The organism is Actinomycetospora sp. NBRC 106375 (assembly GCF_030269665.1).
Classification (GTDB): domain Bacteria; phylum Actinomycetota; class Actinomycetes; order Mycobacteriales; family Pseudonocardiaceae; genus Actinomycetospora.
The window spans coordinates 1-54,550 of record NZ_BSTS01000027.1 but is presented as its reverse complement, the minus strand read 5'-3'; the positions used below and the strand labels follow the sequence as shown (position 1 = coordinate 54,550).

Annotated in this window: 52 protein-coding genes and 1 pseudogene; 27 read left to right on the top strand and 26 right to left on the bottom strand. The window is 71.6% G+C overall.

Annotation, left to right across the window (positions count from 1 at the left end):
- The first annotated feature begins 74 nt into the window (after positions 1-74).
- From QSK03_RS29830 to QSK03_RS29820, 3 genes are all read left to right on the top strand, one after another.
- The gene (locus QSK03_RS29830) at positions 75-383 is read left to right on the top strand and encodes a GNAT family protein (protein ID WP_285659226.1); all 309 of its coding nucleotides are present in this window, start codon (positions 75-77) and stop codon (positions 381-383) included.
- A 109-nt stretch (positions 384-492) separates the two neighbouring features.
- The gene (locus QSK03_RS29825) at positions 493-852 is read left to right on the top strand and encodes a hypothetical protein (RefSeq protein WP_285659224.1); all 360 of its coding nucleotides are present in this window, start codon (positions 493-495) and stop codon (positions 850-852) included.
- Between the two features lie 139 nt (positions 853-991).
- A complete protein-coding gene (locus tag QSK03_RS29820; protein WP_352232074.1) occupies positions 992-1,756 on the top strand; it encodes a GntR family transcriptional regulator in 765 nt (254 codons plus the stop codon).
- A 10-nt stretch (positions 1,757-1,766) separates the two neighbouring features.
- Here the strand turns inward: QSK03_RS29820 and QSK03_RS29815 are convergent, their stop codons facing one another.
- The gene (locus QSK03_RS29815; protein ID WP_285659222.1) at positions 1,767-2,963 is read right to left on the bottom strand and encodes an NAD(P)/FAD-dependent oxidoreductase; all 1,197 of its coding nucleotides are present in this window, start codon (positions 2,961-2,963) and stop codon (positions 1,767-1,769) included.
- Between the two features lie 136 nt (positions 2,964-3,099).
- Between QSK03_RS29815 and QSK03_RS29810 the strand changes: the two genes are divergently transcribed.
- The 3 genes from QSK03_RS29810 to QSK03_RS29800 are packed head-to-tail and all read left to right on the top strand — an operon-like array spanning position 3,100 to position 8,733.
- Entirely contained in the window at positions 3,100-4,638 is a 1,539-nt protein-coding gene (locus tag QSK03_RS29810) for a 4Fe-4S dicluster domain-containing protein (RefSeq protein WP_285659221.1), read from the top strand.
- Between the two features lie 34 nt (positions 4,639-4,672).
- Positions 4,673-7,633 carry a molybdopterin-dependent oxidoreductase gene (locus QSK03_RS29805; RefSeq protein WP_285659220.1) on the top strand — a complete coding sequence of 987 codons (2,961 nt, stop codon included), beginning with the start codon at positions 4,673-4,675 and terminating at the stop codon, positions 7,631-7,633.
- On the top strand, positions 7,630-8,733 hold the full coding sequence (locus QSK03_RS29800) for an Mrp/NBP35 family ATP-binding protein (protein WP_285659219.1): 1,104 nt from the start codon (positions 7,630-7,632) through the stop codon (positions 8,731-8,733). The genes QSK03_RS29805 and QSK03_RS29800 overlap by 4 nt, the downstream gene beginning before the upstream one ends.
- 37 nt (positions 8,734-8,770) lie before the next feature.
- Here QSK03_RS29800 and QSK03_RS29795 read toward each other — a convergent pair whose 3' ends face one another.
- Positions 8,771-9,124 (bottom strand): DUF202 domain-containing protein, encoded by a 354-nt coding sequence (locus QSK03_RS29795; protein WP_285659218.1) that lies wholly within the window; start codon positions 9,122-9,124, stop codon positions 8,771-8,773.
- Positions 9,121-9,504 carry a YidH family protein gene (locus tag QSK03_RS29790; RefSeq protein ID WP_285659217.1) on the bottom strand — a complete coding sequence of 128 codons (384 nt, stop codon included), beginning with the start codon at positions 9,502-9,504 and terminating at the stop codon, positions 9,121-9,123. The genes QSK03_RS29795 and QSK03_RS29790 overlap by 4 nt, the downstream gene beginning before the upstream one ends.
- Positions 9,505-9,878: 374 nt before the next feature.
- Here QSK03_RS29790 and QSK03_RS29785 point away from each other — a divergent pair, with 374 nt between their 5' ends.
- From QSK03_RS29785 to QSK03_RS29755, 7 genes are all read left to right on the top strand, one after another.
- Complete coding sequence (locus QSK03_RS29785; protein WP_285659216.1) at positions 9,879-11,243, top strand: MBL fold metallo-hydrolase; 1,365 nt, start codon at positions 9,879-9,881, stop codon at positions 11,241-11,243.
- Between the two features lie 75 nt (positions 11,244-11,318).
- Positions 11,319-12,236: a sulfite exporter TauE/SafE family protein gene (locus QSK03_RS29780; RefSeq protein WP_285659215.1), complete on the top strand. Its 918-nt coding sequence runs from the start codon at positions 11,319-11,321 to the stop codon at positions 12,234-12,236.
- Positions 12,237-12,244: 8 nt separating this feature from the next.
- Entirely contained in the window at positions 12,245-12,622 is a 378-nt protein-coding gene (locus QSK03_RS29775; protein WP_285659214.1) for a rhodanese-like domain-containing protein, read from the top strand.
- Positions 12,623-12,641: 19 nt separating this feature from the next.
- Positions 12,642-13,205, top strand: a complete 564-nt coding sequence (locus QSK03_RS29770; RefSeq protein WP_502872236.1) for a rhodanese-like domain-containing protein — start codon at positions 12,642-12,644, stop codon at positions 13,203-13,205.
- Positions 13,206-13,287: 82 nt separating this feature from the next.
- Positions 13,288-13,713 carry a hypothetical protein gene (locus tag QSK03_RS29765; protein ID WP_285659212.1) on the top strand — a complete coding sequence of 142 codons (426 nt, stop codon included), beginning with the start codon at positions 13,288-13,290 and terminating at the stop codon, positions 13,711-13,713.
- Between the two features lie 30 nt (positions 13,714-13,743).
- Positions 13,744-14,952 carry a cysteine--tRNA ligase gene (locus QSK03_RS29760; RefSeq protein WP_285659211.1) on the top strand — a complete coding sequence of 403 codons (1,209 nt, stop codon included), beginning with the start codon at positions 13,744-13,746 and terminating at the stop codon, positions 14,950-14,952.
- Positions 14,953-15,107: 155 nt separating this feature from the next.
- A complete protein-coding gene (locus QSK03_RS29755; protein WP_285659210.1) occupies positions 15,108-15,710 on the top strand; it encodes a hypothetical protein in 603 nt (200 codons plus the stop codon).
- On the opposite strand, the gene mobF is transcribed toward QSK03_RS29755, so the two are convergent.
- The 12 genes from mobF to QSK03_RS29690 all read right to left on the bottom strand — a co-directional run bounded on the left by mobF (position 15,683) and on the right by QSK03_RS29690 (position 27,679).
- Positions 15,683-20,344 carry a MobF family relaxase gene (gene mobF / locus QSK03_RS29750; RefSeq protein ID WP_285659209.1) on the bottom strand — a complete coding sequence of 1,554 codons (4,662 nt, stop codon included), beginning with the start codon at positions 20,342-20,344 and terminating at the stop codon, positions 15,683-15,685. The two genes, QSK03_RS29755 and mobF, sit on opposite strands and share 28 nt — an antisense overlap.
- A 280-nt stretch (positions 20,345-20,624) precedes the next feature.
- The gene (locus QSK03_RS29745; RefSeq protein WP_285659208.1) at positions 20,625-21,428 is read right to left on the bottom strand and encodes a hypothetical protein; all 804 of its coding nucleotides are present in this window, start codon (positions 21,426-21,428) and stop codon (positions 20,625-20,627) included.
- Between the two features lie 6 nt (positions 21,429-21,434).
- Positions 21,435-21,812: a hypothetical protein gene (locus tag QSK03_RS29740; RefSeq protein WP_285659207.1), complete on the bottom strand. Its 378-nt coding sequence runs from the start codon at positions 21,810-21,812 to the stop codon at positions 21,435-21,437.
- Positions 21,809-22,528 carry a hypothetical protein gene (locus QSK03_RS29735; RefSeq protein ID WP_285659206.1) on the bottom strand — a complete coding sequence of 240 codons (720 nt, stop codon included), beginning with the start codon at positions 22,526-22,528 and terminating at the stop codon, positions 21,809-21,811. Before QSK03_RS29735 ends, QSK03_RS29740 begins: the two co-directional genes overlap by 4 nt.
- The gene (locus QSK03_RS29730; RefSeq protein ID WP_285659205.1) at positions 22,525-23,262 is read right to left on the bottom strand and encodes a hypothetical protein; all 738 of its coding nucleotides are present in this window, start codon (positions 23,260-23,262) and stop codon (positions 22,525-22,527) included. The genes QSK03_RS29735 and QSK03_RS29730 overlap by 4 nt, the downstream gene beginning before the upstream one ends.
- Positions 23,259-25,181, bottom strand: a complete 1,923-nt coding sequence (locus tag QSK03_RS29725) for a type IV secretory system conjugative DNA transfer family protein (RefSeq protein WP_285659204.1) — start codon at positions 25,179-25,181, stop codon at positions 23,259-23,261. Before QSK03_RS29725 ends, QSK03_RS29730 begins: the two co-directional genes overlap by 4 nt.
- Positions 25,169-25,519 carry a hypothetical protein gene (locus QSK03_RS29720; protein ID WP_285659203.1) on the bottom strand — a complete coding sequence of 117 codons (351 nt, stop codon included), beginning with the start codon at positions 25,517-25,519 and terminating at the stop codon, positions 25,169-25,171. The genes QSK03_RS29725 and QSK03_RS29720 overlap by 13 nt, the downstream gene beginning before the upstream one ends.
- Complete coding sequence (locus QSK03_RS29715; protein ID WP_285659202.1) at positions 25,512-26,048, bottom strand: hypothetical protein; 537 nt, start codon at positions 26,046-26,048, stop codon at positions 25,512-25,514. Before QSK03_RS29715 ends, QSK03_RS29720 begins: the two co-directional genes overlap by 8 nt.
- The gene (locus QSK03_RS33300; protein WP_352232073.1) at positions 26,045-26,440 is read right to left on the bottom strand and encodes a WhiB family transcriptional regulator; all 396 of its coding nucleotides are present in this window, start codon (positions 26,438-26,440) and stop codon (positions 26,045-26,047) included. Before QSK03_RS33300 ends, QSK03_RS29715 begins: the two co-directional genes overlap by 4 nt.
- Entirely contained in the window at positions 26,433-26,855 is a 423-nt protein-coding gene (gene ssb / locus QSK03_RS29700) for a single-stranded DNA-binding protein (protein ID WP_285659201.1), read from the bottom strand. The genes QSK03_RS33300 and ssb overlap by 8 nt, the downstream gene beginning before the upstream one ends.
- Positions 26,856-27,176: 321 nt before the next feature.
- Positions 27,177-27,407 (bottom strand): hypothetical protein, encoded by a 231-nt coding sequence (locus tag QSK03_RS29695; RefSeq protein ID WP_285659200.1) that lies wholly within the window; start codon positions 27,405-27,407, stop codon positions 27,177-27,179.
- Positions 27,407-27,679, bottom strand: coding sequence for a helix-turn-helix domain-containing protein (locus QSK03_RS29690; RefSeq protein ID WP_285659199.1), 273 nt, complete (start codon positions 27,677-27,679; stop codon positions 27,407-27,409). The genes QSK03_RS29695 and QSK03_RS29690 overlap by 1 nt, the downstream gene beginning before the upstream one ends.
- A gap of 125 nt (positions 27,680-27,804) precedes the next feature.
- Between QSK03_RS29690 and QSK03_RS29685 the strand changes: the two genes are divergently transcribed.
- Complete coding sequence (locus QSK03_RS29685; RefSeq protein WP_285659198.1) at positions 27,805-29,034, top strand: helix-turn-helix domain-containing protein; 1,230 nt, start codon at positions 27,805-27,807, stop codon at positions 29,032-29,034.
- Between the two features lie 22 nt (positions 29,035-29,056).
- Positions 29,057-29,533, top strand: coding sequence for an NUDIX domain-containing protein (locus tag QSK03_RS29680; protein ID WP_285659197.1), 477 nt, complete (start codon positions 29,057-29,059; stop codon positions 29,531-29,533).
- Positions 29,534-29,659: 126 nt separating this feature from the next.
- On the opposite strand, the gene QSK03_RS29675 is transcribed toward QSK03_RS29680, so the two are convergent.
- The 4 genes and pseudogenes from QSK03_RS29675 to QSK03_RS29665 all read right to left on the bottom strand — a co-directional run bounded on the left by QSK03_RS29675 (position 29,660) and on the right by QSK03_RS29665 (position 32,509).
- Positions 29,660-30,013, bottom strand: a complete 354-nt coding sequence (locus tag QSK03_RS29675) for a transposase (RefSeq protein ID WP_285659196.1) — start codon at positions 30,011-30,013, stop codon at positions 29,660-29,662.
- A 13-nt stretch (positions 30,014-30,026) separates the two neighbouring features.
- Positions 30,027-30,176, bottom strand: a pseudogene (locus QSK03_RS33295) (ISL3 family transposase); the annotation flags it as partial.
- 224 nt (positions 30,177-30,400) lie between these two features.
- Positions 30,401-30,814 (bottom strand): VOC family protein, encoded by a 414-nt coding sequence (locus QSK03_RS29670; protein WP_285659195.1) that lies wholly within the window; start codon positions 30,812-30,814, stop codon positions 30,401-30,403.
- A 441-nt stretch (positions 30,815-31,255) separates the two neighbouring features.
- The gene (locus QSK03_RS29665; RefSeq protein ID WP_285659194.1) at positions 31,256-32,509 is read right to left on the bottom strand and encodes a serine/threonine protein kinase; all 1,254 of its coding nucleotides are present in this window, start codon (positions 32,507-32,509) and stop codon (positions 31,256-31,258) included.
- 1,167 nt (positions 32,510-33,676) lie between these two features.
- On the opposite strand from QSK03_RS29665, the gene QSK03_RS29660 reads away from it, so the two are divergent.
- On the top strand, positions 33,677-34,621 hold the full coding sequence (locus QSK03_RS29660) for a helix-turn-helix transcriptional regulator (protein ID WP_285659193.1): 945 nt from the start codon (positions 33,677-33,679) through the stop codon (positions 34,619-34,621).
- 12 nt (positions 34,622-34,633) lie between these two features.
- Here QSK03_RS29660 and QSK03_RS29655 read toward each other — a convergent pair whose 3' ends face one another.
- The 4 genes from QSK03_RS29655 to QSK03_RS29640 form a co-directional block, all read right to left on the bottom strand.
- Entirely contained in the window at positions 34,634-37,273 is a 2,640-nt protein-coding gene (locus tag QSK03_RS29655) for a DUF4062 domain-containing protein (RefSeq protein WP_285659192.1), read from the bottom strand.
- Between the two features lie 73 nt (positions 37,274-37,346).
- Entirely contained in the window at positions 37,347-38,762 is a 1,416-nt protein-coding gene (locus QSK03_RS29650; protein ID WP_285659191.1) for an FAD-binding oxidoreductase, read from the bottom strand.
- 36 nt (positions 38,763-38,798) lie between these two features.
- Positions 38,799-39,644, bottom strand: coding sequence for an LLM class flavin-dependent oxidoreductase (locus tag QSK03_RS29645; protein ID WP_285659190.1), 846 nt, complete (start codon positions 39,642-39,644; stop codon positions 38,799-38,801).
- A gap of 124 nt (positions 39,645-39,768) precedes the next feature.
- Positions 39,769-42,531: an ATP-binding protein gene (locus tag QSK03_RS29640; RefSeq protein WP_285659189.1), complete on the bottom strand. Its 2,763-nt coding sequence runs from the start codon at positions 42,529-42,531 to the stop codon at positions 39,769-39,771.
- A 587-nt stretch (positions 42,532-43,118) separates the two neighbouring features.
- On the opposite strand from QSK03_RS29640, the gene QSK03_RS29635 reads away from it, so the two are divergent.
- The 11 genes from QSK03_RS29635 to QSK03_RS29585 all read left to right on the top strand — a co-directional run bounded on the left by QSK03_RS29635 (position 43,119) and on the right by QSK03_RS29585 (position 51,720).
- Entirely contained in the window at positions 43,119-43,991 is an 873-nt protein-coding gene (locus QSK03_RS29635; RefSeq protein WP_285659188.1) for an AI-2E family transporter, read from the top strand.
- A gap of 85 nt (positions 43,992-44,076) precedes the next feature.
- Positions 44,077-45,987: an alkyl/aryl-sulfatase gene (locus QSK03_RS29630; protein ID WP_285659187.1), complete on the top strand. Its 1,911-nt coding sequence runs from the start codon at positions 44,077-44,079 to the stop codon at positions 45,985-45,987.
- 30 nt (positions 45,988-46,017) lie between these two features.
- On the top strand, positions 46,018-46,704 hold the full coding sequence (locus QSK03_RS29625) for a GAP family protein (protein ID WP_285659186.1): 687 nt from the start codon (positions 46,018-46,020) through the stop codon (positions 46,702-46,704).
- Positions 46,705-46,829: 125 nt separating this feature from the next.
- Positions 46,830-47,363 (top strand): hypothetical protein, encoded by a 534-nt coding sequence (locus tag QSK03_RS29620; protein WP_285659185.1) that lies wholly within the window; start codon positions 46,830-46,832, stop codon positions 47,361-47,363.
- A gap of 153 nt (positions 47,364-47,516) precedes the next feature.
- On the top strand, positions 47,517-47,738 hold the full coding sequence (locus QSK03_RS29615) for a transposase family protein (protein WP_285659184.1): 222 nt from the start codon (positions 47,517-47,519) through the stop codon (positions 47,736-47,738).
- A 39-nt stretch (positions 47,739-47,777) separates the two neighbouring features.
- Complete coding sequence (locus QSK03_RS29610; protein WP_285659183.1) at positions 47,778-48,278, top strand: helix-turn-helix domain-containing protein; 501 nt, start codon at positions 47,778-47,780, stop codon at positions 48,276-48,278.
- Complete coding sequence (locus QSK03_RS33290; protein WP_352232072.1) at positions 48,224-48,838, top strand: transposase; 615 nt, start codon at positions 48,224-48,226, stop codon at positions 48,836-48,838. Before QSK03_RS29610 ends, QSK03_RS33290 begins: the two co-directional genes overlap by 55 nt.
- Positions 48,839-48,862: 24 nt before the next feature.
- Complete coding sequence (locus tag QSK03_RS29600) at positions 48,863-49,783, top strand: LysR family transcriptional regulator (RefSeq protein WP_285659181.1); 921 nt, start codon at positions 48,863-48,865, stop codon at positions 49,781-49,783.
- Positions 49,784-49,925: 142 nt separating this feature from the next.
- Positions 49,926-50,999 carry a sulfite oxidase gene (locus QSK03_RS29595; RefSeq protein WP_285659180.1) on the top strand — a complete coding sequence of 358 codons (1,074 nt, stop codon included), beginning with the start codon at positions 49,926-49,928 and terminating at the stop codon, positions 50,997-50,999.
- The gene (locus tag QSK03_RS29590; RefSeq protein WP_285659179.1) at positions 50,996-51,379 is read left to right on the top strand and encodes a YidH family protein; all 384 of its coding nucleotides are present in this window, start codon (positions 50,996-50,998) and stop codon (positions 51,377-51,379) included. The genes QSK03_RS29595 and QSK03_RS29590 overlap by 4 nt, the downstream gene beginning before the upstream one ends.
- The gene (locus QSK03_RS29585) at positions 51,376-51,720 is read left to right on the top strand and encodes a DUF202 domain-containing protein (protein WP_285659178.1); all 345 of its coding nucleotides are present in this window, start codon (positions 51,376-51,378) and stop codon (positions 51,718-51,720) included. The genes QSK03_RS29590 and QSK03_RS29585 overlap by 4 nt, the downstream gene beginning before the upstream one ends.
- A gap of 579 nt (positions 51,721-52,299) precedes the next feature.
- Here the strand turns inward: QSK03_RS29585 and ribB are convergent.
- The 3 genes from ribB to QSK03_RS29570 all read right to left on the bottom strand — a co-directional run.
- Positions 52,300-53,580 carry a 3,4-dihydroxy-2-butanone-4-phosphate synthase gene (gene ribB, locus QSK03_RS29580; RefSeq protein ID WP_285659177.1) on the bottom strand — a complete coding sequence of 427 codons (1,281 nt, stop codon included), beginning with the start codon at positions 53,578-53,580 and terminating at the stop codon, positions 52,300-52,302.
- Positions 53,573-54,070 (bottom strand): flavin reductase family protein, encoded by a 498-nt coding sequence (locus tag QSK03_RS29575; RefSeq protein WP_285659176.1) that lies wholly within the window; start codon positions 54,068-54,070, stop codon positions 53,573-53,575. The genes ribB and QSK03_RS29575 overlap by 8 nt, the downstream gene beginning before the upstream one ends.
- A 298-nt stretch (positions 54,071-54,368) precedes the next feature.
- Positions 54,369-54,550, bottom strand: a 182-nt coding sequence (locus tag QSK03_RS29570; RefSeq protein WP_285659175.1) for a hypothetical protein, incomplete at its 5' end; no start/stop codon positions are given.

Below are 54,550 nucleotides of genomic sequence, written 5' to 3'. Positions count from 1 at the left end.
ACCCCGACCCGCTGCCTGACCAGCATCTTGACCTGGTCACTCTGGCGACGACGCCACCAAGCCCGAGCCCGCGCATGCCACTACCGCACCCGAGCCGGACGACTACAACTCAGGCTGTAGTACTAGGAGCTGCCCTGATGGAGACGGTGGCCGCAACCCTCCACTCGCTCGGGCTGCCTTATGGGTTCCTCACCTGCGACTCGGACGTCCGCCCCTTCTACCAGCGATCCGGCTGGACGCACCTGGCCGAACACCCCGTTCGGTCGATTCGTGTCGATCACGCGCCGGAGGTCGACCGCCGCAACGGCATGCTGCTGCCGGTGCACGGCGCCCTCGCGGACTGGCCCTCCGGACCCATCGAGCGCAATGGCCAGGAGATCTGACCGGCAGCCGGGGACGAGGTCGGTGACCGATGGGGCGCCGTAGTGCGACCCTGGGCCGGTGATGCCCGGCCGGTCCGATCCCGTACAGGTCACGCGGGAGAACGTCCGCGTGCCACGCGACGAGTTCGTCGCGGTGTGGCACGAGGCCGATCAGGACGGGGCTGACTTCCTCGGCCACGAGGTCGCCGACTGGTACCTCAGCGCCGTGGTGCAGACCTGCCGATGGATGGCGGCGACACCTCTGCGTACGGCGCTGTGCGGTGGTCTGATCCGCTCGCCGGTGACGATGCGCTCCTGTCGAGCTCGACCGGAGTTGATCGAGGCCGAGTGCCGGGCGGCCCTGCAAGGGAGTGAGCAGTTCTCGACGGACGTCGCTGCGCGGCCCGGGTGGTGCGAGGGCGTCCAGGCGACATTCCGGTGGGCGTGGCTCCGGCAGGGCCCGTCACCGATCGAGCTCCGGCTCACCTGAATCTCGGCGCCGCGACGGGCTCGCCGCTCGTGGTCTGAACCGTTGGTCGTGCGCCGTGCCAACAACAACGCGCGGCCGCGATCGCGCCTGTTGTTCGCGCCTGAGCCAATGTCTCGACGTTAGGCTGTGGGACGTGTCGATGCGTGCCGTGGACCGACGCAGCCCGGTGCCGTTGTGGTCGCAGGTGCAGGACGACCTGCGGCGGCGGCTGACCGCGGGCGAGTTCGACGCGGTCTTCCCCGGCGAGAACGCGCTGGTCGCCGAGTACGAGGTCAGCCGCAACACGGTGCGCGAGGCCCTGCGAGGTCTGCGCGCCGAGGGGCTGGTGACCTCGGAACGGGGGCGGGCGCCGAAGGTCCGCCGGGCGGAGATCGAGCAGCCGGTCGGGACGCTCTACAGCCTGTTCTCCTCGGTCGAGGCCGCCGGACTCATGCAGCGTTCGGACGTCCGGGTGCTGGGCCTGCGGGCCGACGGTGTGGTCGCGGCTCATCTTGACCTTGAGGAGTCCACGCCGCTGTTCCACCTCGAGCGGCTCCGACGCGCCGACGATGCACCCTTGGCCGTCGATCGCGTATGGATGCCTGCGTCCCTGGCCGCGCCGCTGCTCGACGCCGACTTCACCCACACCTCGCTCTACGCGGAGCTCGCCGAGCGGACCGGTACGCGGTTGGAGTCCGGGCACGAGCGCATCCGCGCGCAGGTGCCCACCCCCGGTGAGCGGGCGCTGCTCGAGTGCCCCGAGGGCGCCGCGGTGTTCGTCATCGAGCGGACGGGCATCGCGGCCGGGAGGCCGGTCGAGTGGCGCCAGAGCATCGTGCGCGGTGATCGGTTCGCGTTCGACGCACGGTTCTCCGCGCACGGCTACCAGCTCGACGTCACGGCCTCCCGGGCCGTGAGCGTGTGACCCGCCGCGGTCAGGCCAGTCCGCGCAGCATCAGGTTCCAATAGAGAGCCGGGAGCCCGTAGCGCTTGAGGTACCACATGTCGCGGCGCGGCCGGGTCGTGTCGATGTAGGGGAACGACGGCTTCGGCGTCATGGAGTAGTCGAACTCGGCTAGCAGCATCGTGGACTGCGAAGTCGTCAGCGGGCAGGACGCGTAGCCCTCGTAGCGAGCGGTCGGCTCGCCGCCCTTCATGACCGAGAGCAGGTTCTCGACCGCGACCGGGGCCTGCTTGCGGATGGCGGCGCCGGTCTTCGAGTTGGGCGACGAGCCGGCGTCGCCGAGAGAGAAGACGTTGCCGTAGCGGGCATGGCGCATCGTGTGCTTGTCGATCTCGACGTACCCGTTCGGGTTCTCCGCGTCCGCGAGCGGACCCTTCTTGATCCAGTCGGGTGCGGACTGCGGCGGCACGAGGTGCATCACGTCGTAGGGCAGCTTGGTGGTCTCCTGCGAGTCGAGGTTGGTCACCGTCGCCTCGCGCTGCCCGGAGTCGACGGCGCTGACCTCGCTCTTGAAGTGCACGGTGATGCCGTAGTCGTCGGCGACCTTGGCCAGCGCGTCGGAGAAGACCTTGACCCCGAACATGCCGGGCGTGGGCAGCACGAGGTGGATGTCGATGTTCTCGAGCACGCCCTGCTTGCGCCAGTGGTCGGCGGCCAGGTAAGCGATCTTCTGTGGGGCGCCGGCGCACTTGATCGGGCCCGCGGGCATGCCGAACACCGCGGTACCCGAGCGGGTCTCGCGGATGAACTTCCACGTCGCCGGCGCGAGCTCGTAGGCGTAGTTGCTCGACACGCCGTCGCGGCCGAGGGTCTCGCCGAGCCCGGCGATCTTGCCCCAGTCCAGCTGGATGCCGGGGCAGACGACGAGGTGGTCGTAGCGGACGGTCTCGCCGCCGGCCAGGGTCACCTCGCCCGCATCGGGGTCGACCTCGGCGGCGGCGTCGGTGATCCAGGTGACCCCGCGGGGCATCACCGAGGACTGCGGCCGGGCGCTCTCCTCGACCGGGGCGGCGCCGCCGCCGACCAGGGTCCAGAGCGGCTGGTAGTAGTGCGTCATCGCCGGGTCGATGACCGCGATGTCGGTCTCCCCCGCCCGCCGCAGCCGTGCGGCCACGGAGATGCCGGCGGAGCCCCCGCCGATGATGACCGTCTTGTACTGGCGCGCCATGGCGTGGTCCTCCTCACATATGTAGGTACAAGCACGGTAACGATTCGGACGTCCTGCCTCAACCTTTCGGCGCGCTGGAAAAGTAGGGACATAGGGACTAGCGTCCGCGTCGCTGCTGTGTCCACGATCACAGGGGGTGTCGGTGCGGTACGGGTTCGCGATCGACCAGACGACGTGCATCGGCTGCCACGCCTGCACCGTGGCGTGCAAGACCGAGCACGAGGTGCCGGTGGGGCAGTTCCGGACGTGGGTGAAGTACGTCGACCAGGGCACGTTCCCGAACAGCACCCGCGACTTCGGAGTGATGCGCTGCAACCACTGCACCGACGCGCCTTGCGTGACGATCTGCCCGACGCAGGCGCTGTTCCAGCGCGACGACGGCATCGTCGACTTCGACCGTGACCGCTGCATCGGGTGCAAGAGCTGCATGCAGGGCTGCCCGTACGACGCGATCTACATCGACGAGGACACCCACACCGCGGCGAAGTGCAACTTCTGCGCCCACCGGATCGACAACGACCTCGAGCCGGCGTGCGTGGTGGTGTGCCCGACGCACTCGATCTGGGTCGGCGACCTCGACGACCCCGGCTCGGGCATCGCGAAGCTGGTGAACTCCCGCCCGACCCAGGTCCGCTCGCCGGAGCAGAACACGGGACCGAACGTGTTCTACCTGGGCGCCGAGCGCGCGGTCCTCGACCCGCTGGCGGCCCCGTCGAGCTCGGGCTATCTCTACTCACGGCCCGACCCCCACCGCAGCGAGGTGTCACGGGACCTGGCCATGGACCCCGTCACGAAGGCCCGTACGACCTTGAACACGGCGCATCCGAGACCGTGGGGCTGGCGGGTCACGACCTATCTGTGGGCCAAGGGCGTCGGCGGCGGCGCTGTGCTCCTCGCCGCGCTCGCGCTGCTCGCCGGCATCGACCTCGGCGTGCTCACCACCATCGTCGCCCCGGCGCTCGGTGTGCTGGGCACGGCCGCGACCGGTGTGCTGCTGATCGTCGACCTGAAACGGCCCGACCGCTTCTGGTACATCCTGACCAAGTCCAACTTCCGGTCCTGGCTCGTCCTCGGCTCCTACGCGCTCGCCGCGTTCGCGGCGGTCTCGGGCCTCTGGTTGCTCTACGGCATCGCCGTCGAGACCGGGCTGCTGGACTCGAGCCCGGCGGTGTGGACCGTGCTGGCCGTCCTGGGCATCCCGACCGGGATCATGGTCGCCGGTTACACGGCGTTCCTGTTCGGCCAGGCCGAGGGGCGCGACCTCTGGCAGTCGCCGCTGCTGTTCTGGCATCTCGTCGTCCAGGCCCTCATGGTCGGGTCCGGTGCCCTGGCGATCGCCGCGCTGCTCGCCGGGACGGAGAGCGCTGCTTTGATCACCCGCACGCTCGTCGTCGCCACCGTCGTCCACGTGGCGATGCTCGTGCTCGAGTACTGCGGGCGGCACGCGACCAAGGCCGCCGCCGTCGCGGCGCACCTGGTCACCCACGGCCGCTACGCCCGGCAGTTCTGGGCCGCGGGCGTGGCGCTGGCCCTGCTGGGCGCCGTCCTGGCCCTGCCGTCGTGGGGCGGGGGCCTGCTCGCGCTCGCTGCTCTCGGCGGGCTCGCCGTGCAGGTCGCGTTGCTCACCTACGAGTCCGTGTTCGTCCGCGCCGGCCAGGACCTGCCCCTGTCCTGACGCCCGCTCCCCGACCCACCACCGGAGAGAAGCGATGACCGAGACCACCCCCAGGGACGCGGCACCGACCCGTCCGGCGCCGCCCGCCACCGCCCCCGACGACACGCCCCCGGCGCACGACCCGCACCCGCTGCCCGGGGCGCGCACCCACGAGCACCTGCGCAACTTCCCGCCGGTGGAGAACTGGGATCACCACGTCGAGTACGACGCGAAGGCCCACCCGCGCAAGGTGCCGCGCGAGTACATGCTCGTGCCCACCACGTGCTTCAACTGCGAGTCGGCCTGCGGCCTGCTCGCCTACGTCGACAAGGACGACCTCTCGGTCAAGAAGGTCGAGGGCAACCCGGCGCACCCGGGCTCGCGCGGGCGCAACTGCGCGAAGGGCCCGGCCACCATCAACCAGATCGACGACCCGGAGCGCATCCTGCATCCGCTGCGGCGGGTCGCCGACCGCGGCGGCGGACAGTGGGAGCAGGTCAGCTGGGACGCCGCCCTCGACGACATCGCCGGACGCATCCGGCAGGCCATCCTCGACGGCCGCCACGAGGAGGTCACCTACCACGTCGGTCGACCCGGCGAGGACGGCTTCGCCGAGCGCATGCTCCAGGCCTGGGGCGTCGACGGGCACAACAGCCACACCAACGTCTGCTCGTCGGGCGCCCGCTTCGGCCAGACCCTGTGGGGCGGCTTCGACCGCCCGTCGCCGGATCACAGCAACGCCAAGGTGATCCTGCTGTTCTCCTCGCACCTGGAGACCGGGCACTACTTCAACCCGCACGCGCAGCGGATCATGGAGGGCAAGGGCGCCGGGGCGAAGCTCGTCGTGGTCGACCCGCGGATGTCCAACACCGCATCACACGCCGACGTCTGGATGGCGCCCTGGCCCGGCAGCGAGGCCGCGATCCTGCTCGCCATCGCCTCCCACCTGCTGCGCACGCGGCGCATCGACGAGCCCTACCTGCGGCGCTGGTTCAACTGGGAGACCTACCTCGCCGAGCTGCACCCCGACGCCGACCGGACCTTCGAGGCGTTCCTGGACCGGCTCGAGGCCGACTACGCCGGCTACACCTTCGCGTTCGCCGCCGAGGAGTCCCAGGTCCCGGTCGAGCGCATCGAGGAGCTGGCCTCGCTCGTCGCCGACTGCGACCACCGGCTCTCGGCGCACATCTGGCGCTCCGCGGCGGCCGGCAATCTCGGCGGGTGGCAGGTCGCCCGCTGCCTCTGGTTCGTCCTCGCGCTGACCGGCTCGATCGGCACCCGCGGCGGGACGAGCCCCAACGGCTGGAACAAGTTCATCCCGCACGGCCCCGACGTCCCCGCCCACGACCACTGGAACCCGCTGGTGTGGCCGGGCGAATACCCGATGTCGACCAACGAGATGTCGATCCTGCTGCCGCACTTCCTGCAGGAGGGACGCGGGCGCCTCGAGGTCTACTTCTCGCGGGTGTTCAACCCGATCTGGACCTACCCGGACGGCTTCACCTGGATGAAGACGCTCTCGGACCCCGAGAAGGTCGGCCTCCACGTCGCCCTGACCCCGACCTGGTCGGAGACCGCCGAGTTCGCCGACTACGTCCTGCCCGTCGGGCACGCCACCGAGCGCCACGACACCCACTCCTACGAGACGCACGCCGCGAAGTGGTTGGGCTTCCGCCAGCCGGTGCAGCGAGTGGCCCGCGAGCGCCTCGGCCGGCCCGTCGGCGACACGCGGGACACCAACCCGGGCGAGGTGTGGGAGGAGAACGAGCTCTGGTTCGACCTGTCCTGGCGGATCGACCCCGACGGCTCGCTGGGCATCCGCCGCCACTTCGAGTCGCCGTACCGCCCCGGCGAGAAGGTCACCGTCGACGAGTACTACCGCTGGATCTTCGAGAACCGTGTGCCCGGCCTGACCGAGAAGGCCGAGGCCGAGGGCATGAGCCCGCTGCAGTACATGCGCCGTTACGGCGTCGTCGAGGTCGCCACCGACCTCTACCGCCAGGACGAGCGCACGCTCTCAGCGGCCGAGCTCGAGGGGACCGTCCCCGACGAGCAGGGGGTCCTGCGCAAGCCGACCGACGACGACTCCGTGCCGCCGCTGATCGGCGAGGCCGGCGCGGTCGGGGTCCGCCACGCCGACGGCACCGCGACCGCCGGCTGGCTCACACCGTCGCGCCGGCTCGAGGTGTACTCCACCGCGATGCGGGATTGGGGCTGGCCCGAGCACACCACGCCGGGCTACATCCGCTCGCACATCGCCCGTTCGGAGATCGACCTCGACGCCGGCGACCTCGTGCTGGTGCCGACCTTCCGGCTGCCGACGCTGATCCACACCCGCTCCGGCAACGCGAAGTACCTCAACGAGATCGCCAACTCGCACCCGCTGTGGCTGCACACCCGCGACGCGCAGCGCCACGGCGTCGTCACCGACGACCTCGTGCGTCTCTCGACGGCGATCGGCTACCTGGTGGCCCGCGTGTGGGTCACCGAGGGCATCCGGCCCGGGGTGTGCGCGCTCTCGCACCACATGGGCCGGTGGCGCCTCCACGAGACCGAGGGCAGCCGGTGGGTCCAGGGCCTGGTCGACATCACGCACCCGGACGGGCCCGACTCCTGGAAGCTGCGCTACCGCGGCGGCATCGAGCCGTTCGAGTCCGACGACCCGGACTCCGAGCGCATCTGGTGGAACGACCCCGGAGTGCACCAGAACCTCGCGTTCGGCGTGCAGCCCGACCCCTGGTCGGGCATGCACTGTTGGCTGCAGAAGGTGCGCATGGAGAAGGCGCACTCCGGCGACCGCTACGGCGACGTCTACGTCGACACCGCCCGCTCCCGCGAGGTCTACCGCCAGTGGCTGGCGAAGACCCGGCCGACGCTCGGGCCCGGTGGTCAACGGCGCCCCGAGTTCCTCATGCGGCCGGTCAAGCCGCGCCGCCGCGCGTTCCGGGTGGACGACGGCGCACAGCCCCCGCGCACCCCCGACCCCGGGCCGCAGGAAGGCGGTGCCTCCGGATGAGGATCGGAAGCACGGGCCGACCGCTCGATGAGGCCGCCTTGCGGGCCGCGATCGGCGCGGTGCGGGACCCCGAGCTGGACCGGACGCTCGACGAGCTCGGCACCCTCGACGAGGTGACCGTCGGTCGGCGCGGCCGGGTCCAGATACAGGTCGCGCTGGTGGCCGACGACCAGGCCGCTGCCCTCGCCGCCGCGGTACGGAGGGCCGCGCAGGACGCGGGCGGCACCCGAGTGGACGTCGACACCGTCCCGCTGCCCCCACAGCGGCGCGCCGAGCTCGCCGCCCGCCTGGCCGGCGACACGGGACGGTCGGCGGGGCCGGCGCCACGGATCTACGCCGTGGCCAGCGGCAAGGGCGGTGTCGGCAAGAGCACCGTCACCGCGAACCTCGCGGCGGCGCTCGCCGCCACCGGGCAGCGGGTGGGTCTGCTCGACGCCGACGTGTGGGGCTACTCGGTGCCCCAGCTCTTCGGTGTGCACCGGCCGCCCGTGGTGCTGGGCGGGAAGATGCAACCGATCCCGGCGCACGGTGTGTCGTTGATGTCGACCGGGTTCTTCGTCGACGAGGACGACCCGGTGGTCTGGCGCGGCCCGATGCTGCACAAGGCGCTGAGCCAGTTCGTCACCGACGTCGCCTGGGGCCCGCTCGACGTCCTGTTCGTGGACCTCCCGCCCGGCACCGGCGACGCCACGCTCTCGGTCCTCGAGCTCCTGCCCGACGCCGCGCTCCTCGCGGTCACCACCCCGCAGACCGCCGCCCGCGTCGTCGCGCGGCGGGTGATCCGCATGGCCGCCGACACCGGTGCGCCCATCGCCGGTGTCGTGGAGAACATGGCCGACGCCGTGTGCGGGACGTGCGGCGACACGACGGCGGTGTTCGGAACCGGCGGTGGCGAGGCGCTCGCCGCGGAAGCCGGGACGACGCTGCTCGGGCGCGTTCCGCTGGACCTGGCGCTGCGCGAGGCCGCCGACCGCGGAGTGCCGGTCGTCCGCGACACCCCAGCGGCCATCTCCGCCCGAGAGCTCCTGCGGATCGCCGAGCTGCTCCCGGCGACGCGGCGTCCCCTGGTTCGTCGCTCGCTCCCGCTCGCGGTCGTCTGAGCGACCGTCCTGCCGATGCGGGCCTCGGTCCGGCTGGTCACACCTCGGGCAGGGTCAGCAGCAGGGTCAGGACACCGAGCGCCGCCACCATGGCGGTCAACGACACCGCCTCGCCGGTGGCCGCGCTGATCGTCCGCGCTCCGCTCCCGACGATGCGGGCGTGCCGGCGGCGGCCGAGCAGGGCGCAGATCAGTGCCGCCAACAGGGCCAGCCCGGCCGGGACCCAGGCGAGGACGCTGCCCGTCCGGTTCTCCCGGAAGATCAGGAGGGCCCCGTTGGCCAGCATCGCCAGAGCCGTCCGGTCCCACGAGAGCGCCGTGCGTTCGGGCTGGAGCCCGGGCCGGGAGCGGAGGCGGCGCTGGCGCGGGTCCATGTCCTCCGGTCCGGTCACCGCGCCACCGAGACCAGGATCGCCACCGCCACCGTGATTACGACGAGCCCGATCGTCAGCAGCAGCGGCAGCCGGCTGGGCGGGAGATCCGCGTCCTGGCGCATCGCCCGTTGCACCTGGTGCCACCGGCGCAGGCTGAGGAGTGACACCACGATGCCGAGCACCGCGAGCAGCCCGCCGACCACGTGCCGAGACCCTTCCGGGCCGAACTCTGGGACGAGCTGGGTGGCGGCGACCCCACCGGCGATCAACGCCAGCGAGGTGCGGTTCCACGCCAGGAACGTCCGCTCGTTGGCCAGCGTGAACCGGTAGTCGGGCTCGATGTCGATCCCTCGATCCCGCTCGGACGCCTCGCCGGCCGGTGAGTCCGCCGTACCCATCGCCTGCCTCCGCGGCCGCCCGTCGCTCGTGCGCATCTCCCGGACCCGGGGTGCACGACGTCCCTATCAGGCCCGTCGGCTCGGCGCTGCTACAGCGTCCCGGTGAGCGCCTGGAGTCCCAGGCTCGACGCCGCTACCAGTCGCTGGTGTGCCCAACAAAGCGCACCGTTCACCTCCAGCATCGTTAGCTACGCTTACTTCCTATGTGCCAACATTGGGAGAAGAAGGGACGCCAGCGCCAGTACTCATATTCAGGAGTGAGCGTCGTCTCGCAATGAGACCACCCAAGCGGCCGTGCAGCGCCAGACTCGTGGCGTTGACGATGACGATGGCCCGTCCTAATGTAGGGACATCTCACCGGCAGGGAGGTCGCCATGCACGTCGAGGTCATCGCCACTGAGTCCCTCGGGGACCGCAGCTACGTGGTGCACGACGGCGAGGTCGCCCTGGTCGTCGACCCGCAGCGAGATCTCGACCGCGTTCACGCCATCGTGGCCGAGCAGGGTGTGCGGATCGGCGCGGTCGCCGAGACCCACATCCACAACGACTACGTCACCGGCGGCCACGCCCTGGCCGCCGAGTCCGACGCCTACTACCTGGTCAACGCCGAGGATCCCGTGACCTTCCACCGGCACGCGATCGCCGACGGCGAGGAGATCCCGGTCGGGACGTTGCGAGTCCGGGCGCTGGCCACCCCGGGTCACACCGTCACGCACCTGTCCTTCGTCGTGGACGACACCGCTGCGCCGGACGAACCCGCCGCGGTGTTCACCGGCGGCTCGCTGCTGTTCGGCAGCGTCGGACGCACCGACCTCGTCGACGCCGCGCGTACGACGGAGATGACCCACCATCAGTACCGCTCGGCGCACCGCTTGGCCGACGCCTTGCCCGACGAGACGCGGGTCTACCCGACCCACGGGTTCGGCAGCTTCTGCTCCTCCGGCGGCGCGACCGGCGCCGACTCGAGCACGATCGGCGCCGAGCGCCGGGCCAACGACGCGCTGCTGGCCACCGACGAGGACCGCTTCGTCGAGACGCTCATCGCGAACCTGACCGCCTACCCGCGCTACTACGCGCACATGGGCCCGCGGAACCTCGCCGGACCTGACGCGGCCGATCTCTCCCCCGTCGCCGAGGTCGACCGCGACGAGCTGCGCAAGCGCATCGCCGACGGCGAGTGGGTGGTCGATCTCCGCGACCGCACCGCGTACGCCGCCGAGCACATCGGCGGCACCGTCGGCATCGCCCTCGGCGCGCAGTTCTCCACCTATCTCGGCTGGATCATCCCCTGGGGCACCCCGGTCACCTTGGTCGGCGACTCCGCCGAGGCCGTCAGCGAGGCCCAGCGCCAGCTCACCCGGATCGGCATCGACCGTCCGGCCGGCTCCGCCGTCGGCGCGCCGTCCGACCTCGCGCCGTCGGGCGACCTGCGCCGCTACCCCACGGCGACGTTCGCCGACATCGCGGCACGCACCGGCACCGAGGCCGACGAAGCCGTCCTCGACGTGCGCCGCGACGACGAGCGGGCCCGAGGCGGCATCCCGTCCGCGCCGCACGTCCCGCTGCAAGACCTCCTGACCCGCCTCGACGACCTGCCCCCCGGGCGCCTGTGGGTGCACTGCGCCGCGGGCTTCCGGGCGAGCATCGCCGCGAGCCTGCTCGACCGGGCCGGACGCGACATCGTCCTCGTCGACGACGACTACGCCCACGCCGTCGAGCTCGGTCTCGCGACGGGCTGACCACCCCCTCCCTCGCCACAGACCAGGGGCCGCCGAGCCCTCGGTCCGCGCGCGAGCCTGCGGCGAGGAGGCCGTATGACGTTCGCACTCGAGATCGCCATCGGCCTGGTGATCGGCCTCGTGGTCGGTGCCCTCGGCGGGGGAGGCGGTGTCCTGACCGTGCCCGCCCTGATCTACCTGCTCGGCGCCTCCACCCACGAGGCGGCGACGGCGTCACTGATCATCGTCGGCGTGGCCGCACTGGCCGGCCTGCCCGCGCACGCCTGGCGCGGCAACGTCCGATGGGGCGCCGGCGTGGTGTTCGGCCTCGTCGGGACCGTCGCCGCCCTGGCCGGGGCGGTCGGTGCCCGCTACCTCGACCCCTCCGTTCTCCTGCTCGCCTTCGCCGGCGTAATCACCGTGGCGGCGGCCCTGATGATCCGCGACGCCCGCCGCGGGCAGGCCGGCGAGGAGCCCACCGACGAGTGTGCGGTCGACGTCGTCCCGGCCGGAGGGGGTGACGTCACGGAGCGCCCGAGCAACCCGTCGACGAGCCCGTCACCGCTTCCGGACGGCGGTGCGCTCCTCACCGTGCCCCGGCCCTCGACGGAACCGGCGACCGGCGACCGGTCCCGGACCGCGCAGGCCCTCATGGTGGTCGGCGGGGGCCTGGCCGTCGGCCTCATGACCGGGCTCTTCGGGGTCGGCGGAGGCTTCCTCGCGGTCCCCGTCCTGGTCCTGGTCATGCGCTGGCCGACGCGCGCGGCCATCGGCACGTCGCTGCTGGTCATCGTCATCAACGCCGTCGCCGCCCTCGCTCCGCGGCTCGGCGCCGAGGTCCTCGACGTCCGCCTGATCATCCCAGTGACCGTCGCGGCGGTCGTGGGCACGCTGCTGGGCAAGGTCGCGTCCGACCGCGTCTCCTCCCCCGCCCTGTGCCGCATCTTCGCGGCCGTCCTCCTCCTGCTTGCCGGCTACACCGCCCTGCGCTCCGGCATCGCCCTTACAGCGTGAGACCCGCCATGGTCCTGATCCTCATCATTGTCGGTATGTTGGTACTAATACTGAGCAACGGAAGGACATCGATGACGAGCGTTCAGGAGACCTCGGTCGACCAGCTGGCTGCCTCCGGGTGGACCCCGGGCAGGCTCGTGGACGTGCGCTCCGCCGAGGAGTTCGCCGAGGGCCACGTCCCGGGCGCGGTGAACGTGCCGCTCGACGACGTCGTCGCCGACCCGGGTCAGTTCGGCCCCGAGCCGCTCCAGATCATCTGCCGCTCGGGTGGCCGGAGCGCCAAGGCCGCCGAGGCCGTGGAACAGGCCGGGACGCCGGCCATGTCCATCGCAGGAGGTACGGCGGCGTGGATCGAGTCGGGACGCCACGTCGATATCTTGAGCTGACAGACGTCGTCATGGAGGACTGGTGACCACTGCCCACATCGACGCCGGCACCGTTCGCGGCCTGCTCGCGTCGCACCCGGAAACGCGTCTGATCGATGTCCGCACCCCCGGCGAGTTCGCCGCGGCGCACATCCCCGGATCGTCGAACGTGCCGCTGACGCTGCTGCGCGAGCTCCGCGACGAGATCCGTGCCGAGCACGCCGATCCCGTCGTGCTCGTGTGCGCTTCGGGCGCTCGAGCCGAGCAGGCGCGGGCAATGCTCGACCGTGCCGGCATGGAGCGGCTCCAGGTGCTGCGCGGCGGGATGACCGACTGGCAGCGCGACGGGGGCGAGGTCAGCGAGGGCCACGGCACCTGGGCGATGGAGCGCCAGGTCCGTCTCGCCGCGGGGTCGCTGGTGGTGACGGGCGTGCTCGGCAGCCTGCGCTACCGCCCGCTCATCGCCCTCGCGGGAGCCATCGGCGCCGGGCTGACATTCTCCGCGATCAGCAACACCTGCGGCATGGCCCGCATGCTCGCCCTGCTGCCCTACAACCGCCGCGGTGCACCGGACGCCGCGGTCGCGCTGGACGCGCTGACCTGAGCGGGGCCGCGCCGGATCGTTGACGACATTCGTCCTGAGTTCCTACAGTACGAATGTCGGAACAATCCGATCGGGAGGCGCCATGCAGCCTCGAGCCTGCCGCTGGCGCTCACACGGCATCGGTGACGCGTGGCCCGACACGGCGACCTTCGACGACTACGTCGCCGGACGCTGCGACCGCCTCGGTGCCGAGGTCGTGATCGACCTTCGCCCGTGCTGTGAACGCACGGCTCGCCCGTTCCGGCGGGCGATCGCCGGCGGGCCCGACTGCGCACTTCACGCGGTCCGGCAGGCCGTGATTGTTCTCGCCCCGGAGCTGGCGTGGCTCTGGTGCCCGCCGGAGCCGGCCACCCGGAGCCCCGGACACGCGGGCACCATCGTCCGACTCTGTGCACGTCTGCGGCTGCCGACCCTGCTCGTCGAGGACGACGACCAGACCGCCGCGGCGGCCGGCCTGATCATCGACCGCGCGTCCAACCAGCGAGTCCCGTCCGTCGTGTCAGCCTGAAAGCCCTCGGAAGACCAGCGAAGGAGCTCCGTGACCGCCGTCCCCGGCTCCGCACCGTCCAGCACGCCGACCGGACCGGACTACGCACCGATCGGCACCGTCGGCGCGAGTGCGATCGCAGCGGCGGCCGTCCTGCCGGCGCTGCCGCTGCCCCGGCTGGCCGGAAGGCCTCTGCCGCTCGCGCTCCCCGCACGCCTCTACGTCTGCGGCATCACCCCCTACGACGTGACCCACCTCGGGCACGCGGCCACCTTCGTGTGGGCCGATGCCCTGGCCAGGGTGCTCCGCCTCGCCGACATCCCCTCGCTCACCACCCGCAACGTCACCGACGTCGACGACGTCCTGACCGCCGCGGCGGCCCGGCAGGGTGCCGACTACGCGTCGTTCGGTCTGGTCCAGGAGCACCAGTTCGACCGGGACATGAAGGCCCTGTCAGTGCGGGAGCCGCAGCACGTGCCGCGGGCCCGCCACCACATCGACCACGTCATCCGGCTCGCGTCCACCCTCCTCTCGCGCAAAGCTGCCTACGAGCGAGACGGCACCGTGTACTTCCGTGCCGGCGACATCGCGCTCGACCACGGCCTCGACCGCGACGAAGGCCTGCGCCTCCTGACCGAGCGAGGCGACCGCCCCGACGACCCGAACCGTGACGACCCGTTCGACGTCCCCGTGTGGCAGCGATCCGGGCCCGAGGACCCCGCCTGGCCCAGCCCCTGGGGACCGGGCCGGCCCGGGTGGCACGCGGAGTGCTCGGCCATGGCCCTCGCAACCCTCGGCGGACTCGTCGACGTCCTCGTGGGGGGCAGCGACCTCGCGTTCCCCCACCACGCCTACCAGTCGGCGATCGCCGCGGCCGTCACCGACGGACCCTTCCGCCGCGCCACCATGTCGGTGGGCGCGGTGCGCTATCGCGGGCACAAGATGGCCAAGTCAACGGGCAACCTCGTACTCGTCAACGACCTGCTCTCCTCGGCCGCCCCGGCCGCGCTCCGGTTGATGCTCCTGCACCGGCCGTGGTCGCACTCGTGGGAGTTCGAGCCGTCCGAGGTCACCGCGGCGACCGAGACGCTGGACGAGCTCTACCGGGCGGCAGGACGGGCCGGCGGGAGCGACGGTCCCGTCGCGGCCGTGACCCGTGCCCTGCTCGACGACCTCGACGTCCCCACCGCTCTCACGATCGCCCTGAGCGAGGGAGGAGACGCCGCCCGCTTGGTCATCCGGACTCTCGCACTCGATTGAGTACGCGAACGACCGCAACTCCCCCGGTAGTCGCGCGGTCCTCGAGCAGCGGCGGCCTGAGCGCAACGCCGTTGTCGGGGACGTGCGGCACTCTCCTCTTGGGAGGGCGGGACGCAGAAGTGTCCGTCCCCACTGCACGGAAGGACGTGGGCCGGATGGTCGGCACGGCGAAGGTCAGCGGCGTCCCGCGCGTTCAGACCGTGCCAGCGTGGGTCGAGCGCCCCGCGGCGGAACTCGCGTGGCTGGAGCACGCCCTTGTGTGGATCTACGTGAAACGCGGCCGATCCCCCGAGGTGCACGGAGCGCAGTGCGCGCTGGCCTGGGTGGGTGGGGTGTCGACGAGTGCGCCGGCGACCGCCGACAGCACAGCTCCGACGCGATGGCGGGCGATGGGCGAGCTCATCGTGTGCGGCGCGGTGTCGAACGGCGATCCGTATCCGGAGCCGCCGTGGTGGCGCGAAGCCGGGATCGCCAAGCTCGAGACGGCCGGTCGGCGGGCGTGGTGGGAGCAGTGGTCGACCCACGGGTGGACGAGGGCCATCGCTGGTGGCGCCGGACGTGCGTTGAGCTGGGCGATGGGGCTGGGAGAGGACACGCCGCCGGTGCTTCCGCGGCACCTCGAGGGCGGCTCTTCCGTCACGGAGGCCGCGCGCCGTGAGTGCGCGGCGATCATGCGGGAGGCGCTGACCCGGCCGCTTCCGGGTCGACCCGTCGCGACCGATCGGACAGCTCAGGCCTCGGCCTCTGCGTCGACGTAGTCGTCGACCGCCACGGCGTCCTCGCCGTCGTCGTCACGCCACTCGCTGTCGGCTCCCGTTCCTGTCGTGTCGTCCTCGTGCCAGGCGGCCAGCTGCTGAGCGCGGTCGTCGTCGGCGTGGCGCTCCTCGAGCACCTCGCGATTGCGGAGCTCGGCGGCGACCTCGTTGGCACGCGTGGTGGCCGCGGCGACCTCGTCATCGTCCGGCGCGTGGACAGAGTCTTCGTCGACGCCGTCGGGGGCGCCGACAGCAGCCTCGCGGATGTCAGGAACATCGGTCTCACCGACAGGCCTGTCCTCCGCGTACCTCTCGTGATCCCGCGCCATCGCCTCCGGCCGATCGATCTCGTCGTCCGCTTCCTGGCCGCGCCGTGGGTCTGCTTGGTGGGCGCTGTCAGGTGCCTCGTCGGTCGGGCCGTCGCGCGTGCCGGTCTGGTCGATGTCGTGGTCGGTGATGTCGTGGTCGGTGATGTCGTGGTCGGTGATGTCGCGGAAGGTGTCGTCGTCGCGGCGGCTCGCTCGGTCGAGAGCGAGCCACTCCTCGGCCGTGACCGCGGGCTTCGGGTCATCGGCGGCGTCCTGCTCGGCGAGGTACTGAGCGGACGCCTCGCCCATCGTGCGTGTCATCGCGGTGGCCGCGTACCACTCGGTGTAGGTCTGTGACTGCTGTTCCAGGGTCGCGCCGTGACGTCTCAGGTTCTCGGCGAGCGCGTCGGCGTGGTCGGCTTCCCGAGCGAGGCGGCCACGCTCGTCGGGATCGTCGAGCACGGAGTCGGTCTCGGCGCGGCGTAGCGCGGCGGTCTGTCGGTGTCGCGCTTCGGCTTGGCGCGTGCCGGCGAGGAGGTTCTCGACGTAGGCCGGGCCCCAGGCCTGCTCTCTTTCCCAGGCCCTGACCCGAACGCGGTGACCGGCCGGTGAGCACTCGAGCTCGTCGCGCTGGTACTCCGGCAGGCCCGCGGCGCGGTGGGCTGCGCGGTAGGCGGCGAAGGCCTCGACGTGGCCTCGCGGAGGAGCAGAGCCGAGCACTTCGGCGGCGGTCGCGGGCCGACCGGCGTCGCCTCCGAGCAGGGAGGTCACGGCGTTGTCGTCGGCGATCGGCACGCCGCCGAGCTCTCGGTGTGCGGCGACGGCGCTGGCGCGCGCGGCCCATGCCTCCCGCGCGTTCTCGTCGGTGGGCACCGGCCCGAGGCCGCGCAGCGCCCAGGGGGGTGGATCGGCCGCGAGCGCGGCACCGAGGTCGCGGGCTCGTGCGTCGGCAGCGTCGGCCAGTGCTTCGAGGTAGCGACGGGTGTCGTGGTCGATGTCGTCAGGGATCCAGTGGGTCCAGGTGGCGCCGGTGGGGTCGAAGGTGTGTTCGGCTCGGATGCGTCCTCGGATGACGTCGCTGACCCGGCGGGCGCCCTCGAGGGGGCGGTCGGCGACGGCATCGCGCAGGACCTCGGCGGGGTCGTGGCCGGCGATCTCGGCCTGGCGCAGGAGCCGGGTCAGGCCGGCGGTGCCGTCCTCGGCGGCGACGCGTGCACGGTCGTGCGGGGTGAGCGAGTCTTCGGCGACGAGAGCGTCGAGATGCCGGATGGTGCGCTCGGTCGCGACCTGGTGTGCGAGGTCGGCGAAGCGCTCGCCGGCCATCTGGACGGACGCGGCTCGGGTGGCCGCGTCGTCCTGTGCGGTGCTGGCCGAGCGGTGCTCGTCGTCCACCCGGTCGCGGGACTCGAGGATGGTGGCGAGGACGGCGCGCGGGTCGCGGTGGACCTGATCGTTCTCGCTGCCCTGGGCGGCGTCGTCGGGGCCGGCGACGGTGGCGATGTGCGCGGTGTTGGACATCCGGCCCCGGGAGAGGCCGACGTACAGGGCGTTGAGGTCGGTGCGTGGCGTGACGACGGGATGGGCGCTGTCGACGGTGGCGCCCTCCGCGGCGTGGACCGTCCCGGCGTAGGACAGCGTGACGTCAGCCGCCACGTACTCCGGCGGGAGCACGAGCCTCTCGCCCTCAGCCGGTATCGCGGCGTCGCTGCTGGATCGCGGGTAGAGCGGCTCGCCGGCTCCGACGACGGCGACATCGAGGGCTCCGTCGTCGCGCACGGCGGTGACGCGGTAGTGCTCGCGATTGATCGGGCCACGTCGGTTGCCCTCGTAGCCGGCGAGCTCCCAGGCGACGCGACGGCCCTGGACGACATCGCCGACTCCGGCGTAGGTCCCGTCGCGCAGTGGCAGGCCGTGTTCGTCGACGCGACCGAGGCGCACCAGCTCGTCGCGAATGGATGTGGAGACGCGCGCGGCCGCCTCGTTGGTGTCGACGACGAGCAGGGAGCGCTGGCCGGCGAGGGTGTCGGCGAGCCAGGCCCGGGTAGCGGATGCTTCGGCGTCAGCGAGGGTGCCGGCGTCGAGCAGGCGCCCGTGGCGGTGATAGTCCGTGATGGCGTCGGGGTCACCGGCTCGCAGGCGCAGCGAGGCGTCGCGTTCCCAGGGCTCGTGGAAGCGACGCGCGTCCGAGAGCTCGTAACGCGCGCCGGCCTCGGCGACCATGTGCATCGCACCGCCCGCACCGACGGCCCCGAGCTGTCGGGGGTCGCCGACGAGGAGCACCTTGGCGCCGGCCTCGTTCGCATAGGCGTGGATCGCGGCGAGCGCGGCGGTGTCGGCCATCGAGGACTCGTCGACCACCACCAGGTCACCGGGGCGCAGTCGCCACCAGCGGTCGTCGTCGAGCGGCGTGCGGTGCGTTGCGGCCGCGGAGTCGAGGCGGCGCTGCGTCGCGAGCCAGCGAGCCGTGTTCGCGGCGGTCAGACCCTCGGCGGTGAGCACGTCGGCGGCCACCTGCGCTGTCGCCAGACCGAACGTCCGTCGCTCGGGCTCGTCGGTGCGCCGGTGGGTGGGATCGGTCCAGGCGCGGGCCAGCGAACCGACGGCGAAGCTCTTGCCCGTCCCGGCCGGCCCGATCAACGTCTCGAGCCGCGCGCCGGACGTCAGGACGCCGGTGAGAGCCGCGGTCTGATCCACGCCGAGCTCGATGCCCTGGCCTCGGAGATCCTCGACGAACCGCTGCACCTGACTCGGGGTGAGTCGCAGCCCGTCGCGAGCCGCAGTGGCTGCCCGCAGCCGATTCTCGCTACGCAGGTGCTCCCGGGTGACGTACGAACGCCCACCCGGGGCCGCGTACACCGAGCTACCGTCGCGTCGGCGCAACGCGTCCGGCTCGAGGCCTTCACCCGGTGCCGCCGCGTCGATCGGATCGACGTGCTCGACGAGCGCGATGGCCTGGTCCGCGAGGCCGTGCAGCAGTCCCGCGACCTCGGTTCCATCGTGTCGTCCGAGGTGGTCGGGCAGGAGGGCGTTGATCTCCCGGACGAGGTCGGCGTGGGTGAAGCTGGTCTTCTTAGCCTGCACCGCCTCGAGCGCCGCCTCGATGACCTCCGAGGGCACGAACCGCTCCGCAGCGGCCGGCGTCCGCCCGGCCTGATCGCGAGCGGCCTGGGCAATACCCGCAAGCCCCCCGGCGACCTCGACGCGCAGCTCGTCGTCGACGCGGGCCAGGAACTCCTCCCGGCTCTCACCGCCGTGCGCCTTCGCCGCCCGGGTGGCCATCGTCGCCTGGCGCTTGATGCGATCACGCTCGAGGCCGGTGGCCTCCCGCTGCTTCGAGGCCTCGAACGCTTCGATCAGCTCGGCGGCGCGCCCCGTGATCTTGTGTGACCGGCCGGAGAAGCGGTCCCGCGAGGCGGGGTCGACCGCGGTCGCCTCCCGTGCAAGCCCGTCGGGACGCATCGCCATCACCACCCCGAGGTCCTGGATCAAGCTCTCGTCGGTGGTGCGCTCACCCACGGCCGCCGCAGCCGGCTTAAGGCGATGGATCGCTCGCGAGTCCAGCGTGCGCCACTGGCCGTCGTCTGCCTGCTGACGGTTGAGGGTGGCGTTGTGAATGTGGAGCTGCGGGTCGTGGTCGCGGGAGTCGTGCTGGAAGAAGCTGGCGACGACCCAGTTCTGTGCGTCGACCCACCGCCCGGCGGTGCCGCCGTGGTGCCCGACGCGGGCGTAGCCGGCGTGGTCCTGCAGATATGACAGGGCAGCGTCGTTGCCACGCCAGATCGCGTCCTCCACGGTCTCGCGCAGCCGCCCCCACTCGGCGGCCTCCTCGTCCAGGCCGGCGGCACCGGCCTTCACCTCCTCGGCCTCGAACGCGGTGTGCAGCAGCGTCACCGACTTCTGAACGCTGAACGTCAGGTCCAGGAAGGCGACGTTCTGCCGCACCGCCTTGCTCGCCTCGACGCGGAGTTCATCGCGGCGTTCAGCCGACGCGTCGGGCTCTCGTTCGAGGGCATCCGCGTACAACTGCTCGGCCGACTTGTACGCCCGCCCCGCGTGTCCGAGCGTCCCGTCGTCGCCGAGCTCGTCCCACCGGTTCGGATCGCGGAAGCCCTCGGCGCGGGGATCGAGGAACCGCGAGTAGATCGCCGTCATGTCCTGCGCGTCGACCTCACCGTCAAGACCGAGCGCCTCCGCGCCGGCGCCCCACCAGCGCCCCGGTGGCTCGCCCTCGGCGACCGCGCCGGTGTAGTAGTTCTCCCGGCCGCTCGCGACCTCCTTCAGCAGGTAGGCCGGGTTGTAGCCCGTCGCGACGCTCAGCACCCGGACCACCCGCGGCGCAGGACCTCGCATCCCGACCGAAGATCAACAAGACGGCGGGCGCCGGCTTCGCCGCTCCACGGCCGGCCGGAGGCCGGCCGAGACCCGAGGATCGTGATGCCTCGGTGTGCGTCTTCTGATCTTTCCCTTGATCTTTTCGTTCTTGGGTCTTGTTGCTCGTGTCTTGTCGTCTGTTCGGTGTAGTGATCGGTGTCGGTTGCTGGTCTTGGTTCTTGCTCTTTGTCTTGGTCCTGGTTATTGCTCGTGGTCGTGGTGGTCGGCTGCTGGGTGGTCATGGTTGGGCCTCCTCAGTGGGGTCGTTCTCGCTGGTGTTGATCAGATGGAGGGGCAGCGGTCGGTCGCGGAGGGCCTTGAGCGCGGCCGCGGCGGTGCCGCGGGAGACCTCGGCGTCGGTCTCGAGCTCGGAGACCGTCGGCCAGACGCCGTGACGCTGGGCATGCCGCGACGCGGCTGCCTCGGCCCGGTCGCGAGCCGGCGAAGGCGCCGCCCGCGGGGGCCCGACAACCGACCTGCTGTCGTCGGCGCCCTCGGCGCTGACCGGGTCCGCGTTCGGCCCGGGATTGGGCTGAACGCCGCCGGGCACGACCTGCGCCTGTACAGCGCCGACGTTGAACCCTGTCGAATGAACGGGTTCGGGCTGAACAGCACGGGGGCTCGCGGCGGCGAGCAGGTAGAGCAGGTGGGCGACCACCGCCGCGGCGACAGCGGGCCAGGCGCCGATCCCGAACCGAAGGGCGGGAGCGACCTCGACGGCGGGTCCGCCGGCGAGGTAGGTCGCTTGAGCGAGACCGGAGAGGCCGGCGGCGGTGACGACCACGACCCACGCGTAGCGAGCCGCCCCGTCGCGCAGGCGGGCTGTGGCGCCGTAGGCGACCAGGGCGAGCCCGTCGGTGATCAGTGGGTAGAGCCAGGCGATGCCGGTCGGGACGCGGGCGGCGACGGCGACCTCGAACAACCCGTGCGCGGTGGCGATGGCGGCGCCGAGTGCGACCGCGAGTCCGGGGAGCCAGAGCAGCCAACCCTTGCTGCGCTCGTCCGGCGCTCGATTGCCCAACGCGTTGTCGGTGTCGGCCATCGTCGATCAGTCCGCGTCGACGTCGACGCTGCCGCGCTCGACGGTGCGGTCGGCCGCGTGCCACTGGGTTAGCTGCTCACGACGCTGCTCGTCCTGGTCGCCGTGCCCAGCAGCTCGAAGAGCGTCACGAGAAGTCGCGGAGGATGCCGCCCGACCAGACGACCGGTCTGCCTTTGCACCAGGGTTGCGTGGGGCTTCGTGGTCGAGGCGTGCGACGGCGTGGCGGAGGTCGTCGAGGCTGCCGCAGAAGCAGTGGAACTGGTCGGGCGAGACCGCGTTCATGTGCGCAAAGTAGATCTTCGATAGGGTGTCCCACTCGGCCCGCTCCGCGGCCTCGCGGGCGCGCTGCTGCGCGCGGGTATCGGCCTGGTCGGCAGTGGTCATCGCGACCACCGCCCGCGCTCGGCGCCGTTGACCGCGGCGCCGATCCCGGTACCGCCCTGTGCCGTTGTGCCGTCGGGGGGCGGCTCAGGAGGTGCGTCGTCGCGGGCGCCGGCCCACCACCAGGCGATCGACGTCGTGGCCTCGACCCCGGGCACCGGCGTCGCACCCGACGGCGCGCCAGCCCAGCCGGGACGGGTCTGGTGGCGTTCCCGGGAGCAGGACCCGGCGGCGGTCTTGAGGCGGCGCACCACGCCAGGGCGTTGCCGGTCGTGCCAGTCCCCCGCCAGCTGCACAGAGGCGCCGCGGCCCTCGTAGGCGGCACGCCACGCGTACATCAGCCAGAGCAGTTCCTCGACGACGTCGGGGTGCCAGAGCCAGCACTCGGGCAGCACCGCGACCCCGTCGGGGTAGCGCAGGAACACCGCCTGCAGCCACCGGCACAGCTCCTCGAGCAGACCCGCTAGCGCTTCGCTGTCGGTGGGTGCGGTCAGCCATGACGGCGCGACGGTCGGGCCTGGCCGGGCCGGGGTGGCTGCGAACGCGTCGGCGAGCTGGGCGACGGTGCGTGCGAGGTCGTCCACCCGAGTCGGGGTTCCGAGCAGGGCGTCCAGTCCGCGGCGCAGGCCGTCCACTTCGCGCGCCAGCCCGGCCAGGGCCTCCACTCGGGCGAACTCGCCGTCGCCGAGTCCGGCCTGGCCGGGCGGGCGGCGGGTCACCGACCCCACCCCGGTCCGCTGGAACCGCTCCCGCTGTCGCCGGTCTCGTGGGAGGAGTCGAGATCGGCGCCGACATCGATGGCGCGGTGGTCGTCGTCGTGCCACCGGAGCAGCTGCTCGCGCCGTTCCTCGTCCTCGTCCGGCACGCTCTCGACCGCCTCTGCGGCACGTGCGGCGCGCAAGTTCTCGAGGCGTTGGCGCAGACGCTCCGGGCCGGCAGGGGCGTCGGCGGTGTCGCCAGCTCGTCCGTCAAAGGCGGTCTCATCGGCTCGGTGAGCGAGGGCAACCTGCTCCTCGTCACGCCACTCCGCCGAAGCGAGGGGGTCGGGCTGCTCGTGTTCGTCGACCGGGAGGTCGTCGAGCGTGTCATGGGTCGGGAGCGGCGCGAGCCGGTCCAAGGCCTGGAGCTGTTGGTACTCGGCCCAGGCGTCGGGGTCGTGGGCGCGGTCGTAGAGCACGGCGCGCTCCTGGGCGTCCTGGAGCGCGTTCTCGACCGGGGTCAGCGGGCGGGGCGTCCAGCCCGGCGCTGGCGGGAAGTGCTCGCGTAGGTAGGCGGTGCGGGCGGCGGCTTCGGCGTCGGAGGCCGGCTCGCGCCAGTTGCGATCGCCGTACTCGGCGGCCGGGTTGTAGGGCGAGGTGCCGTCCGGGCGACTGTCGAGGTAGGCCGTGTGCCGCTCGACTGGCCACCGCAGCGCCGCCTGCGGGCGGTCGGGTTGCTGCTCTGGCTGGCTCATCGCAGCCACCTCTCGTCATTGCTGTACGGGTGGTCGTGCTCGCCGAGCACGGGCGGGGCGACCGGGTCGACGTCGATCACCAGCGGTGGCCGTTCGTCGGAAGGCGGGCGCGGTGTCGGCACGCTTGTGCTGCCGCGCCGGGTGGTCATTCGCCGCCACAGCGCCGCCCCGCGAGCCCGCCACGTGGTCCGTCGTGGGCTGGCGAGCCGTCGCAGCACCGCGGTCAAGCCGACCTCGGCCCACGCTCGGGCCCGCTGCTGCCGGCCCCGCCAGCCGACCGCGGGCTGCGCGCGCAGGGCGCGGACGTCGCTGCGGGTCCACGCCATGCGGGCCCGCCCGATCACCGGGGCGATACCCCGCCGGTAGACGACGACCTTCCCGGCCGGGAGGTTCGCGATCTGCGCCGGCGCGAGAACCGGCACCTTCCTGACGGTGCGGCTGGCGACGCGCCCGTGCAGGTCGGTGGTGGTGATCCGCTCGTCGCGCTCCCCGGCCAGGGTCGCCCAGAACTGCAGGTCGGCCTGATCGCGGGTGCCGCCGAACAGCATCACCGAGCCGGTGTTGTTCAGGATCGTGGCGGTCTTGTGCTCCCCGTACCGCGCGAGGAGCTGGGCTCTCGACTGGAACGGGGCGATGATCGTGACCCCGCGCCCGCCCATGTCCGCGGTCCAGTTCTCCAGCGGCACCGGGCTGATCAGCGCCGCCTCATCCAGCGCCAGCAGCAGCGGCGGATCGAGCCGCCCCGACGGCTTCGCTGTCGCGAGCCGGCGAGCCTCCCGAGCGATATGGCCCGTGAGCGCGCACACCAGCGGCCCGGTGTCGGCCTCCTCCGCCCCGAGCAGGAACACCGTCGCCCGCGAGTTCAGGAGCGCTTCGACGTCGAAGGGCCGGTCGGTGGCCGCAGCAGCTGCGGCGGCGTCGGGATGGTTGAGCCAGCCGAGCGCCGGCATGATCGAGTTGGTGATGCTGGTGCGGGTGCGGTCGTTGGTGGTGACGAACTGCTCGGCCGCCTTGTCGAAGGTCTCCACCTGGCTGCGACGCAGCAGGGCGGGCACCTCGCGGGCGGCGCGGTCGTTGTCGGCGACCCACCCGAGCACGTCGCGCATCGACCCGCGGCCGAGCGCCGCGGCGTGCAGCAGGGCCGCGAGCACGCGACGGGCCTGGGCGTCCCACCGCTCCGCGTCCCCATGCGAGGCGCGGGAGGTGGCGGCGACCATGTCGGTCGCGCGTTCCATCGCGGTCACCGGGTCGGTGCAGCCGGTGAGCGGGTCGAAGGTGATCGTGGAGCGGATACCGCCCAGCCCGACCGGGTTGAACACGAACACCGGCCCGCGGTTCTTCTGCCGGATCGGGGCGCACAGCTCGAGCAGGTCGGTCCGGGTGGAGGTGACGACGGCGGCGCCGGGGGCGTCGAGGACGCGGCCGGCGAGCCAGCCGGTCTTGCCGGTGCGGGGGCCGCCGAAGACCAGGGTCACGTCCTCGACCGAGGACCACACCCGTTGCAACCCCACTCGGCACAGCTCCACCCCCACCGCCGAGGTCGGGGTCGCCCAGCCCTCGCGACGCGTCAGTGAGCCCAGTGACGGCCGCACGGTGCCCGCGCGCCGGCGGGTCGCCACCGTGCCCGCGTAGCGCGCGACATCCAGGCTGGAGGCGACGCCGGCGCGGCGACGCGACCGCGCCGACCAGCGGCTGACGATCGCTCGGCTACGCGACCAGCGGTGCCAGGCGACCAGCGCGAGCAGCACGCCAGCCACGAGCAGCGCCGGCCATGACAGCGTCTGGATCAGCGTGGTCGCCGGCAGGCTCGCCAACGCGCCGAACAGCAGCGCCTGGCGGATCGCGCCGCGCCACATTGACACCACGACCGCACCGGCCAGCACCACGAGGATCAGCACCGTCGCGATCACCGGGACCACCCGCCCTCACGATGGCGCGGGTCGTGCACATCGGCGGCGTCGGCGAGCCAGTAGCCGCCAGCGGGGTGGGCGACCTGGAACTGCACGCCCTCCCCGGTGATCCGGCGCGCCCAGCCCTGCGCGGCGTCGTCGGTCATGGGCTCGTCGGTCCGCCCGGCCACGACGGCGTCAATGATCAGGACCCACGTGATCGGACCGCCGCACGGCGCGTCCCCGAGCTCAAGCCCGAACAGGTGCCTGGCGACGTCGGCTCGGACCAGTTCGACGCCCAGCAGCAGCGGCATCGTCGGTCCGAAGCCGCGATGTGGTGTCCCGCTCGAGGTTCGGCGGCTACTCATCGCACTCTCCCTCCTCGTCGTTCCGCCATGCCTCAAGCGCTGCCGTGTGGCGGGTGCAGTCAGCGAGATGGCCGGCCTCGCGGTCGTCGGGATGCGAGGCGAAGGGGCCGCTGTCGCGCACCCGGCCGCGGCAGGTGGTGCAGGTCCACACCGCCGAATCCGGCGATCGGCTTGCCGTGGGAGGTGGAGGCCGGTGCTCGATGAGCCACTCCCACGCCGCCTCCGCCCGGGTGCTCCCGTCCGACTCCTGGGGAAGCTCCAGCGCCTGGCCGACCGCGTCCCAGCTGCGTCCCGCACCGCGGGCCCGCAACGCCCAGTCCCGCAGCGCACCCGCCGCGACTTCGGCGACGAGCCGTCCGGCCCGCACGCCGGCCAGCGGGTCGGAGAGCACAGGCCGGGACACCCCGTGGAGACCCTCGATCGGCTCCTGCTGCTCGGTCGTGTCGAAAGCGATGACCGCGACACGGCGCACGTGCTCGCGCGTCGACCACGCCGCCTGCTCGCGCCGGCTCACCTCGACCGCGCTCACCGGGGATCACCTCGGCCCGACACGACTTCGTCGCGAAGCCGGGAAACCCAGCGGTCGACGGTCCGTACCGTCACACCGCACTCGTGAGCGATCTCCGGGTGCGAGCGCCCGGCGTCGAGGAGTGCCTGCCACCGCGGGGTGTCGGCCTTGGCGAGGCTGTCCGCCGACCGCACTCGACGACGCTCCTGCTCCGTGAGCCCTCCGGCGATGCCGTGAGGCAGCCGCAGCAGCGCCTCGGCGAGGCATTGGTCGCGGACGGGGCAAACTCGGCACACCGCCTTCGCCGCCGCTACTTGCTTGCGCACGAGCGGCTCGTCCGAGACCTCTGGGAAGAACAGCTCTGGGTCCACTCCGCGACAGGCCGCCTGACCGCGCCAGTTCGAGTCAGCCATCGCTGCTCACCAGGCCCTCGACGGGCGTCGCTCCGTCGGCATCGGCAGTTGGTGCGTTGACGCGCTCTGGACGCGCCGTGGCGAAGCGCAACGACGCACCGAGCTCATCGACCTCGAGCTCGATCACCTGCCGACGCTGGCCCTCGGCGGTCTCGAACGACCTCTGCCGTAGGCGGCCCACCACGACGACGTGGTCGCCCTTGCCCAGTGACTCCGCGGCGTTCTCCGCGAGCAGGCCCCACGCGACGCACCGCAGGAACAGCGCGTCCCCGTCGACCCACGAACCGGACTGGCGGTCGAAGCGCCGCGGCGTCGAGGCGACCGTGAAGCCTGCTCGTGCCGCCCCGCTCGGCAGGTACCGCAGCTCCGGCGCCTCGGTCAGGTTTCCGATGATCGTCAGCGTCGTCTCGTTCATGTTCGTGCTCCTCACAGAAGGTGGTCAGCTGCGCGAGCCGCACAGCTGTGGTGGGAGGGGTCCGCCGGTCGGCGGTGCAGGCGCTCCTTCCTGCCTGCACCCCGCTTCGGGGCGTCGCGGGCCGTCGAGGTCTCTCGGGTCAAGGGACGGACGCAGTCCGGCCGCGCAGCGGCGCCGTCGGCGCCCTTGAGGCGGGAGGAACGGCCCGCTCACGCTCGGCGGGCTCCTCCCGGGCGCCGCCGAACGGCGGCTCGACATCGCTCCTCGGCCCCGCGGCCTTGAGCGAGACCGTTGGGAAGCCGAAGCCGTGCGCCCGGACCGTTAACCGTTAATCGGTGCCCCTGGCTCGCCCGACAACGCCGGTGTCGTCGCTTGATCCACCGCCGACATGAAGCCGCCGATGGCACCCGGTAGGCCCTGGCCCACCGGAGTGCCGATGAACAGCACCAAGGCAATCAGCGAGAACACGACGGCCCCGGCGGCCGACCTGGTCTTGGCGCAGATGAAGGCGCCGAGGACGGCTCCCAGGATCAACAGCCCGACGCTCGGCATCAGGACTCCCGCGCGGATTCCGCCGAGACCTGGACCCACGCGGCAGCGCTAATGACGCTCTGCTCCGAGATCGCAGTCTCGATCATGGCGTCCAACGCCTGAGCCGGGACGATCAGGCGACCGCGGATGCGCACCGCGGGGAACTCGTGGGCGCGAATCGCGCGGTAGAGCGTCACCGGTGCGGTGCCGATGAGCCGCGCTGCCTCCGGAACGCTGTAGAAGCGACGAACTCCGACCGACGCGGAGGCAGGTCGGGCTGAACTTGCGGTCACGGCTGGCTCCTGACTGAAACGACTGCGCCCTGCGGGCCTGTGCGGCTAGCGTCAGAGCGGTCGGGAGCGAGGACCCGGAAGAAAATTCCGGGGTGGTTCGGCGACCTCGGAAGAAGGTGATCGTCATGCGCGGAATGACCGAGACGATGACCGTTGGCGAGCGAATCGCGTTCTACCGCCGGCGACGGGGACAGTCACAGCTGGTGCTGGCCGGCTTGGTGGGGCGTACCGAGGACTGGCTGAGCCGCGTCGAGAACAATCGGATCGAACTCGACCGATTGTCAGTGATCCGTCGGTTGGCCGACGCCCTGGACGTCGCCATCGGCGATCTCGTCGGCGAGCCCACCCTCCTCGACTGGACCGACGACAGCGGCGTCAACACCGTGCCCGCGCTACGCGCGGCCCTGATGGACTACAGCCAGCTCGCTCCGCTCCTCGGGGCTAGCAACGCCGACGACGAGCCGGTCAGTCTCGACAACGTGGAGCGGGACGTCGCCTCGGCGTTCGAGGCGTACCAGGCGAGCCGGTACGCGTACGTGACGGCGCGCGTCCCGCTCATCCTTAACGACGCCCTGCGGGCCACCCGCACGGCCGGTGTCGAGGACTTCGGCCGGGCCCAAGGTCTACTCGGGCTCACCTACCAGATCGCCGTCTCCGTGTTGACCAAGCTCGGGGAGACCGACCTCGCCTGGATAGCCTCCGAGCGCGGGCTCACCGCCGCGCAAAGGTCCGGCAATCCCGTTGTTCTCGGATCGCTCTTTCGATCGGTCACCCACGCCTTGCACTCCACGGGTCGGTTCGCAGCCAGCGTCGACCTCACCCGCGCTGCGGCCGACCTCCTCGAGCCCCAGCTCGGTCCTCGGGCTGATGACGCCCTGCTCTCGGTCTACGGAACGCTCTTCCTGACGGGCGCCGTCGCGGCGGCTCGCGCCGACGACCGCGCCGCCGCCCGCTCGTTCCTGGACGAGGCTCAGGAAAGCGCCAGGCGGCTCGGGCGCGACCAGAACGCCATGTGGACTGCGTTCGGGCCGACTAACGTGGCGCTCCACCGGATGACCACAGCCATGGAGCTGGGCGACGTCCAGATCGCCGTCGACATCGCCCCTCGGATCGACGCGTCCGCGCTTCCCGTCGAGCGTCAGGTTCGCCACGCGATCGAGACTGCCCGGGCGTACACGGCTCGAAGCCGACGCGATGACGCCCTCGGCGTGCTCCTCCAGGCGGAGCAGCTCGCACCCGAACAAGTCCGGCACCACGCCATCAGTCGCCAACTCGTGCTGAGCTGGCTGCGGAACAACCGCGGCGCCCGCAGCGTGGCGTTGGAGCAGCTCGCCGGGCGTCTGCACCTCGCCTGAGCCACCGCATAGGCTCGGTGGCGTGACGGACCCGAGCGACAGCTTCGCGACGCCCCGAGTGGCCGCCGGCGCACTGTTCTTCGATGACCGGGGCCGGGTCTTGCTAGTGCACCCGACCTATAAGGACACCTGGGACATCCCCGGTGGTTACGTCGAGCGCGGTGAGTCGCCGGCGGCGGCGTGCCGGCGCGAGATCGCCGAGGAGCTCGGCCTCGACCGGCCCGTCATCCGCATGCTCGGCATCGACTGGGCTCCGAACGGCAACGAGGGTGACAAGCTCCTGTTCCTGTTCGACTGCGGCTCCCTCGGCACCGACGAGCACCGAATCAACCTCGCCGACAACGAGCTCGATGACTGGCGGTGGGTCGATCTAAAGGATCTCGACGACCTCGTCATATCCCGCATCTCCCGCCGCATCCGTGCGGTGGCCGCCGAGGGCGCTACCTACCTCGAGCACGGCGAGCCGACGATGGCCGCCGAGACCGCGGACGCGACGTAGGTGATTCTCAATCCTGATCTGCTCGCGTGCTGGGGCCTCGCCGCCGTTCACGGCACCGCACTTCATTACCATCCGGCCGACGGATTGCCGCCCACACAGGCAGACGCCAAAGGGGCTCTTCCGGTTTCAGAGTGCGAGGGCTCCGCAGTGCAGTAGCGACCGGATGCGGTAGTTGACCGGGTTGCGGAAGCCCGGCGCGTTGCGGCGCAGCGCTTCGAGTCGGCCGTTGATGGCCTCGGTGGGGCCGTTGGAGGCCCGGTGGTCGAAGTAGGCCAGGACGTCGTCGCGTCGCCGGTGCAGCGTGCGCCCGAGTGTGGCGAGCTCGTCGAGCCCGGCCGGTAAGCCCGTTCGGAGCCGGTCGATCACCGTGGTGAGCAGCGTCTTCCCGCGCTGGCGGTTGGGATCGGCGTGGGCGGCGATGTCCTGCTGATAGACCCACCACGTGACCGCGACAGCGACGTGGTTGTCGGCGAGGAACACCGTCCTTGAGCCGGGTGCGCTGCCGGGAGGCGAGCAGCTCCAGGCGGGTGCGCAGGGTGCGGCGCACCCGGTAGAGCGGGTCCCCGGTCTGGCCGCGATACCCGGGGGTGTCCTGCTGGACACGCTGGCGGCAACGGTCGAGCTCGTCGCCGCACAACGCCACCAGGTGAAAGGGATTCCAAGAAGGTCCCGGCGCCGCGGCCGGGCCTCCGGGCCCGCCCGCGTCCGACCAGGGTTGTCCCCGGTGAGGGCGTAGCTGGGTGATCTCCGGCGTGCCTGTGCTGCCGGACTCCGAGAATCCGTGCAGCCGACTTCGGCCGGCGACACCCGGGACGGCGTCGGCGACGGCTTTGATCTGCCGCGTCCGCGCGAGGTCGCGTGCTGATCTCACGGCCGCGGTTGCTCGATGTTGACCATCCACGAGACGCCGAACCTGTCGACGCAGGCACCGAACTCATCACCCCATGCCTGCTTCTCCATCGGCACGGTCACGGTGCCGCCCTCCGACAGCTTCTCCCAGTATCCGTGCAGATCGGCGGAGTCCTCACCGGACACGCTGACCGCCATGGCCGTGCCGGGCTTGAACCCCATGCCCCGCGGGGTGTCCGACGCCATCAGCGTGAAGCCCTGCGAGGTCTCCAACTGGGCGTGCATGATCTTGTTCGCGTCCGGCGAATCGGCCGGGCCGAACTCGGCGAACGTGCTGATCGCGAGATGTCCGCCGAACACGTCGCGGTAGAACTCCATGGCCTGACGGGCGGTGTCGTCGAAGTAGATGAAGGGGTTGAGGCGAGAAGTCATGGTCGATCCCTTGGCTCGTACGGGAGAACATGGTCGCAGAGGGGTCCGACACAGGGGCCGCGTCACCGAGCGGCACGTGGTAGAGCCGGACGCTCACCCGTCGCACGTTGCGTTAGTCCGAGCGAATCCAAGATGCGCCCCCGCGATATCAATGAGCGGTGGCGTTCGGGTGCGACCCCGATAAGCGCCGTGGTCGGCCCGCTCAGCTTTGTCGGCTCGCAACTCGACGTGACCGGCCCGTCGCGCTATCCGGGCACTAAATGTTGCAGTTGGTTCGCTGCGCAGGCCCGTCGGACGATCTCGCGAAGACGGGCGCTACGACCCACACGACCGGCGACTCAGATCCCGCCCCCATTGGGCGTGTTCTACCGCTTCACTTCCTGGATCGATAACTCCGTGATCGTTCGAGGCCTCGGGCTTGCGCCGGAACTCTATGGCCGACTAACTGGTCGAACTAGCTCTAAATTGCTCGACTAGTACAATGTAGATGACACTTAGGAGCTCCGGTTCCGCTGGATCCGTCCCACGCCAGACTTGAACGCCATCCCTCACCAGCGAGAATTCTCCTACACCAACCAGTTCAACTGTCCACTCCGGGTGTGAAGTCGGAATGACTCCGGGCACGGTCAGAGCGTACCGACAGACACCGGACGGCCGCTCCTTGGAAAACGTGTCGGGGCCATTGCCCCACGAAATATCGAGAGACCTCTCCTTCGCGATTTGCGAAAGCGAGCTGTAAAGGCCACTTCGGAACGCATTTATTGCTGAGGCGGCTTCAGCGACTCGGCGTCGATCCTCCGCTGAAACGTCCGCGTCGAGTGACCGGAATAGGTCATCCAAGTCCGGCCTTGCTGGATCTTGAGACATGATCGCTGTCAACGCCTCCCGTAATTGGGCGGCACCGGGAAACCGCGACGCCGTCCGAAGCGCAAAGCCACGATCGAACAACGACAAGAGGCGACGCAACTGAGGTCTTGTCGCCTCAAGCGTGTCGAGACGCCCTCTTACTTCAGGACGCTGATGCGGCATGTGCCCGTCGCCGTCTTGGAGCACGCGCGGCTCGACACCGGTGAGTACGTAGAACAGTAGACCAACCAGCTGCGTAACGTCACTAACAGGGTTTCGACCGCCGCTTGAGTGCTCAGGAAGCCTTAGGAAGCGGTTCCCGACTTCCTCGTTAACCCGAGTCAGCTCTGGTTCATCCTCGATGTCATTGAACGCCAGACCAAAATCCACGATGACGGGGTCGTTCGTCTCGCCACTTCGAAGGATAATGTTCTCAGGCTTAAGGTCTCGGTGCACTACATCGTTCTCGTGGCAGAATTGAACTATGTCACATAGCTGCCTCGTAAGGCCGATGGCTTGATCGATATCAAGCAATCCGAGCTCGCGGACTCGGTCTCCAACAGTCCCTCCCTCAATATGTTCGAGTACGAGGAATAGATCGACTTTCAGATCATCCCACCGATCGGCGTTGTGATCCCACAACTCGGGCAACGACGGGTGACCCGCGAGCGTCTCGTAGCTCGTCACTTCCCGACGGAACCGTCCCCGCGCACGCCGATCCCGAGGCCTAAGTAATTCTTTCAGAAACCCAACCTTGCCCCCGGGGTCGAGAACGCGACTCGATCGCCCTTGCCCTCCTCCGCGGCCGCCACCCGTTCGGGTCCAGCGACGCCCCCAGTCTCGTACCACTCTCGGAACGTAGCTCGCCGCGGAAAACGGACGACGCGGCCCCCAAGAGTGCTAGCAGCGACGCGGCCCCGGCGTCGGACCAGTCCCGGCCGGGACGTCTGCTCAGAGGGGCTGCTGCTCAATTTGGACCCTGGCCCACCGCCTGGAGGCTCAGAACAGTATGTGAGGTTCCAGGCCTTCGCGACAGCCTGATCGTCTTCCCCTGCACTCGGCGCACCGCCGCCCACTGCGGCTAGCTCCAGGCCTACGCCCAACTGCGCGGCGGCACACCCAACCGATCGCAGCTGGATTGCCGCCTGCCCCCCGGCCCGCGAGCTGCCCTTGGACTCCTCAGTCGTAAGGACTTCGACCACTTCCGCGAAGATTGGGGCCTTGAGCTGATCACTCTGACCTGTTGCGCCGTGGCACGACACGTGGCACGAACACCAGGCCATCAGCGGCCGCCAAAGACCCGATGCGCGAACCTCGGTCACCTGGAAGCCCAGGTAGGGCATCTGGGGGCACCCGGTCGCCCGGCCTCCGGAGGCGGGAGCGCAGGTTCGAATCCTGCCGGGGGCACCACGGCTGACCTGCGCAGACGCGACGAGCGAGTGTCGGCCCGATGCGGCGTGGGACGAGTGTGGGACGAACGCTTGACCCTTTCGGACCAACGTCGTTTCGCGACGTGCAGCCCGATGTTGGTCCCGACGGCACTGTCGTGAGTCCCTTCGGCAACTCGAAGTCGAGGACACCGCTCGTCGTGAGCGAGTCGACGTGGCCGTCGAGCCGGTCGACGTCGTTCGCCCTCACGAGGGCCGGATGCCGCTGGGATGCCAGGCAGCTCACCGACGTCGGCCTTCGACGTCGCGGAGGCCATCGGAGGGCTGTGGTTCGCGGCCCAGCGAGGTGTGACAGATCGCGGAACGGACTACGGACTACCGGGATGCGGAGCCGGTCGACGGCACGTCACGCTCGAGGCGGACCCGCGGACGTGCACTCGTCCATCGTCAGGAGCTTCCCGCCATGAACACGATCGCCCTGTCTCCGACCACTGCCGTCGGCGCGGGAGAACGCCGCTCATTCAGCGGCGGGCGCGGTGAGGCGGTTCTCGCTGCGGCCTCTCGACGGCTCAGTCGCGTCGTCGCCTACGATTCCGCGGTCTGGTACGGGGTGGACCCGTTCTCCCTCATGCCCACGAGCCCCACTCGGGTCGAGAACACGGTGGCCGGCTACTGCGCGTCCTACTGGCGCTACGAGTTCCAGATCGAGGACGTGATGCTCTTCCGCGACCTCGCGCGCTCCCCGTCCGCCGTGGCCTCGCTGCGCGCGACGACCGACGACAACCCCACCCGCAGCACCCGCTTCCGCGAGCTCCTGGAGCCGCTGGGCTACGACGACGAGCTCCGCGCCGTGGTCCGGTTCGGGGAGCGCGCCTGGGGCCTCATCGACCTCTTCCGCGACCGCGGCCGGCCGCCGTTCAGCCCGCGCGACATCGCCGCGGTTGCCGGGCTGGCCGGAACCCTCGGGAGCTGGCTCGCCGACGTCGTGACGCAAGGCCACCGTGCCGGCGACGTCGCCCCGTCCTGGGGTCCCGGAGCCGCGATGCTCGGCGCCGATGGCGAGATCACAGCGCTCGACGAGAGCGCGGAGCGGTGGTTCGCCGAGCTCGCCGGGCCGCGGTGGGCCGACGACGAGGCCTTCTTGGGTCCGATGTCGGCGCTCGTGGCGCGCGCGGCTTCCGTGGCGGCCGGCCGCGATCGCGGCCCGGCGCGCGCCCACGTCCAGACCATGACCGGTCGCTGGCTCGTCGCCCACGCATCCGTGCTGCGCGGACGGGACGCCGGGAACCACGGGACGTCGCTGGTGATCGAACCCGCGATGCTCGGCGAAGTGGCCCCGATCCTGGTGGAGGCCTTCGGGCTCACCGCCCGCGAACGGGAGATCACCTGTGCGGTGGGCCGTGGTCACGCGAACGCCCAGATCGCCCAGGACCTCGTGCTGTCGCAGCACACCGTGCGCGACCACCTCAAGGCGATCTTCGCCAAGGTCGGGGTCAGCAGCCGTGGCGAGCTCGTCGCGATGCTGTTCGCCGATCAACGCCCGGTCGGCCCCCACGCCATGATCGTGGGGTGAGCGCCCGGCTCGTCACGACGACAGCGACGGCAGGCGCGCCTCGAACCGTCCGGACGTCCACTCCTGTGCCCCCGCGTCGCGGGCCCGCACGAACCCCGTGTCGCCGAGCCGCGCTCTCAGGGATGCGACATCCGCGTCGTCGGCCCGGACGTCGACATTGAACCCGGCCAGCCAGGAGCGCCGATCACTACCGCCGCGGGCTGCTTCCAGGGCCCCGAGGAGGCGCGCGGCCTCGACGTCGTCGCCTCGCGCGACCGCGAGGGAGGCGAGGCCGCGGAGCTGGTCCGCGGCACTGGCCGAGTCCCCCAGCTCCTGCGCCACCGCGAGCGCCTCGACGAGCAGGGCGGACACCGACTCCGTCTCGCCGGCGCGCTCTCGGGCCCCGGCCAGGGCGGACAGTGAGAACAGGACGGCGAGCCGGTCGCCGGACTGCCGACCCACGGCCAGCGCGCGGCCGAAATGGTTCTCCGCGGCGGGACCGTCGTTCTCCTGCAGGGCGACCTGACCGTAGAACGCGTGGAGCACGGCGACGACCCACTCGTCGTGGCGTGCGCAGCTCAGCTCCAGGCTCTCGTCGAGGTACCCGCGCGCCTCCGGCATCGCGCCGCGGGCGATCGCCGCCCGTCCGAGCCCGAGGAGCACCCGCGACACGGTCTCCCGGTCGGCGATCTCGCGCGCGGGCGGCAGGGCGCGTCGCAGCAGTGCCTCCCCCTCCGCGATGTCGCCGCGGGCGTGCAGTAGCAGCCCCGCGCCGGCGAGCGCACGGGCTCGAGAGGTGGCCGACAGCTCGTCCGCGCGGGCGAGGATCTCGCGGTACCACCGGATGCCCTCGTCGGTGTGCCCGCGCAGGAACCAGAAGCGCCAGACGGCCCATGCGAGGCGACCCGCGTGGCCGAGCGTCCCGGACTCGATCAGCCAGCTCACGGCGACGCGGAGGTTGTCGTGGTCGCGCTCCAGACGCTCCAGCCAGGAGAGCTGGGCGGAGGCCTCCTCGAGGTCGTGGTCGGCTCGTTCCGCGAGTTCGAGGAAGTAGCGAGCGTGCGCGTCGTGCGTCTCGACCCAGGCCCCGTCGGCCCGGAGGCGTTCCCGGGCGTACTCCCGGACGCTGTCGAGCATGCTGAAGCGAGCGCCGTCGGCGGCGTCCGTCCGGGCCACGAGGCTGGAGCGCACGAGGGACTGCAGGGTCTCGAGAGTCTCCGCTCCGGGAGCGGACGGGCTCGCTGCCACGTCGACCGCCTCGGCCGCGGCCAGGTCGAAGCCACCCGCGAAGGCGCCGAGGCGGGCGAACAAGCGCTGCTCGGCCTCCGTGAGGAGGTCGTAACTCCAGCCGATCGTCGCGCGCAGCGTGCGCTGTCGCTCGGGCAGGTCGAGCGGCCCTCCGGACAGGGTGCTCAGCCGGCGACCGAGCCGGGCGAGCAGCTCCCCCGGCGTCAGCACCCGGAGCATCGCCGCGCCGAGCTCGAGAGCCAGCGGGAGTCCGTCGAGGCGGCGCACGATGTCGGCCACGTCGGCCGCGTTCCTGTCGGTGAGGACGAAGCCCGAGCAGACGGCGCGAGCGCGATCCACGAAGAGGCGGACGGCCTCGACGGCCACGATGTCCTCGGCCCGCACCGAGGGCCGGACGGCCGGGACCGGGAGTGGCCCGACGGCGACCTCGTGCTCGCCGCGCACGCGCAGGGCCGTCCGGCTGGTCGCGAGCACGGTCAGGCCGGGTGCTCCCGCGAGGAGTGCACCGAGGAGGGCCGCGACCGAGCTCACCTGCTCGAGGTTGTCCAGCACGAGCAGGGCGCGGCGCGCACGCAGGAAGGCCACCACGTCGGACAGCGGCGACCGCGTTCCGGGCGAGGCCAGCCCGAGCGAGGAGGCGATCGCCGAGGCGGCGTACTCGGCGCGATCGACGGCGTCGAGGCCGACGACACCCACGCCGTCCGGGAAGCTGCCCGCGAGCGACGTCGCGACCTCCAGGGCCAGGCGGCTCTTGCCGACGCCACCTGTGCCGGTCAGTGTCACCAGCCGCACGTCCTCGTCGAGGATCAGGTCGCGCGCGGCACCCAGTTCCTGGGCGCGGCCGACGATCGGTCCGGCCGGGGCCGGCGTTGCCGGCAGTGCCGGAGCCGGAACCACCTGCTCGCGACGTGAGGGCAGTTCGAACCGCTCGGTCAGCAGCACCGCGAGGTCGTTCTCGACGAGGACCTGGAGCTCCTCGGGGGTGGAGAAGCCGGTGTAGGAGGCCCCGTCGTCGTCCTTGATGCGCTGGAGCATCGCGGCGAGCCGGGCGTCTCGCCCCGGGGCGGGCCGTTTGACGTAGAGGAGCCGCGGCATGCCGGTGGACGCGAGGTACTCGTCCTCGAGACCCGAGACCTCCTCACCGGGCGCGACCCAGCCGTAGCTCTCGCCGTACACGGCGACGAAGACGTGGCTCTGCGCCAGATAGGAGCGGTACACCTGCCGCGGAGAGTGCGCACGGGCCCCCTGCTCGAACATCACCGGGGCGAGCCGCAGACGGGTCACCGCGGCACGGACGGCGGCTCGCTCGGCGGCGAGCTCCCGCAACGTCGAGCTGACGAAGACGCGTAGTCGATGGTCGGGCGGGAGGACCACGTCGGTCGGGTCGGGTGCGGTCGGGCCGGCCGGTTCGGGTGAGGTGTTCATCGCGTCGGCTTCCGGAGGGTGAGCGGGGCGGCGTGGGTGTCCGAGACGACTCACGGACACCCACGCCGAGGGATCAGGACCCCGCGGGCGGGATCGGGTGGTTGGCGCGGATGCGGTCGTGCGGGTCGTGGGCGGCCTTCACCTGGCGGAGACGCTCGAGGGTGTCGGCGGCGTACAGCGCTGCCGCCGGGCGCGGGCTCTCGCTGAAGTTGCCGTACAGCGCCCCGGCGCTCCACGGCGCGAGGGCGCTCGCGATCGCGTCCAGCGCGACGTGGGCGGCGGCCGCGGACCCGGCGTCGGGCGTGATGCCTCCGGAGTAGACCAGGAACTGCCCGTCGAGCCCGCTCACCGCTCCGCCCTCGATGCGGCCGCGGACGAGGGCGCCGCCGAGGTGCCGGAGCTCGGTGGTGAGCAGCGGCATGTCGGTGCCGGGCCCGACGACGTCGAGGTAGGCGTCGAGGGCGCTGTCCGGCAGGGCGTCGAGCTGCAGCCCGTCGCCGGTGACCGGCACCGGTCCGGGCGGGTCCATGTGCAGCTGGGCGAGCTGCTCGACCGGAGTGGGTCCGACGGTGTCCATCTCCGGTCCGAGCGCCCGCAGCTGGGTGAGGAGGTCGTTGGTGGCCGCCGCGTCGAGCAGCGACGCGAGCTCGACGGCGACCAGCGAGCGGCCGCGCAGCGGCTCCGGGATGTCGGGCACGGGCGGGAAGCGCAGCAGACGGCCGATCGAGGTGACCTCGTCGGGGACCGTCGCTGTCCACCGCCGCCAGGTGTGGAGGACCTCCGCGGCGCGCTCGAGGGGCCAGAACAGGGTGCCCGCGACGACCTCGCGGATCGGGAACAGGCGCAGCTCCAGGGCCGTGACGACGCCGAACGAGCCCCCGCCTCCGCGGACCGCCCAGAACAGGTCCGGGTCGTGGTCGGAGTCGACGCGCCGCAGCCGGCCGTCGGCGGTGACGATCTCGACCGCGAGGATCTGGTTGGTCGCCAGGCCGTGGGAGCGGGCGAGCCACGAGACTCCGCCGCCGAGGGAGTAGCCGACGACGCCGACGTCGCGGGCCGAGCCTGCGAGCGCGGCCAGGCCCACCTCCGCGGCGGCGTCGCTGACCTCTCCCCAGACCACGCCGGCGCCCACCCGGGCCGCCCGGCGCTCGACATCGATCTCGACCCCGCCCAGGCCCGCGGTCCGCAGCAGCACGGTGTCGTCGAGGGGCCCGAGAGGGTTGGCGTTGTGCCCCGTCGACTGGGGGGCGACGCGCAGGCCGACCTCGCCGGCCGCGCGCACCGTCCGGGCGACGTCGTCCGGGGACCGTGCCAGCACGACGGCGACGGGCCGTTGGTCGACGCCGAGCTGCCACGGCGTGCGGGCCGTGTCCCAGTCGGCGTCGCCGGGCAGGACGACGGTGCCCTCCGTGTCCTCCCCGAGGGCGGCGGCGAACAGCGTGGCGGACTCGCCGGGGATGCGGACGTAGGTGTCCGTGGGGGTGTTCATGGGTGGATCTCCTCGTGGTGTCGGTGGTCGAACGGGTCAGGCGTGGACGAGCCGGGGCAGGACCGCGGCGAGTCGATCGAGCTCGGTGATGTCCGGGGTGGAAGGCACGGCAAGGACCTGATCGGCGCCGGCCGCGGCGAAGGCCGCGACCCGTTCCCGGACGGCGGCCTCGTCGGCGGCGCTGCCCGCCACGACGGCGGCGGCGACCTCGGCGCCCTGGGTCGCCCGCAGCCGGTCGTGGAGGACCTCCGCGGCGCTCGCGGCCAGGTCGCCGAGCGCGAACCCGAACGCGGCGGTCGCGACGGGACGCCCGACGCGTCCGGCCGTGGCCCAGGCGTCCCGCACGGGGGTCAGCTCCGTCGCGAACGCCTCGGGGGACCCGGCCCGCATCAACCAGCCGTCGGCGTGCCGGGCGACGAGCTCGGCCACGATGCCGCCCCGGCCGCCGATGACGAGCGGAGGCGGACCGGCGGCCGGCACGACCCCGGTGCTCCGGTCGGCGCGGTGCAGCTCGGCGAGCTGCGCGTCGGCCATCCAGTAGGAGTCGGTGGCGTCGAGCCCGTCGACGATCGCGAGCGGGTCGGCGAACGTGACGCCGGCGGTGTATCGCCCGCCACCCGCGCGGTCGAGGCTCGCGGTGTGCAGGGCCGACAGCTCGGCGGTCCAGGTCGGCGAGAACGTGACGTCGCCGAACACACCGATCCGGCGGGTCACGGCCAGCGCGGTGTAGGCGCTCGCCAACGGCTCGAAGGGTTCGTCGGCGCCGCGGTCGGTCACCGCGACGGTCGCGAAGCCGAGCTCCTCGGCTCGGCGGGCCCACCGGCGGGCGTCACGGGCGCCCACCCCGGGGATGATCGTGGGCAGGTAGATGCCGATCCTCATGTCGATCTCGTCTCGTCGCTCGGGTGGCTCACGAGTCGAGCGTCGTCCGGGACCGACCCCGATCCCATCCCGCGGGACGCGGGTCGTGCGGGCGGACTCCCCTACATCCGTGGGGGTCGGGAGCTCAGGCGTCCCGGTCCAGCGCACCCGCGATCTGTCGGCGGGACGAGATGTCGAGCTTCCGGAACACCTTGCGCAGGTGGTATTCGACGGTGTTCGCGCTGACGAACAGCTCGGTGGCGATCTGCTGGTTGGTCGCTCCGTCGGCGGCGAGGAGCGCGATGCGTCGTTCCTGCGGGGTCAGTCCCGCCGTCGGGACCGGCATCCGCGCACGGACGGTCAGCCCGGCGGCCGCCGTTTCGGTGCGAGCGCGCTCGGCGAAGCCCCGGGAACCCATGTCGGCGAACATCTCGTGGGCCCGTTCCAGCTCGCGTCTCGCCTCGCCCCGACGCTTCCGGCGGCGCAACCACTCCCCATGGAGCAGGTGGGCCCGTGCGAGCTCACCGCGGGCACCGGCGGCCAGGAGCTGCCGCTGGGCGGCCCGGTAGAGCTCGTCGGCGCGGTCGTCCTCGGCGGCGAGTGCTCGGCATCGCGTGAGCACACCGAGCGCCCACGGGGTCCCGGCTGCGGTGGCCCGTGCGCGGAGCCGTTCCAACGCAGCCTCCGCCAGCTTCCGGTCGCCGCCGCGGAGCCCGGCCTCGACGAGCTCGGGCAGGATCACGTGACCCCAGAAGGGCGGGTCGTCCTCCCATACCGGTCGGCCCGCCGCGAGCGCCTCGGAGTACCGCCCCCATCCGTTCTCGAGCACCGCCACACCGGTACGCGCGATCTGGACCGCCAGACCGCCGCGCGCCCGTGGATCGCTCGGGACCGGGAGCGCCGTGATCGCCGCCCGCGCGGTCTCCTCGTCGCCGCGCCAGCCGGCGAGCACCGCGTCCAGCGGCCGGGCGAAGCGGTTCACGCCACCGAGGGCCACCGACAGCTCGCTGAACTCGCCGTGCAGCCGCGCCGCCTGCGCGAGGTCACCGGACCACGTCGCCACGTTGGCCCGCCCGTGCAGCGCTGTGCGCAGTCCGCTGAGGGCCCCCGCCTCATGGCAGAGCTGCGCGGCCCTGTCGGCCAGCTCACCCATCACCTCGAGGTCCCAGAGCTCCATGCCCATGGCCAGGAGGGAGGGGCCGAAGCGGTGGGCCGTCTCGAGGTCCAGTCCGCGACGCAGCCGGTCGAGCGCGAGGCGCATCTCCGGGACGGCCGCGTCGGGGCCCCGCAGGACGCGCGTGGCCAGAGAGGCGAGTGCCGGTGAGGTCGGGGAGCCGTCATCCTCACCGGTGAGCTCGAGCGAGGCGAGGTGCACGGCCTCGTCCCATGACACCGGCTCCAACCAGGGCACGAGCAGCACGCACTGCAGGGCGTCGAGGGCGTTGTTCCCGGCGGTTGGTGCGCCGGACGCCCGGAGCGCCCGCGCCCCGGCGAGCATCAAATCCATCCCGTCGGTGTAGCGACGGAGCAACAGGTCCGCGGCTCCGCGCATCAGCGTGGTCCCCGCGGCCACGATCGGCCCGGCGGTGTCGGGCATCCGGTCGAGGACGGCCAGCGCCCCGTTCGGGTCGCCCGCCGTCATCCTCGCGAGTGCAGCGGCGATCAGTCGTTCGACCTGGCGCGGGCGGTCCGCGGTGTGCTCGGCGGCGGCGAGCAGGAACATCGACGCCGCGTTGTAGCCGGCCCTCCCCCGGGCGCGCTCGGCTCCGCGCTCGAGGTCGTCGGCGAGCTCGTCGTCCGGGCCCACGATCGCCGCGGCACGGTGCCACGCCCGACGGTCGACATCGGAGTCGGCGTCGATCACCTCGGCCAGCGCTGCATGAACGCGACGTCGCTCCTCCGGTGACGCGCCCTCGTAGACCGCCGAGCGGATCAACGGGTGACGGAAGCTGACGGTGGGCACCAGAACCACCATCCCGGCCGCCCGTGCCGGCTCCGCGAGCTCGGACAGCGTGCGAGTCCCTCCGGCGATCCCGAGGCGGTCGGCCGCCCGCCACAGCAGGCCCGGTTCGCCGCTCGCCTCGGCCGCGACGAGGAGCAGCAGCGTCGGGACGGGAGCCGGCAGGTCGCGTGTCTGAGCGAGGAAGCGGGCCTCCAGTTGGCGCCCGAGGGGCAGCCGGTCGGACAACGGCACCCGGGAGGTGTCCGGATGCGCACCCGTGACGTCGACGGACAGCTCCTTGAGCGCGAGCGGGTTCCCGTGGGCCTCGGCCACGACCCGGCCCGCCACCGCCGCGTCGAGACGACCGGCGGTCGACCTCTCCACCAGTTCCCGGGCCGGCCGCCCCTGCAGGCCACCCACCAGGAGCACCGGGAGGTCGTCGAGGACGTCGGCGGCAGCCGCCCCGTCCCGCACCCCGATCAGCAGGACCACCCGGTCCGCCTCGAGCCGACGACCGAGGAAGGCCAGGACCTCCAGCGTCTCCCGGTCCGACCACTGCGCGTCGTCGCACACCCACAGGACGGGTCGGTCGTTCGCGGCCTCCCCCACGAGCGTGAGCACGGCCAGCCCGATCAGAAAACGGTCCGCACGCGCCCCCGAGGCCAGTCCGAAGGCGACCTCGAGCGCATCACGCTGCGGTGGCGGCAGCACCTCCCGTCGAGGCAGCAGGTCAATCAGGAGGCGATGCAGGGCGGCATAGCCCAGTTCCTGCTCGGCCTGGATCCCGACCACCCGGACCACGCGGAAGCCGGCACCGATTCCGCTCTCGACGGCGTGGTCGAGGATCGCGGTCTTGCCGATCCCGGGCTCCCCGCGCAGCACCAGGACACCGCTGACACCGTCGCGGGCGGCTCCGAGGAGCCCGTCGACGGTCAGGGTCTCCTCGGAGCGGCCGAGCAGCTCCACGGGCTGACCGTAACGAATCCCCTGACCGCGGCCCTGCGTCTCTTGCCGACTCGATGGCCGACACCTCGAAGCGCCAAGTCCTCGCTGAGCGTGGGACGGCTCGTGGGACGAACCAGGGGTCGTCAGAGGGCCTCAGAGGTCATGTGGGCGACCAGCCGATCCCCTCAGGACCAGGCAGAGCGCCTGCGATCAGTCGGTTGCCCGGCCTCCGGAGGCGGGAGCGCAGGTTCGAATCCTGCCGGGGGCACCACTCCTGAACTGCGAGAACGTCCGCCGATGTGACGGGCCTCGCTCGCCGTGGGACGAGTGTGGGACGAGGATTTGCGCCGTTCGACCTAACGACAGCATCTGTGCGTCAGCACCGCTGTGCTCCCGGCCGGGGTCCTCGCTCGAATCCCACGGGTGGTCGAGCCCGCGCCATCCGGCGGTCGGGCACGGGCCTGGGCGGCGGGCACGGCGACGATCGGCACGGCTGCGAGGCAACCGCCCGCCCGCCACGCTCCGGATCCATAACCTGGGCCGACGTCCCTGCCTGCGCGCGACGCAAGCCGCTCGAGGACTACGCGGCGATCACCGCGACGGTTCTGGTGGTCCTCGCGATCGCGGTCGCGATCGTTGTCGCGCGGGGCGCACTCGTGCTCGTGTTCGTCGGGTTCTTCCTCGCCACGGGGCTCGAACCGGCGATCCGGTGGCTCGTGACCCGGGGGCTGCGGCGGGGCCTGGCGCTCGCGCTGGTCGTGCTGGCCGTGCTGGCCGTCCTCACCGGGCTCGCCGCTGTTCTGATCATCCCGGCGGTCCACGAGATCGGGTACCTGATCGACCAGCTCCCGACGCTGCTGGACAGGTTGGCCGATCGACTCGGCGGGCCGGGCAACTCCCCGGGCGCGGCGTTGGGCGACCCGGGCGCGAACCAGCAGCTTCAGCAGGCGTTCTCGAGCATCGGGCCGGTGATCACGACCTCGCTGGCCGCGGTGTTCGGTGTCCTCGGGGCCCTGTTCGGTGGGGTCTTCTCGACCGTGACCGTGCTGGCCCTGCTGATCTACTTCTCGCTCGCGATGCCTCGCATCCGCGACGGTATCGACCGGATGCTGGCCCACGAAGGCCGCATCCAGGCCGCCGCCGCCGCCCTCGGACGCATCGGCGGCTACGTGTCCGGCCAGCTCGTGGTCTCCGCCATCGCCGGGATGACGGCGTTCGTGTTCTTCCTGCTCGCCGGCATTCCCTACCCCGCACTCCTGGCCCTGGTCGTCGCCGTCCTCGACGCCGTCCCCCAGATCGGCGCGACCCTGGCCTCGTTCGTCGGCGTGGCGGCCGCCCTCACCGTGAGCTTCGGCCTGGCGATCTTCACATTGCTCTTCTTCATGATCTACCAGGGCGTGGAGAACTACGTGATCTCCCCGCGGGTGTTCTCCCGTGCCATCGAGCTCTCCGGGGCGAGTCGACCCACCCGCTGTGGGTGAGGTCATACCTCGAAGCATGCACCAGGCTCCCCAGGCAGCTCGGCCCCGGCCGACCCACGCGCACCCGCAACGGATCGAGGACACCGTGACCGACACCGCTCCGACCGCGCGCCCCGAGATCGTCGACGCAGCCTCCGCCGTGGAGTCCCGCTATCCCTTCTCTGACACCTCGGACTTCGACGACGTGCGACGGGGCTTCATCGGGACGATTTCCCCGAGCCAGGTCCACGCTGCGGACGGTCGGGTCGTCTGGGACTGCGACGCCTGGGCCGAGACCCTCAACGGCCCGCGGCCCGACACCGTCAACCCGAGCCTGTGGCGCCAGGCCCAGCTCACCTCGGTGCACGGACTGTTCGAGGTCACCGAAGGCATCTACCAGGTCCGCGGACTGGACCTGTCGAACATGACCATCGTCGAGGGCGACCAGGGCATCATCGTCATCGATCCCCTCCTCACCGCGGAGACCGCGACCGCCGCCATCGACCTCTACCGCGAGCACCGCGGCGACCGGCCGGTCACCGCGATGATCTACACCCACAGCCACGTCGATCACTTCGGCGGTGTGCGGGGCGTGATCACCGACGACGACGTCGCGAGTGGCCGTGTGCCGATCCTCGCTCCCCGAGGCTTCCTCGAGCACGCCGTCGCCGAGAACGTCTACGCCGGGGCCGCCATGGCACGCCGCTCGGCGTACATGTACGGCGCAGCCCTGGCCCCGGGAGCAGCCGGTCAGATGGGCGCAGGGCTGGGCATGACCAACTCGACCGGCACCGTCACCTTGATCCCGCCGACCAAGGACGTCACCCACACCGGCCAGGAGGAGACGCTCGACGGGGTCCGGATCGTCTTCCAGGTCACCCCCGGCACCGAAGCCCCCGCCGAGATGAACTTCCTGTTCCCGGAACGCTCCGCGCTGTGCATGGCCGAGAACGCCACCCACAACCTGCACAACCTGCTGACCCTGCGCGGCGCGGTGGTCCGCGACCCCCACGCCTGGGCGCACTACCTCACCGAGGCCATCGACCTGTTCGTCGACCGCACCGACGTCGAGTTCGCGTCCCACCACTGGCCCACCTGGGACCGCGACCGCATCGTGAGCCTGCTCTCCGAGCAGCGCGACCTCTACGCCTACCAGCACGACCAGACCCTGCGGCTGCTCAACAAGGGCCACAACGGCCCGGAGATCGCCGAGACCCTGGAGATCCCACCCGCGCTGGAGAAGGCCTGGAACACCCACGGCTACTACGGGTCGATCAGCCACAACGTCAAGGCGATCTACCAGCGCTACATGGGCTGGTTCGACGGCAACCCCGCCAACCTCTGGCGTCACCCTCCCGAGCCCGCCGGGCGCCGCTACGTCGAGGCCATCGGCGGCCCCGACGCCGTCCTCGCCGCCGGCCGGCGCGCGTTCGACGCCGGAGACTTCCGGTGGGTCGCCGAGCTCGTCGGCCACCTCGTGTTCACCGACCCCGACGACACCGACGCCCGCGAACTGGAGGCCGCCGCCCTCGAACAGCTCGGCTTCGGCTCCGAGAACGGCACCTGGCGCAACTTCTACCTCACCGGCGCCTACGAGCTACGGGTCGCCAACATCGGCACCCCGCTCTCGACCACCCCGCCCGACATGATCTCGGCCCTCACCACCGGCCAACTCTTCGACAGCATCGCCATCCAGATCAACGGACCGAAAGCCTGGGACATCCAGCTCGCCATCGACTGGACCCTCACCGGGGCCGGCGAAGCAGGGAAGGACCTCGCCTACCGGTCACGTCTGGCCAACGGCGTGCTCACCCACGGCGAAGGCACCAATCGTGACAGCACCGACGCCCACATCACCACCGCCCGATCCGGCCTGCTCGCCCTGCTGGGCGGAACCCCGCCAGCAGACCTCGTCACCTCGGGACAGCTCGCGATCGACGGCGACCAGGACTGCCTCACCACCCTGCTGGGCGTCCTCGACCCACCCGACCCCGACTTCGCGATCGTGGCCCCCTAAGCCCGCGGCCTCCGAGAGCGAGAGGACAAGATGGGGGTTGCCATCGGGGCGATTCTTCCCCTGGGCCTCGGTGTCGCCCTGAGCCCGATCCCGATCATCGCCGTCGTCCTGATGCTGGCCACCGCGCGCGGGCGGATCAACGGGCCTGCCTTCATCGTCGGCTGGGTCGCGGGCCTCAGCGTCGTCGGCGTCATCGTCCTGGTCATCGCCGCCGGAGCCGGGGCCTCCGGAGGCGAGACAACGGTGCCCGCCCCGTGGGTGACCGTCGTCAAGGGCGTCCTCGGCGTCGGCCTCGTCGTGCTGGCCGGGCTTCAGTGGCGCGGACGTCCTCGCGGAGTCGAGACACCAGCGCTGCCGGCATGGATGAGCTCCATCGACACCTTCGGACCCGGCAAGGCCCTCGGTCTCGCTGTGCTGCTCTCCGGGGTCAACCCGAAGAACCTGCTGCTCGTCGTGGCCGCAGCCACCGCGATCGCCCAGACCGGCGTCAGCGCAGGCGGGCAGGCGGTTGCCCTTGCGGTGTTCGTCGTCCTGGGCACCCTCGGCCCCGGACTCCCCCTCGGCATCTACTACGCCCTGGGTGCTCGCAGCACGGACCTGCTCAGCAGGCTGCGTGGCTGGATGGCAGCCCACAACAGCGCGATCATGATCGCGCTGCTCTTGGTTATCGGCGTCAAGCTCGTGGGGGATGCACTTTCCGGCCTCCTCAACGGGTGAGGTTGGAACTTCGGCCGGCTGCCAGGACCTGCCGCGGCATGGCGCTGTCGGGGGTGTCGCGCACTCTGTGTGCGAGCAGTTCATCTTCGGCCGCGGTGCGGCCGAAGCGGGGAGGACGGTCGAACATGGACGAGGCCGACGGCGCGGCGAGAGTCTCCGGGATGCCGCGGGTGCAGACGGTGCCCGACTGGGTGCCTCGACCTCTCTCGACGTTCAGCTGGATGGAGCAGGCCCTCCTGTGGGCGTACGTGAAGCGCGGCAAGTCCCCGGAGGTGCACGGAGCGCAGTGCGCGTTGGCGTGGGTCGGAGGGGTGCATCCGACCGCGCCGGCAACGGCCGACACCGCAGCTCCGAGTCAGTGGCGGGCGATGGGGGAGCTCATCGCGTGCGGCGCGGTGTCGCGTGGCGGGCCCTACCCGGAACCTCAGTGGCGGCGCGACGCCGGGATCGCGCGGCTCGATGGCGCCGCGAGACGGCGCTGGTGGGGACAGTGGTCGAGCTACGGCTGGACGACGGCCATGACCGAGGGAGCAGGGCTTGCCCTGAGCTGGGCGATGGGCTTCAACGACGACACCCCGCCAGTGCTGCCACGCCACTCGAGAAGCGCTGACCCGCCCGCTACCCGATCGGTCCGGGCCGGCGGGCTCCTCCTCAGCTGAATCACGCCTCGGCGTCGACGTAATCCGGCTCTTCGTCATTCAGCGTGGAGGGCTGACGAGGACACGATCTTCAGCCTCGGCCTGATCATGGGCCTGGGGCCTCACTCTTCGTGGTGTCTGGACACTTCGGAGGGAGGCCCCAGGTGGGCATGGATGCTACTGGCGCGCGCGATCTTGGGGGCGGTGGTCCTCGGCCTGGACGGGTTCGGGCTGGTCGCGGTCGACGAGCACGACGGCGAGCTCGAGCTGGCTGTGGAGACCAGCAACGACATGGTCTGCTGTCCGGGCTGCGGCGCGGTCGCCACGGCGCACGGACGCCGTCCGGTGCGGGTGCGTGACCTGCCGGTCGGCGGCCGGGCGACGACGCTGATCTGACTCAAGCGGCTCTGGCGCTGCCGGCACGGGGCCTGCGAGATGCGCACGTGGTCGGAGACCAGCGAGGAGATCCCGCCGCGGGCCTCGGTGAGCACCCGCGCCGCCCGAGAGGCGTGCCGCCGGGTCGGGCAGGCCGGCGAGTCGGTCGCGGCGGTGGCTCTCGACCTCGGTCTCGGATGGGGCACGGTGATGCGCGCCGTCGCCGAGCACGGCACCCCACTGGTCGACGACCCGGCCCGCCTGGCCGGTGTGGCCGCGCTCGGGGTCGACGAGACCGCCTACCTGGCCGCGACCTCGACGCACGGCACCGAGTTCGCGACCGGGCTGGTCGATCTCACCCGCACCGCTGGTCCGGCGCGGCTGCTCGACGTCGTGCCTGATCGCAGTGCTGTCGTGCTCTCGGCGTGGCTGCGCGACCGCGACGCCGGCTGGCGGGCCAGCATGGCAGTCGCGGCGCCGGACCCTTCCGCGGCTACGCGAGCGCGTTGCGCACCCAGCTACCGCACGCGGTCCGCGTCCTCGACGCGTTCCACGTGGTGACGTTGGGCTTCGACGCGGTCGACCAGGTCCGCCGCGGCGTGCAGCAGGAGACCCTCGGGCACCGCGGCCGCGCCGGGGACCCGCTCTACGGCACCCGCGTACTGCGCCGTGTTCACCAGAGGCCACGACCACCACTCCGACACCTCCTGGACCCGGCTGCTGCACGGGCTCGACTCCGGCGACCCCGACGGACAGGTCGCCGCCACGTGGATCGCCGCCCAGGAGCTGCGGCTGCTCTACCGCCACACCGACCCGTCCCGCGCCGCGGCGGCGTTCTACCGCTGGGTGGCGTTCTGCGCCGACTCCGAGGTGCCCGAACTGCACCGGCTGGCCCGCACCCCTTGGACTCCTGGCGCGAGGAATTGCTCGCCCGCTTCACCGTCGCCGACGTCTCGAACGGGCTCACCGAGGCGATCAACCTGCTGATCAAGAAGATCAAGCGGGTCGGACACGGATTCCGCAACATCACCAACTACCGGCTGCGACTGATCCTGCACTGCGGAACCGTGTGGGACGCTCCCACCACCACGATGCTGCGAGGCCGCCTCCACGCTTCATGACGAAGAGCCCCATAACCTGGGCCGATGTCCCTGCCTGCGCGCGTCGCGGATCTCGCGTCCTACGACGTGGTGCTGTCGGTGGCCGAACTGGGCAGCATGGGCCGAGCGGCCGCGGCGCATGGGGTGTCACAGGCCGCGGTCAGCGCCCGGGTCCGGGCCCTGGAGGGCGCGCTGGGGTTCACCCTGTTCGAACGCTCGCCCCAGGGGACACGGCTCACCGAGGCCGGCGGCCTGGTCGCGGACTGGGCCCGCAGCGCGATCGACGCCGCGTGGGCGATGGAGGAGGGCGTCGCTGCGCTGCGCGCCGAGCACACCGGCCGGTTGCGGGTCGCGGCGAGCCTCACGGTGGCGGAGTACTTGCTGCCGCGCTGGCTGGTGTCGCTGCGCAGCGAGCTGCCCGACACCTCGGTCGCGCTGTCGACCCGCAATTCCACCGACGTCGCCGACGACGTCCGCAGCGGAGCCGCCGATGTCGGCTTCGTCGAGGGCCCGGAGATCCGTGACGACCTCGACGGCCAGGTCGTCGCCCGCGACCGGCTCACGCTCGTGGTCTCCCCCGGGCACCCCTGGGCACGGCGCCACGGGATCGACGCGGCGAGATTGGCCGGTACCGCCCTGGTGACCCGCGAGGCAGGGTCGGGCACCCGGGAGTTCCTCGAGCGGGCGCTGCGGAGCGCCGGTGTCGAGACCATCGCCCACCCCGTGCTCGAGCTGGCTTCTACTACGGCGATCAAGGGTGCGGTCGCCGACGGTGTGGCGCCGGCGGTGCTGAGCTCGCTGGCCGTCGCCGGTGACCTCGCGGCCGGGACGCTGGTGACGGTCCCGGTCCGCAAGCTCTCCCTCGATCGCCGGCTGACCGCGATCTGGCCCCGGGGCCGTCCGCCCGACGGCGCTGCCGCGGCGTTGCTGCGTCGGGCGAGCGCCGCCGGCGAGCGCCGGCGCTGATCCTGCGTGCGTCGAGGTCACAACCCGAGGTTGTGGGCCCGCAACGACGCGAGGGCTACCGCGGTGCTCGAGCCGGTCGCAGGGTGAACCCATGCCAACGGCAACGACAGCGCACCACGGCGACGGGACGAAACGACCTGACATGGTGGTCCACGAGCAGGAGCCCTACAACGCCGAACCGCCACGATCAGCACTCGCCGAGCACCCGATCACACCGGTCGCGACGTTCTACAGCCGCAACCACGGCGAACTCCCCGAACTCGACCCCCGGCAGTGGCGGCTACGGGTCGACGGCCTGGTCGACGAGCCGCTGAGCCTCTCGCTCGACGAGCTCCAGCGCTTCGAGCACCACGAGGTGACCGCCACCCTGCAGTGCGCGGGCAACCGGCGCGCAGGGCTGCTGGCCGTGCGCGACATCCCCGGTCAGCACCCCTGGGGGGAGGGAGCGACCTCCACCGCCCGCTGGGTCGGCGCCCGGCTCGCCGACGTGCTCGCTGCCGCGGGGCTGCGACGCGACGCCAGCGACGTCGCGTTCCTCGCGCCGGACGTCGCCCCCGAGGCCAGCCCACCGGCGCCCTATGGCGGATCGATCACCGCCGACAAGGCCACCAGCCCCGAGGTGCTGCTGGCCTGGGAGATGAACGGCGAACCCCTCACCGTCGCCCACGGCGCGCCGGTGCGCGTGGTCGTCCCCGGCTGGATCGGCGCCCGCAGCGTCAAGTGGCTCGAGCAGATCACCGCCCAGGACCACCCCTCGGAGAACTTCTTCCAGCAGAGCGCCTACCGGCTCCTACCCCCCGACCACGACGACCCCGCTCCCGGCGACGGGGTCGAGCTGACCGCGGTCGCGCTGAACTCCGCGATCCTGCGCCCCGACGACGGCGCCGTCATGACCGCCGGGCCCACCGAGGTCACCGGCTACGCCTTCGCCGGCGGCGACCGCGAGATCGTCCGCGTCGACGTCTCCGCCGACGACGGGCGCACCTGGCACCAGGCCGAGCTCGACGACCAGCTCGGTCCGTGGGCGTGGCGGTTCTGGCGGACGACCCTCGAGCTGCGGCCCGGCGAGCACGAGATCGTCGCCCGCGCCTGGGACAGCACCGCGGCCCTGCAGCCCGAGCACGCCGCCAGCCTCTGGAACCCCAAGGGCTACATCAACAACGCCTGGCCCACCGTCAGCGTCACCGCCGAGCACCCGCCGGATGTGCACCTGTGACCAGCGCCGAGCCGACGGCCACCGACACCCCTGAGAACGCTGCCGAGCACGAGCCCGACTACCGCTTCACCCTCGCCAACGAACGCACGTACCTGGCCTGGCTGCGCACATCGCTGTCACTGCTCGCCGCCGGCGTGGCCGTGGTCCAGCTCGTCCCCGCCTTCCCGATCCCCGGCATCCGCTCCGCCATCGGTGGCCTGCTGGTCGCGCTGGCCGTGCTCACCGCCGCCGGCGGACTCGTCCGCTGGCTCCGCGTCGAGCGCGCCATGCGCCGCGACCGCGATCTCCCCCGCCAACGCATCCCCTGGGTTCTCGCCCTCGGGCTCGTGTTGCTCGCCCTGGTCGGCCTTGCCCTCGTCGTGACCAAGGGCCTGGCGTGACCGGCCCTCCGCCCCGCCCCGCCGACGACGCCCCGGGCTTCGGCGGGCTCCAGGCCGAACGCACCACCCTGGCCTGGAACCGCACCGCCCTCGGGCTGGTCGCCAACGCCGCCCTGCTCTCGATCCGCGAGCTCCACACCACGACCTCCCGACTCGCCGCGGCCCCGATCGTGCTCGCCGTCCTCGTCGCCCTCGCCACCGTCGTCTACGCACACCACCGGGACACCACCCTGCGCCAGAATCCGCTGTCCCGACCCGTCGCTCCCCGACGCGCCCTGATCGCCCTCGGCGTCGTCGTCACCGCCCTCGCGATCACCGCAGGGGGCACCCTCCTGCTGTGAGAATTCGCCCGTTCCGGCCAGACGGACGGGGACGACGTCGGCGGGCTCGGGGCCGCATCCCGTGGGACGGATCGTGGGACGAACCAGAAGTCCACAGGGGCACCTCGAGAGCGCTCGGGCGAACCTCCGGAACCTGGAAGCGCAGGCAGAACGCAGGAGAGCGGTCGGTTGCCCGGCCTCCGGAGGCGGGAGCGCAGGTTCGAATCCTGCCGGGGGCACCCTTACTGACCTGCGACGATGCCCTTCGCCCGCGCTGCCGCGCGTCCGCGTGGGACGGCCGTGGGACGAGCTGCTCGTCCATGCGGTACAACGTGGCGCAGGCGAAGAGAGCAGCAACGAGCATCGAGCAGGCGCCGAGGGTTCAATTCCCCCACTGTCGTCGCCGGCGGACTCGACCTGAGGCGCACGTCAGGACGACTGCGACAGGGTGGGAACGCCACCATGACCATGCTGCTGCTCGTCACTGGGCTCGAGCTCTTCAGTGACGGAATCACGGACCTGACCCGTTGACGGGCGCACTATCGACGCCTTCCTCATCGGCCTGACGTTCGGGCATGGACGACCACATGGCACCACCGGTCACGACGCCGGCGCGACAGGCGGACTCTCGAGTGTGGTGTCGGCGAATCGGTGACCGAGACGGTCCCGCTTGGTACGCAGATAATGGCCGTTCTCCTCGGTCACCCTGGGCCGGAGCCCGATATGGCTCACGACCTCGATCCCGTGATCAACCAACCCGTCACTCTTGGCTGGGTTGTTCGTGATCAGCTCGACCCGGTGGGTTCCCAGCCGGAGGAGGATCGCGGCGCCCGCTGCGTAGTCCCGGGAGTCCACCGGGAGCCCGAGTGCCGCGTTCGCCTCCACGGTGTCGAGCCCTGACTCCTGGAGCGAGTACGCGCGGAGCTTGTGTCCGAGGCCGATACCGCGTCCCTCCTGACCGCGGAGGTACACCACCACCCCCACGCCGCGCGCGGCGATCAGTCGGAGCGCGTCGCGCAACTGGGTACCGCAGTCGCAGCGCAACGACCCGAGCACGTCACCCGTCAGACACTCACTGTGCAAGCGCACCGGGACGCGCTCAGCCTCACCCGCCGGATCACCCAGCACCAGGGCCAGGTGCTCGATCCCCGTATCCCGGCTCCGGAAGGAGTAGGCCCGGAAACGACCGAAGTCCGTGGGCAGCAGCGCCTCGCCACTCAGTTCTACATCGTCAGCGGGGACCCTGGCACGTCGACGGCGGGCGACATCGGCGACGGTGACGAGCTCCAGACCGTGCCGACGAGCAAGAGCCACGGCACCGGGCCCCCGCAGCATCGCCCCCGAGGGCTCGACGAGCTCGCTGATCAGCCCGACGTCGGGCACACCGGCCATGCGCAGGAGATCCACAGTCGCCTCGGTGTGGCCTGCCCGCTGCAGGACGCCGCCGTCGCGGGAGCGGAGCGGGAAGACATGACCGGGTCGCCGCAGGTCGTCGGCGCTCGTCGCCGCATCACCGAGAGCCCGCACCGTGCGCGCGCGATCGTCGGCCGAGACACCGCTCGACGTCGACCGATGATCGACGCTGACGGTGAACGCCGTGCCGTGCGTGTCGCTGTTGCGCTCGACCATCAGCGGCAGGTCGAGGGCGTCGAGCCGGTCGCCGGGCATCGGGCAGCAGAGGATGCCTGTCGTGTGCGTGACCATGAAAGCGACGGTCGCCTCGGTCGCGGCCGAAGCCGACATCACGAGGTCCGCCTCGTTCTCACGGTCCTCGTCATCCATCAGCACGATCATCTGGCCTCGGGCGAGAGCCGCCAGCGCACGATCGAGCGGTTCTCCGGACCACGCGGCGGCAGGCCGCGCACGGATGAGCTCAGGCATCCTCGACTCCGGCATCGACATGTGTGCCGAACATGCCCCGGCGATAGGTCAAGGGCGCGTTCGGAGTGTGATCGAGCGACATCACGCGCCCGAGAACGAGGACCTGGTCTCCCCCCTCGACCATGCTCGCGACCTCGCAGGCGAGCCAACCGCTCGCTCCATCGATCCGAGGCAGCCCGGCGTCGACGTGCCACGGAACGGTGGCCAGCTTGTCGACACCTTTGCCCGCCAGGGCGATGGCCGTCCCTGCCTGGCGGGAAGCCAGAACGCTGACGCCGAACCGCTGCGCGACCGTGACGTGACGCAGCAGATCCGACGAGCGGTCCAGCGAGACCACCACCATTGGCGGATCCATCGACAGCGACATGAAGGCACTGACCGTCGTGGCGTGCGGCCGCTCCCCGAAGGTCGAGACTGCTGCCACCGCAGAGGCGACCGAGCCCATGACCACGCGGAAAGCATCGGCCGTGATCGACGTCCTGGTACTCATCTCTGTCCTCGTTCCGTCCCGTTCCTCATCGGTTGATGAGAACCCTGCTGAATGCCGCGTCCCCCAGACCCGACGAGCTCCGAGGCCGGCCGTTCGGCTCTCGCGAGCGAGCTCAGACGACGTCGGCCTCCCGTAGTGAGAGTTGCTCTTCGGCGTCGATGCCGAACGCCCGGAGTACCTCGTCGGTGTGGGCGCCGAGAGCCGGTCCAGGCCAGCGGATACGGCCGGGTATGTCGGACAGGCGAGGGAAGACGTTCTGCATGGGCACTTCGCCGAGCTCGGGGTCGGTCCCGTCCGGTCAGGAACGCAGCCCGGCCTGCCGCATGAGGGGCATCACTTCGGCGCCGAAGCGGGCTAGTACTACAGCCTGATTTATGGGTGGCTTGTTGGGCGTGTCGGCTTGGTCGGGACGGTCGGATGAGATCTTGTCTGGCCGGTGGGCGACGATGTCGGTGTGGCCGAGGTCGAGGCGTGGGCTGA

Coding starts and splice junctions, on each gene's coding strand:
- QSK03_RS29830 (WP_285659226.1), top strand. CDS start 75: ATGCCACTACCGCACCCGAGCCGGACGACTACAACTCAGGCTGTAGTA.
- QSK03_RS29820 (WP_352232074.1), top strand. CDS start 992: ATGCGTGCCGTGGACCGACGCAGCCCGGTGCCGTTGTGGTCGCAGGTG.
- QSK03_RS29815 (WP_285659222.1), bottom strand. CDS start 2,963: ATGGCGCGCCAGTACAAGACGGTCATCATCGGCGGGGGCTCCGCCGGC.
- QSK03_RS29805 (WP_285659220.1), top strand. CDS start 4,673: ATGACCGAGACCACCCCCAGGGACGCGGCACCGACCCGTCCGGCGCCG.
- QSK03_RS29800 (WP_285659219.1), top strand. CDS start 7,630: ATGAGGATCGGAAGCACGGGCCGACCGCTCGATGAGGCCGCCTTGCGG.
- QSK03_RS29790 (WP_285659217.1), bottom strand. CDS start 9,504: ATGGGTACGGCGGACTCACCGGCCGGCGAGGCGTCCGAGCGGGATCGA.
- QSK03_RS29785 (WP_285659216.1), top strand. CDS start 9,879: ATGCACGTCGAGGTCATCGCCACTGAGTCCCTCGGGGACCGCAGCTAC.
- QSK03_RS29780 (WP_285659215.1), top strand. CDS start 11,319: ATGACGTTCGCACTCGAGATCGCCATCGGCCTGGTGATCGGCCTCGTG.
- QSK03_RS29775 (WP_285659214.1), top strand. CDS start 12,245: ATGGTCCTGATCCTCATCATTGTCGGTATGTTGGTACTAATACTGAGC.
- QSK03_RS29765 (WP_285659212.1), top strand. CDS start 13,288: ATGCAGCCTCGAGCCTGCCGCTGGCGCTCACACGGCATCGGTGACGCG.
- QSK03_RS29755 (WP_285659210.1), top strand. CDS start 15,108: ATGGTCGGCACGGCGAAGGTCAGCGGCGTCCCGCGCGTTCAGACCGTG.
- QSK03_RS29745 (WP_285659208.1), bottom strand. CDS start 21,428: ATGGCCGACACCGACAACGCGTTGGGCAATCGAGCGCCGGACGAGCGC.
- QSK03_RS29740 (WP_285659207.1), bottom strand. CDS start 21,812: ATGACCACTGCCGACCAGGCCGATACCCGCGCGCAGCAGCGCGCCCGC.
- QSK03_RS29730 (WP_285659205.1), bottom strand. CDS start 23,262: ATGAGCCAGCCAGAGCAGCAACCCGACCGCCCGCAGGCGGCGCTGCGG.
- QSK03_RS29720 (WP_285659203.1), bottom strand. CDS start 25,519: ATGAGTAGCCGCCGAACCTCGAGCGGGACACCACATCGCGGCTTCGGA.
- QSK03_RS33300 (WP_352232073.1), bottom strand. CDS start 26,440: ATGGCTGACTCGAACTGGCGCGGTCAGGCGGCCTGTCGCGGAGTGGAC.
- ssb (WP_285659201.1), bottom strand. CDS start 26,855: ATGAACGAGACGACGCTGACGATCATCGGAAACCTGACCGAGGCGCCG.
- QSK03_RS29695 (WP_285659200.1), bottom strand. CDS start 27,407: ATGCCGAGCGTCGGGCTGTTGATCCTGGGAGCCGTCCTCGGCGCCTTC.
- QSK03_RS29685 (WP_285659198.1), top strand. CDS start 27,805: ATGCGCGGAATGACCGAGACGATGACCGTTGGCGAGCGAATCGCGTTC.
- QSK03_RS29670 (WP_285659195.1), bottom strand. CDS start 30,814: ATGACTTCTCGCCTCAACCCCTTCATCTACTTCGACGACACCGCCCGT.
- QSK03_RS29660 (WP_285659193.1), top strand. CDS start 33,677: ATGCCCACGAGCCCCACTCGGGTCGAGAACACGGTGGCCGGCTACTGC.
- QSK03_RS29655 (WP_285659192.1), bottom strand. CDS start 37,273: ATGAACACCTCACCCGAACCGGCCGGCCCGACCGCACCCGACCCGACC.
- QSK03_RS29650 (WP_285659191.1), bottom strand. CDS start 38,762: ATGAACACCCCCACGGACACCTACGTCCGCATCCCCGGCGAGTCCGCC.
- QSK03_RS29645 (WP_285659190.1), bottom strand. CDS start 39,644: ATGAGGATCGGCATCTACCTGCCCACGATCATCCCCGGGGTGGGCGCC.
- QSK03_RS29625 (WP_285659186.1), top strand. CDS start 46,018: ATGGGGGTTGCCATCGGGGCGATTCTTCCCCTGGGCCTCGGTGTCGCC.
- QSK03_RS29620 (WP_285659185.1), top strand. CDS start 46,830: ATGGACGAGGCCGACGGCGCGGCGAGAGTCTCCGGGATGCCGCGGGTG.
- QSK03_RS29615 (WP_285659184.1), top strand. CDS start 47,517: ATGCTACTGGCGCGCGCGATCTTGGGGGCGGTGGTCCTCGGCCTGGAC.
- QSK03_RS29610 (WP_285659183.1), top strand. CDS start 47,778: ATGCGCACGTGGTCGGAGACCAGCGAGGAGATCCCGCCGCGGGCCTCG.
- QSK03_RS29600 (WP_285659181.1), top strand. CDS start 48,863: ATGTCCCTGCCTGCGCGCGTCGCGGATCTCGCGTCCTACGACGTGGTG.
- QSK03_RS29595 (WP_285659180.1), top strand. CDS start 49,926: ATGGTGGTCCACGAGCAGGAGCCCTACAACGCCGAACCGCCACGATCA.
- ribB (WP_285659177.1), bottom strand. CDS start 53,580: ATGCCTGAGCTCATCCGTGCGCGGCCTGCCGCCGCGTGGTCCGGAGAA.
- QSK03_RS29575 (WP_285659176.1), bottom strand. CDS start 54,070: ATGAGTACCAGGACGTCGATCACGGCCGATGCTTTCCGCGTGGTCATG.